Source organism: Bradyrhizobium erythrophlei, from assembly GCF_900129425.1.
GTDB lineage: Bacteria > Pseudomonadota > Alphaproteobacteria > Rhizobiales > Xanthobacteraceae > Bradyrhizobium > Bradyrhizobium erythrophlei_C.
The window spans coordinates 2,119,478-2,177,148 of the sequence record NZ_LT670817.1; the positions used below are offsets into that span (position 1 = coordinate 2,119,478).

At 59.9% G+C, this 57,671-nt stretch carries 46 protein-coding genes (1 of these 46 cut by a window edge); 30 read left to right on the forward strand and 16 right to left on the reverse strand.

Going from position 1 to position 57,671, the window contains the following annotated elements; all coding sequences use genetic code 11:
- The first annotated feature begins 501 nt into the window (after nt 1-501).
- Together B5527_RS10025 and B5527_RS10030 are read left to right on the forward strand one after the other, a co-directional pair.
- Nucleotides 502-2,370 (forward strand): dihydroxy-acid dehydratase, encoded by a 1,869-nt coding sequence (locus tag B5527_RS10025; RefSeq protein WP_079601139.1) that lies wholly within the window; start codon nt 502-504, stop codon nt 2,368-2,370.
- A gap of 233 nt (nt 2,371-2,603) precedes the next feature.
- Entirely contained in the window at nt 2,604-2,942 is a 339-nt protein-coding gene (locus B5527_RS10030; protein WP_079601140.1) for a hypothetical protein, read from the forward strand.
- A gap of 304 nt (nt 2,943-3,246) precedes the next feature.
- Here B5527_RS10030 and B5527_RS10035 read toward each other — a convergent pair whose 3' ends face one another.
- The 7 genes from B5527_RS10035 to B5527_RS10065 all read right to left on the reverse strand — a co-directional run bounded on the left by B5527_RS10035 (nt 3,247) and on the right by B5527_RS10065 (nt 9,316).
- Complete coding sequence (locus B5527_RS10035; protein ID WP_154072133.1) at nt 3,247-3,921, reverse strand: hypothetical protein; 675 nt, start codon at nt 3,919-3,921, stop codon at nt 3,247-3,249.
- Nucleotides 3,922-4,198: 277 nt separating this feature from the next.
- Nucleotides 4,199-5,308, reverse strand: a complete 1,110-nt coding sequence (locus tag B5527_RS10040; RefSeq protein WP_079601142.1) for a tetratricopeptide repeat-containing glycosyltransferase family 2 protein — start codon at nt 5,306-5,308, stop codon at nt 4,199-4,201.
- A 33-nt stretch (nt 5,309-5,341) separates the two neighbouring features.
- Nucleotides 5,342-5,524, reverse strand: a complete 183-nt coding sequence (locus tag B5527_RS10045) for a hypothetical protein (RefSeq protein WP_154072134.1) — start codon at nt 5,522-5,524, stop codon at nt 5,342-5,344.
- A gap of 59 nt (nt 5,525-5,583) precedes the next feature.
- Nucleotides 5,584-6,336, reverse strand: a complete 753-nt coding sequence (locus tag B5527_RS10050; RefSeq protein WP_079601144.1) for a hypothetical protein — start codon at nt 6,334-6,336, stop codon at nt 5,584-5,586.
- 77 nt (nt 6,337-6,413) lie between these two features.
- Complete coding sequence (locus B5527_RS10055) at nt 6,414-6,695, reverse strand: PqqD family peptide modification chaperone (protein WP_079601145.1); 282 nt, start codon at nt 6,693-6,695, stop codon at nt 6,414-6,416.
- A 24-nt stretch (nt 6,696-6,719) separates the two neighbouring features.
- Nucleotides 6,720-7,631 carry a glycosyltransferase gene (locus B5527_RS10060; RefSeq protein WP_172842528.1) on the reverse strand — a complete coding sequence of 304 codons (912 nt, stop codon included), beginning with the start codon at nt 7,629-7,631 and terminating at the stop codon, nt 6,720-6,722.
- A gap of 326 nt (nt 7,632-7,957) precedes the next feature.
- Nucleotides 7,958-9,316: an alpha-1,3-mannosyltransferase family protein gene (locus B5527_RS10065; RefSeq protein ID WP_245332562.1), complete on the reverse strand. Its 1,359-nt coding sequence runs from the start codon at nt 9,314-9,316 to the stop codon at nt 7,958-7,960.
- Here B5527_RS10065 and B5527_RS10070 point away from each other — a divergent pair.
- Both B5527_RS10070 and B5527_RS10075 read left to right on the forward strand, forming a co-directional pair.
- Nucleotides 9,218-10,294: an ANP1/MMN9/VAN1 family protein gene (locus tag B5527_RS10070; RefSeq protein ID WP_245332563.1), complete on the forward strand. Its 1,077-nt coding sequence runs from the start codon at nt 9,218-9,220 to the stop codon at nt 10,292-10,294. The genes B5527_RS10065 and B5527_RS10070 overlap by 99 nt on opposite strands.
- 194 nt (nt 10,295-10,488) lie before the next feature.
- Nucleotides 10,489-13,026 carry an autotransporter outer membrane beta-barrel domain-containing protein gene (locus tag B5527_RS10075; protein WP_079601149.1) on the forward strand — a complete coding sequence of 846 codons (2,538 nt, stop codon included), beginning with the start codon at nt 10,489-10,491 and terminating at the stop codon, nt 13,024-13,026.
- 94 nt (nt 13,027-13,120) lie between these two features.
- On the opposite strand, the gene B5527_RS10080 is transcribed toward B5527_RS10075, so the two are convergent.
- On the reverse strand, nt 13,121-13,894 hold the full coding sequence (locus B5527_RS10080; RefSeq protein ID WP_172842530.1) for a GntR family transcriptional regulator: 774 nt from the start codon (nt 13,892-13,894) through the stop codon (nt 13,121-13,123).
- A 226-nt stretch (nt 13,895-14,120) separates the two neighbouring features.
- On the opposite strand from B5527_RS10080, the gene B5527_RS10085 reads away from it, so the two are divergent.
- The 6 genes from B5527_RS10085 (at nt 14,121) to B5527_RS10110 (ending at nt 20,483) form a co-directional block, all read left to right on the forward strand.
- Complete coding sequence (locus B5527_RS10085) at nt 14,121-15,089, forward strand: TRAP transporter substrate-binding protein (RefSeq protein ID WP_172842531.1); 969 nt, start codon at nt 14,121-14,123, stop codon at nt 15,087-15,089.
- Complete coding sequence (locus B5527_RS10090) at nt 15,076-15,594, forward strand: TRAP transporter small permease (protein ID WP_079601152.1); 519 nt, start codon at nt 15,076-15,078, stop codon at nt 15,592-15,594. The genes B5527_RS10085 and B5527_RS10090 overlap by 14 nt, the downstream gene beginning before the upstream one ends.
- The gene (locus B5527_RS10095) at nt 15,591-16,889 is read left to right on the forward strand and encodes a TRAP transporter large permease (protein WP_079601153.1); all 1,299 of its coding nucleotides are present in this window, start codon (nt 15,591-15,593) and stop codon (nt 16,887-16,889) included. The genes B5527_RS10090 and B5527_RS10095 overlap by 4 nt, the downstream gene beginning before the upstream one ends.
- A 25-nt stretch (nt 16,890-16,914) precedes the next feature.
- Nucleotides 16,915-18,162: an aconitase X gene (locus B5527_RS10100; RefSeq protein ID WP_079601154.1), complete on the forward strand. Its 1,248-nt coding sequence runs from the start codon at nt 16,915-16,917 to the stop codon at nt 18,160-18,162.
- The gene (locus B5527_RS10105; RefSeq protein ID WP_079601155.1) at nt 18,159-18,575 is read left to right on the forward strand and encodes an aconitase X swivel domain-containing protein; all 417 of its coding nucleotides are present in this window, start codon (nt 18,159-18,161) and stop codon (nt 18,573-18,575) included. The genes B5527_RS10100 and B5527_RS10105 overlap by 4 nt, the downstream gene beginning before the upstream one ends.
- A gap of 120 nt (nt 18,576-18,695) precedes the next feature.
- Nucleotides 18,696-20,483, forward strand: coding sequence for a chloride channel protein (locus B5527_RS10110; RefSeq protein ID WP_079601156.1), 1,788 nt, complete (start codon nt 18,696-18,698; stop codon nt 20,481-20,483).
- A 195-nt stretch (nt 20,484-20,678) separates the two neighbouring features.
- On the opposite strand, the gene B5527_RS10115 is transcribed toward B5527_RS10110, so the two are convergent.
- Nucleotides 20,679-22,247, reverse strand: coding sequence for a class I adenylate-forming enzyme family protein (locus B5527_RS10115; RefSeq protein ID WP_079601157.1), 1,569 nt, complete (start codon nt 22,245-22,247; stop codon nt 20,679-20,681).
- Between the two features lie 101 nt (nt 22,248-22,348).
- On the reverse strand, nt 22,349-22,963 hold the full coding sequence (locus B5527_RS10120; RefSeq protein ID WP_079601158.1) for a hypothetical protein: 615 nt from the start codon (nt 22,961-22,963) through the stop codon (nt 22,349-22,351).
- A gap of 144 nt (nt 22,964-23,107) precedes the next feature.
- On the opposite strand from B5527_RS10120, the gene B5527_RS10125 reads away from it, so the two are divergent.
- Entirely contained in the window at nt 23,108-26,536 is a 3,429-nt protein-coding gene (locus B5527_RS10125) for an AAA family ATPase (RefSeq protein WP_079601159.1), read from the forward strand.
- A gap of 261 nt (nt 26,537-26,797) precedes the next feature.
- Here B5527_RS10125 and B5527_RS10130 read toward each other — a convergent pair whose 3' ends face one another.
- Nucleotides 26,798-27,772 carry a Bug family tripartite tricarboxylate transporter substrate binding protein gene (locus B5527_RS10130; RefSeq protein ID WP_079601160.1) on the reverse strand — a complete coding sequence of 325 codons (975 nt, stop codon included), beginning with the start codon at nt 27,770-27,772 and terminating at the stop codon, nt 26,798-26,800.
- Nucleotides 27,773-28,383: 611 nt separating this feature from the next.
- Here B5527_RS10130 and B5527_RS10140 point away from each other — a divergent pair.
- From B5527_RS10140 to B5527_RS10175, 8 genes are all read left to right on the forward strand, one after another.
- Nucleotides 28,384-29,070, forward strand: a complete 687-nt coding sequence (locus B5527_RS10140) for a cysteine hydrolase family protein (protein ID WP_079601162.1) — start codon at nt 28,384-28,386, stop codon at nt 29,068-29,070.
- 29 nt (nt 29,071-29,099) lie between these two features.
- A complete protein-coding gene (locus B5527_RS10145; protein ID WP_079601163.1) occupies nt 29,100-30,149 on the forward strand; it encodes a hypothetical protein in 1,050 nt (349 codons plus the stop codon).
- A gap of 66 nt (nt 30,150-30,215) precedes the next feature.
- On the forward strand, nt 30,216-31,163 hold the full coding sequence (locus tag B5527_RS10150) for an amidohydrolase family protein (protein WP_079601164.1): 948 nt from the start codon (nt 30,216-30,218) through the stop codon (nt 31,161-31,163).
- Nucleotides 31,164-31,578: 415 nt separating this feature from the next.
- Complete coding sequence (locus B5527_RS10155; protein ID WP_079601165.1) at nt 31,579-32,619, forward strand: ABC transporter substrate-binding protein; 1,041 nt, start codon at nt 31,579-31,581, stop codon at nt 32,617-32,619.
- 114 nt (nt 32,620-32,733) lie between these two features.
- Nucleotides 32,734-33,543, forward strand: a complete 810-nt coding sequence (locus B5527_RS10160; RefSeq protein WP_079601166.1) for an ABC transporter ATP-binding protein — start codon at nt 32,734-32,736, stop codon at nt 33,541-33,543.
- Between the two features lie 14 nt (nt 33,544-33,557).
- On the forward strand, nt 33,558-34,430 hold the full coding sequence (locus B5527_RS10165) for an ABC transporter permease (protein ID WP_079607191.1): 873 nt from the start codon (nt 33,558-33,560) through the stop codon (nt 34,428-34,430).
- A 139-nt stretch (nt 34,431-34,569) separates the two neighbouring features.
- Nucleotides 34,570-35,997: an aldehyde dehydrogenase family protein gene (locus B5527_RS10170; RefSeq protein WP_079601167.1), complete on the forward strand. Its 1,428-nt coding sequence runs from the start codon at nt 34,570-34,572 to the stop codon at nt 35,995-35,997.
- Between the two features lie 7 nt (nt 35,998-36,004).
- On the forward strand, nt 36,005-36,790 hold the full coding sequence (locus B5527_RS10175; protein ID WP_079601168.1) for a TetR/AcrR family transcriptional regulator: 786 nt from the start codon (nt 36,005-36,007) through the stop codon (nt 36,788-36,790).
- A gap of 64 nt (nt 36,791-36,854) precedes the next feature.
- Here the strand turns inward: B5527_RS10175 and B5527_RS10180 are convergent, their stop codons facing one another.
- Nucleotides 36,855-37,382: a cupin domain-containing protein gene (locus B5527_RS10180; RefSeq protein ID WP_079601169.1), complete on the reverse strand. Its 528-nt coding sequence runs from the start codon at nt 37,380-37,382 to the stop codon at nt 36,855-36,857.
- A gap of 283 nt (nt 37,383-37,665) precedes the next feature.
- On the opposite strand from B5527_RS10180, the gene B5527_RS10185 reads away from it, so the two are divergent.
- From B5527_RS10185 to B5527_RS10220, 8 genes are all read left to right on the forward strand, one after another.
- Nucleotides 37,666-38,523 carry an FAD binding domain-containing protein gene (locus B5527_RS10185; protein ID WP_079601170.1) on the forward strand — a complete coding sequence of 286 codons (858 nt, stop codon included), beginning with the start codon at nt 37,666-37,668 and terminating at the stop codon, nt 38,521-38,523.
- Between the two features lie 16 nt (nt 38,524-38,539).
- On the forward strand, nt 38,540-39,016 hold the full coding sequence (locus B5527_RS10190; RefSeq protein ID WP_079601171.1) for a (2Fe-2S)-binding protein: 477 nt from the start codon (nt 38,540-38,542) through the stop codon (nt 39,014-39,016).
- Entirely contained in the window at nt 39,013-41,304 is a 2,292-nt protein-coding gene (locus B5527_RS10195) for a xanthine dehydrogenase family protein molybdopterin-binding subunit (RefSeq protein WP_079601172.1), read from the forward strand. Before B5527_RS10190 ends, B5527_RS10195 begins: the two co-directional genes overlap by 4 nt.
- A 105-nt stretch (nt 41,305-41,409) precedes the next feature.
- Complete coding sequence (locus B5527_RS10200) at nt 41,410-42,084, forward strand: TetR/AcrR family transcriptional regulator (RefSeq protein WP_079607192.1); 675 nt, start codon at nt 41,410-41,412, stop codon at nt 42,082-42,084.
- A gap of 323 nt (nt 42,085-42,407) precedes the next feature.
- Nucleotides 42,408-43,259, forward strand: a complete 852-nt coding sequence (locus B5527_RS10205; RefSeq protein ID WP_079601173.1) for an ABC transporter ATP-binding protein — start codon at nt 42,408-42,410, stop codon at nt 43,257-43,259.
- 5 nt (nt 43,260-43,264) lie between these two features.
- Nucleotides 43,265-44,047 carry an ABC transporter permease gene (locus B5527_RS10210; RefSeq protein ID WP_154072137.1) on the forward strand — a complete coding sequence of 261 codons (783 nt, stop codon included), beginning with the start codon at nt 43,265-43,267 and terminating at the stop codon, nt 44,045-44,047.
- A 24-nt stretch (nt 44,048-44,071) separates the two neighbouring features.
- Nucleotides 44,072-45,166, forward strand: coding sequence for an ABC transporter substrate-binding protein (locus B5527_RS10215; RefSeq protein ID WP_079601175.1), 1,095 nt, complete (start codon nt 44,072-44,074; stop codon nt 45,164-45,166).
- Between the two features lie 594 nt (nt 45,167-45,760).
- A complete protein-coding gene (locus B5527_RS10220) occupies nt 45,761-46,777 on the forward strand; it encodes a hypothetical protein (RefSeq protein ID WP_425305093.1) in 1,017 nt (338 codons plus the stop codon).
- Between the two features lie 79 nt (nt 46,778-46,856).
- Here B5527_RS10220 and B5527_RS46250 read toward each other — a convergent pair whose 3' ends face one another.
- Entirely contained in the window at nt 46,857-47,189 is a 333-nt protein-coding gene (locus B5527_RS46250) for a hypothetical protein (protein ID WP_245332564.1), read from the reverse strand.
- Nucleotides 47,190-47,220: 31 nt separating this feature from the next.
- On the opposite strand from B5527_RS46250, the gene B5527_RS10225 reads away from it, so the two are divergent.
- The 3 genes from B5527_RS10225 (at nt 47,221) to B5527_RS10235 (ending at nt 51,725) form a co-directional block, all read left to right on the forward strand.
- Entirely contained in the window at nt 47,221-47,952 is a 732-nt protein-coding gene (locus B5527_RS10225; protein ID WP_245332565.1) for an N-acetylmuramoyl-L-alanine amidase family protein, read from the forward strand.
- A 47-nt stretch (nt 47,953-47,999) separates the two neighbouring features.
- Complete coding sequence (locus B5527_RS10230) at nt 48,000-48,845, forward strand: M15 family metallopeptidase (protein ID WP_245332566.1); 846 nt, start codon at nt 48,000-48,002, stop codon at nt 48,843-48,845.
- Nucleotides 48,846-50,228: 1,383 nt separating this feature from the next.
- Nucleotides 50,229-51,725 carry an aldehyde dehydrogenase gene (locus tag B5527_RS10235; protein ID WP_079601177.1) on the forward strand — a complete coding sequence of 499 codons (1,497 nt, stop codon included), beginning with the start codon at nt 50,229-50,231 and terminating at the stop codon, nt 51,723-51,725.
- Nucleotides 51,726-52,202: 477 nt separating this feature from the next.
- Here B5527_RS10235 and B5527_RS10240 read toward each other — a convergent pair whose 3' ends face one another.
- The 3 genes from B5527_RS10240 to B5527_RS10250 all read right to left on the reverse strand — a co-directional run.
- The gene (locus tag B5527_RS10240) at nt 52,203-53,858 is read right to left on the reverse strand and encodes an efflux transporter outer membrane subunit (RefSeq protein ID WP_079601178.1); all 1,656 of its coding nucleotides are present in this window, start codon (nt 53,856-53,858) and stop codon (nt 52,203-52,205) included.
- Between the two features lie 337 nt (nt 53,859-54,195).
- Nucleotides 54,196-55,401, reverse strand: a complete 1,206-nt coding sequence (locus B5527_RS10245) for an efflux RND transporter periplasmic adaptor subunit (RefSeq protein ID WP_079601179.1) — start codon at nt 55,399-55,401, stop codon at nt 54,196-54,198.
- Between the two features lie 74 nt (nt 55,402-55,475).
- Nucleotides 55,476-57,671 carry the 3' portion of an efflux RND transporter permease subunit gene (locus tag B5527_RS10250; protein ID WP_079601180.1) on the reverse strand. 1,002 nt of this gene lie beyond the right edge of the window, so the window shows 2,196 of its 3,198 coding nt (coding positions 1,003-3,198); the start codon falls outside the window, past its right edge — the gene reads right to left on this strand; it ends in the stop codon at nt 55,476-55,478.

The window sequence follows — 57,671 nt, forward strand, 5'->3', positions numbered from 1 at the left end:
CCTGTTGGCAGGGAATTCGCGTGGAGACGGGGCTATCAACACTGCGTCGCCAGCCAGGCAGTCTGAGTTTGAGAGAATTTCCTTCTTTGGATGAGAAAGGCGCCAAACGCGGGCTTTTCTCGTCGGCAATAGTCTCTGGAGGCCGACTTTCGAACTTTTTGGGTCGAGAATTCCCAAAAGTCTCCGGCCGAATCCAGGAAAACTGGCGTTTTCTGAAGACTCGCCCTGGAGACCCTAGAATAAACCCACTGCATGGTAGGAGCGGCAGTGTGATTGCCACCATGGGGGTGGCCGTTGCGCTGTTTACAGGTGACGTGGTGATGTGTTGATGGTTGCAGCCGCGCTCTGTATGGCTTTGCATTCTCAACGTCGCAGCAGACGTCCGGCTGGGGGACCAATCAGAAGGTCCGGCCCATGCGCCTGAATCAGGTGACAAACCTCAGCGGGGCGTACTCTACGTATTGTCGATCGAACAAGACGCTCGCTTGAAAGGAACTCGCCGTGACAAAATCGAAAGTCGTAATCATAGACCGCCATCCGGGACGCTCGGCCCAAACCATCGGGGTTGCGCGAGAACTTGGCACCGATCAGGATCTGATCCATGAGCCGTCGGTTGGCGTGGTCGGCACCAAGGGCGACAGCCAGTGCTATATGGGTGTTGCGGCGAAGGTCGATGCGATCCACGCGAGCCTCAAGCGCCGCATCGGCAAAGGCGCGGGCCAGCTGAAGCTGCGCCTGGTCCAGCCGGAATATACCATCGCGACGTCAGACGGCATCCGCAACGGCACGCGCGAAATGCGGTATTCGCTGATCGGGCGTGAAGTTACTCACGATGCCCTCTGCGAACATCTGAGTGCCACCGGGCTCGCCGGCACCATCGCCGTCGTTGCCTGCGACAAGCCGCCGGTTGGCGCGTTGGCCGCCTTGCTCGAGCACAATCAACCCGCGATCATCATGTCGGATGGACCGATCCATCCCGGCACTGACCCGAACACCGGCGAGAAACTTGACATCGTCAGCGCCTATCAGGTCGCCGGCAATCCCGACGCCGAATACCGCCATCACATCGCCTGCCATGCCTGTCCCGGTTACGGCAGCTGCGGCGGCATGTTCACCTACAACACCATGCAGACCTTCATCGGCGTCGTCGGCATGCAGCCTCTGCACATGGTGGCCCCGCCGTCCGACGATCCCCGCCGCCTCAATGAATTCCCGCACCAGTTGGTCGAGTACCTCGCGCAGATGATGGCGCGGGGCCTGAAACCGCGCGACATTGTTGTGCGCGATTCGATCCGCAACGCCGTCATCGTCGCGATGGCGATCGGCGGCTCGACCAACGTCACGCTGCATGCGCCGGAGATCGCGCGCGCCGCGGGCTACGCGGACTTCTGGAAAGAGGTCATGACCCCGGCCGAATTCAATCATCTGTCACAGTATGTCGTTCCCGTCCTCACCGACGCCCGACCTTACGGCAAGTATTCGATGGTCGACATCGACCAGGTCGGCGGCGTGCAGGTGATCGTCCGTGAACTGCTGGAGGCCGGACTGCTCAATGGCGAAGTGATGACCTGCACCGGCGAAACGTTGGCCGAGCAGGTTAAGCGCCTCGGCACCAGGACCGCCGATGGCAAGGTGATCTATTCCGTCGCCAGGCCCTATAAGCCGACCGGTGGCCTGCGCGTTCTCGGCGGCAACCTGTCGCCGGAATTCTCGGCAATCCTGAAGCTTGCTGGTGTTGAAGGCGGGCTGGAGAACAATCTGTTCCGTGGCAAAGCGTGCGTGTTTGAAGGCGAGCAAGACCTACTTACGGCGCTCGACAAGACACCCGGCCGGTTCCATAACAACGACATGATCATTGTACGATACGAGGGTCCGAGCGGTGCGCCGGGTATGCCGGAGATGCTCGATCCAACCTCGCGCATTACCACGCTGTGCCGTGAGCGGGGAATCGTGGTGGCGCTGATGACCGACGCGCGGTTCTCTGGCGGATCGGTCGGCCTTGTCATCGGCCACGTCGGCCCTGAAGCTGGCCTTGGTGGACCCATCGCCTTCGTTCAGGACGGTGACGAGATCGTCGCGGATTTAGACAAGAACGAGCTCAACTGCACGGCGCTGGTAGATCCTGCCATTCTCAAGCAGCGTAAGGCGGCCTGGGACATGGTGGTGGCGGCTAATGGCGGAGTCCACCCGAACTGTGGCGACGCCGACACTCGCCTGTTGCACCGCGCGCGGCTGACCGCCGTGCCAGCTACACGCGGTGCCGGCTTGCACCCGAATCGTGAGGTCTGGGTACGCCAGCCGCGTGAAGCAACCCGTTCGGGCTTCGTGCCGAAGAACAAGCACCGGCCGGAGACGAAAAACGCCACTTAGAAAGCCACCGATCGGCGAGGTGGGGGCCGGGTTGGCAAGAAGCTCGCGGCCATCTCGTCGGGGAAGATAGTACCCCGAGCGTGGCATCGGGGATGCGGGGGACGTGATAGTGAATAGTCCGTCCTTGGCGGCGGACGTACCGTCGATCCTGATGGATGTCTGTTAGCGGGGAGGGCGGACATGAGCAAACCCGCTGCCACCTACGACAGTGAACCTTGCGGATCTCGAATCTGATGGACGAAGACAACCCGATCGACGAGATTTCACGGATCGAAGCGCAGCTTGAGGAGCTTGCCGAGGTCTCCGAGCGATGCCGAAAGATTATATTGGTTTCCAAGGCGGCAATCGCCGGCGGCGTCGCATTGCCGCTCTTTATGGTGCTCGGCCTATTCGGATCCAATCAGGTCGCCGCCGTCGGATCGATTGCCGTTGTGCTAGGCGGAATCGTGTCGCTCGGATCGAACGTCAGTACGTTGCGACAGACGATGGCCGCCATGAGGGCCGCCGAAGTGCTCCGTTCGGATCTGATCAGCAGGATCGACCTTCGAGTGGTTGGTGACAGGAGATTATGAAACGGATTTGACGTAGCGTGCGGGGAAGAACATCCCGCATCGGGCGGGGGCATGCGGCGCAAGCCGATGACTGTTTTTGAGGGGTAAGAACTGACAAGGGCACGTCGCCAGCCGGTGGCCACAAATGACCCAAACTCGGCATCGCACACGGAGAAGGCACGCTATTTTTTGTTGAAGTGGATGATTCCATCCCAGGCGTCGGCCGGGGGCTCCAGTACAGACCCGACGACGCGGCCTAGTCTAGACCCAGCCCGGACCTTGTATTCGACCACGCTCCCGCCGGCCACGCGCGATATCTTCACAATTATTGAGCCTCGGCCCGTGTGCGCTCGACCAGAACGCGCGCGATCGTCCGGAAGGCATCGAATTCCGCGGCCAGATCGCTGATGCCCAGCGAGTCTTTGTAGCTGCCGCAGCTTTCGCTCGAAAACATCCACGTGCCGCCGCCAGGGTTCACCTCGAGCAAAAAGAGCCGTCCGGTGACTTTTTCACGCACGATGTCGCAAGCTTGCAGCGCGACCTCGGGCATCGCGCGATGGGCATCCGCGGCGAGCTTCAGCAAGTCCGGTTCGCGGGTAGTGAAGGTGATGCGATCCGGCGGTGCCGGGAGGTATTCGTGCTGCTCAAAGACATCCTTTGCCGGATCCAGATTCAGCAGTTTGGTCGACTGGCGGCAATAGGTGAAGATCGGCTCGCCGAATATCGTGAGGACCCGGCAGGACATCGGGTATCCACAGTCAATAAATTTCTGCGCGAACATCGGCGCCTGCCGCCCCGGGTGCCATTCCGGAAACTCGGCGGGAGCCCGATAGCGCAGCGTTGATGTTCGATACAGCTCAATGCCCTGCCCGAAGGAAGCGAACGAGTAGGATGGCTTCACCAGGACCAAGGGGCCGTAGTCGTCGGCAGACAATCGCGTGTCCGGACCGATGACCTCGAAAGCCGGAATCGGCAGTCCAGCCGCCGCCAGCCGGCGCATTTCGTCAATCTTGGACATCGGCGTGCCTGCATACAGTTTGCCACGAGCAGGTTTGAAACTCAAAAGCCGGATCGGAGAGAAGATCAGGGTTGGCCGCGAGGCAGCGCGCTTGCGGGTGATCGAGGAGGGGATATCGTTTGACGCAATGAATACGGCGATATCCGGCGCAAGAGACTCGACGTGATTCTTGATCATTTCGAAGTCGGCGCGGTCCTGCCATCGATTGCTGTGTACCAGAACGAGATTCTTTTCCGTAACGGATGCCATGACACGATTCTCAGGCCTTAAGCCTCTGTTGCTGCAGCAAGGCTGCGCGCGCCTTGATGCGGTATGAGACGTTGTCCGGTGCGGCAGCGGCAGCCCTCAAGAAATGTCTCGAAGCCTCGGCGAACAGACCAAGCCGAAAGGCGGCAACGCCGGCGAGATCATTGGCAAATTCCTCGAATATGCGCTGATCGAATGCCAAAAGTCCGTCGGACAACGCGTCGGTATCTACGGAGAGCAAATCTTCCGCAATTCGCCACGCCGTTTCGAATTCGCCCGCATTGAGTCTATCGCGCGCCGCGATGAACCAAAGCGCGTGGTCGTCAGGAACCGCAGCGAGCCCTTCAGCGATCAACGCCGACGGGTCCTGCCCGCGCTCCAGATAAGTACGGGCGAGGAATTGGAAAATCATGCTGGCGTTGGCCCGCTGCTTTTCGGAAGGACGTTGCTGCGCGGCCTGCACACCCTGGCGTGCGACCGCTAGAGCTTCGTCGACCCGGCCGATGGCTGCCAGGGATTCGGCAAGATGGTACCAATAGTAAACCCGGTTCGGATCGTCTTCGATGGCCTGCCGCAGAAGAGGAATGTTGCGGGCTGCCTTGTGCGCCTGATCGCCCTCATAACCCAGATGATCCAGGCCGATCGCCGTCCGTGCGATCGAAAGCCTATCGCGTTCGGGGATACGATCGATCGCCGGCAAGATGGACTCATGGATCTTGCCGGAAAATCTCAGGCGGGTGTCGCGGCGGAAAAGCCTTGGCTCCCGGTAGCTGGTATAATTGAGCTTCGGCTTGAACCGTACATATGCTGCAATCGCGTCGGGATCGAGAAATTCGGCAACGGGGCGGTCGCCCGGCGTATGCAAGCGCTCGTCGGCATCAATGTAAAGGATCCAGTCGGCGGTAACTTCCTCGAGCCCCCGATTGCGCGCAGCCGCGAAGTCGTCGTTCCATTCGAAATGGAAAACGCGCGCGCCGAAGGTCCTGGCGATGGACAGCGTGTTGTCTACGGAACCGGTGTCAACGATGACGACATCGTCGACTTTTCCCCGCAGTGAAGAAAGACAACCCGGAAGAAACCGTTCCTCGTCGCGGACGATCATGGCCGCGGCGACAGATATCATCCGACTTACCCGCTCGGAGCACCGATAAACGTATCAGTAGCTATTGCCGGCAAGCGATACCGGCCCGGCCACCCGCGTGCCGTCGATCGGAAAGGATATGACCTTCGGTGGTTCATATCGGGAGATTTTTCCCAAACGCTGAACCGTCTTCACCACGGATGCATCGACGCCCGCCATCGTGTCATCTGACTGCCTTGAAGCGAGGGTCTGGGACATCAGCGTCTCCGCAATTTGCCATTCGAACATACAGCTATCATAACATTGCGTTTACCGCATCAAGCTGAGGCACGCAAGTTGGTGGCCTCAAGGGTCTCGACGACGCGGCCGACGGCGCCCTCAAGAGCTCCCAACTCCAGATGAAACAGGCAGGGAGCGGCGACAATGGCGCGCAGCAGCGAAACGTGCCGCGCCGTGAGGGGTAAGGCCGAGGAGAAAAGCTGCAGAGCGCGGCCAAAGGCTTCGTCTGAACTGGTGCGGCGTATCGCGGAAAGCACCGAATCGACGTTTTCGAGAAAGAAGACCGCGTCGACTTTGCCCGCGGCAATGCTCCATTCTCGTCCCCATCGCCTCGGATCGACGGCAAAAAACGCTTCCAGACCATCGACCGCAAGCGACGGGGCCCCGTCGAGCTGATGCGCAAGGCAAGAGTGGCGCCACACCAGCGACTGCGGGACCCGCAGGGTCCGCGGATGAGCGGCAACTCCGTCCGACCTGATAAAAACTCGCGCGTCCCCCTCAAACGCCCACCCCGCTGACAGCAGCCCTAATGCGAGCGTCGTTTTGCCGGATTTTCGTCCTCCGGTGAACAGGACGCGTTGGCCGCCGGGCGACACCAGCAGTGCAGCAGGCAGGCTGACCGCATCAGCTTCGTCGGCGCGGGCGCAGTACTCGACAAAGTAATCGAGGTGCTCGGTGACGTAGCGAAGAGTGCCTTCCAGGCCGCGTCCAAAAGGCAATCGCGCTCTGAAAAATTCCTGATTACGTTCGATGTTCACGATCTGCGGCGCAACGGCAGCGCCATCGATCACGGGACTAGCCTCAACATACCGCAAAAGCGATGCTTCGGGCTGCCCCGCGATCCGAAATTCGCGCCGGAGGGTTCGGACTACAATATCCCGCACGTTTCGATCAAACCTTCGGAGAGAAGCGAAGCCAGGCAATCTCGGACCGGATCGATCGGCGTTTGCGGCAGGCTGAACGTCCGTTCGATCACTTCCGCGATTTCGAGCGCGGTCAGAACGCCGGTACAGAGTTCCAGAACGATGGCCGCGGTCGGATTGAGAAAATGGACGCGGTCTTTGGCCTTGTTATAGACGATGTAGCCGTCCACCACTTCGTCTTGATCGAAGCCCCCGGTCTTGCGGTAGCGATCGTCTTCTCCAACCATGCAATGCGCTCCTTCCAAGGCTCCTCACCCGCAGCATTCGTGTAACAAGGCCGCAAGTCGTGGGACGACAACTTCGCGTGAATATTGCCGGGTGACGGAACGGTAACCGAGCTTTCCCCGTCGGTCACGTTCGCGTGGATTAGAAAGCGCATCGGCGCAGGCCGTTACGAAGTCCGAAGGACGCCGGCATATCCACCCCCAGGGCCGCCGCGGCGTAAACAGCCCGGCCGCAGCCTGGGGGCTTGCAACCGTGGGCACGCCAAAAGCTGCCGCCTCAAGAACCTTGATGCGCGTGCCGCCACCCGCCTGCATCGGCGCGATCAGCAGACTGGCCCTTCGATAGACTTCAGTGAGATCGTCGACAAAGCCAAGGACGCGAATGTCCGGATGCCGAGCCAATGCGCGCACTGCCGACGGCGGGTTTGCCCCGGCGATCGTAAGCCGACAACGGCCGAATCTTGCCCTAAGCCGCGGCATGATCGTCCTGGCAAACCACTGGATGCTATCGGCGTTTGGCTCATAGCCCAATGAACCAACAAAGAGAATGCTGCGGCCGTCTTCGATACGGGGCGCATGGCGCGGAATCTTTACCGCATTCGGAACGGTTTCGAACCTCACTTCCGGGTGGCGCCTTGCCAGATTTTCACACTCCCGAACACTCGCCGCGAACGCGCGCTGCAATCTGCCTGCCATAGCGGCAATCAATCCGTCGCAGGCGTGTCCCTCCTGGTCGAGCCAGTCGGCGAGAAAACAATCTCCGCTGCGTCGGGCAACCGCCGCCCGGCTGGCAAAGGACGCGCGGTCGTCTTCATCGAGGTCGAGCGTCATGGGCGTTGTTTCAGGCAGGAAGCGAGCAAGGGGTATCATGTAGCTGCGGCCGATATGGACGAGGTCGTAGCGTCGTTCGCCGGCAAGATCCCTGATGTTCTCCGCCACGCGGACCGTCAACGCGCTGGCGATTGACGGTTTCCCGTAGGCCCTGAAGGTTTGAAGGCGTGCCGCGGGATCCGCAACCCGCGACAGCAGCGTATAGTGGGTGTCCGGTCGCCGGTCCCAGGGGACGCGCGACAGGCGCAAATCAAGACATTGGAGGAACGGTGTGTTTTCAACGCCGCCTCCAGCGACCGGGACCACCGCAAGATCAACATCGGCCCATCGGGTAAGCGCCTCCGCAAAGACACCCATGCGCATGGCGAGCCCGTTGCCCGTGAGGGCTGGAAGCGTAGGAGCGATGAAGAGCACCCGTGGTCTGGCGATGCGCATCAATTGTCAAGATCGGCGGCTACGGTGTAGCGGCCTGGCATCGGCCAGTTGGCGCGGTCCGCCCTGAGATCGGCGTTTCGGGGTTCGCGCCGTAATTCGCTTGCGATTGCATCGAGCACTTGTTTCTCCACAAATCCGCAGCGCCCGGAAATCGCGGCGAGCGCATCCCCGATGCCGGGCTCGAGCGCTGCGACCAGGCCGAGCGCGGCTGAAATCTCGACACGCCGCCTCATCCAGACCGGGTTGGGAAAGCCGGCGGCGGACAGAATCTCCTCGGTGAGCGACCGAACATTGTCATTCGTCGGCGCCGGGGGTGTGCGCTCTTCCGTCAAATAGACTTCGCCGTCGCCTTTCGCCGCGCGTCCGCTCCATCCGTTCGATTCCTGACGGAGCCGCCAAAAGGGGCAAAAGGCGTCGCTGATCACGAGTTCGATCGCACTGCCGGTTTCCTCGCAGTGCCAATTCATTGTCGCGGCGGCGCGCCCTGCGCCAATTTCGGACTCCGGCAGCAACTCAAGACGCGCGGGTTCTTCACCGGGCCGGCGCAAATGAAAGAGGCGTGCCGCGGCAAGGCCAGCCTCGGCTTCACGTGCGCGGAGGCTGCGCAGTGGCGGCGTAAAGACCAGACCGTTCCATTGCGCGCGCAGGGTCGCCAGTGCAGCCAGGCAGTCCTCTTCGAGTTCAGCTTTCGGCAGCTTTACCTGGGGATCCGCGTAGCGCCACTTGGCACCGGTGCGATGCTGAAAAAGGACCTCGCCGGCCATGTTCCTCTGAAAGAGACAGAACGGCACGTCACTGAAAGGGCGATGGGGAACGAGCGCGTAGGCTGATTCCGTTAGAAGCAAGCCCAGCAGGAACGTGTCTTTGTCGCCGTACAAGAGCTGGTAGTAGTACGCTGAGTGCTCATTCAGATGCAGCGCTATTTGCAACCCACGCCAATGTCGGGCCTTGTGAATCAAGAGCTGCCCGGATTCGACGGCAGGACAGGTGCGCGATTTCAGGTCGCAGGCGTCCCAAATCGGATTCGTTTCCAGGATATCCCCGCAATCGGGCCAAAGCACCGCACCGGTTCGGCGATAGTCATCCCATTTAAAGAGTTCGGCTGGATCGCCCAACGGGACCTGGTCGGCGTCAAGCATCAGAACGTGCTCGAACCGGCACCACATCAGCGCATAAGCCTTCAACTGCCAACCGTTCTGGACCCGGGCCGGCAGCGAGGTGAGAACCGCTTCGGCATCGACTGTGTCGGCTCCGAGGTCATGAAGCAAAAGCTTCATGCGCGCCGACATTTCGCCCCTGCCGAAGTGCCAGACTTCGATGGGCAGCGTGCAGCCATGTGTGACGCGAAGGAGATGCACCAGGACGTAGGCATTGGTGAAAAAGCTTGGCCCTCCGGCGCATATCAAGATACCCGTCCCGGAGAAATGGTCCGAGGGATAGGGTTGAAGTCCGCCAAGGCGCTCTTTAAGAAGCCTCTTGTAGTCCTCGCGCGCCGCCTTCATCATCTCAAAATGACCCAAGTATCTGCTTACGGAGGAATCTTGGTAGCAGAATCGGCCGCCAAACCGTCGCCCGGCGCGACGCCGAATGTCCTTATCGTGACCCCTCTCAAGGATGCGCGGCACCACCTCCACCGCTACGTCGAGAACCTTGAGGCCATCGAATACCCGCGACAATACCTGTCCATAGGGCTGCTGGAAAGCGACAGCCGTGACGATACATGGGCGGCCCTGGAAGGGCTGCTTCCAAGGTTGCAAGCGAGGTGTCGCCGCGTCACGGTCATCAAGAGGGATTTCAATTTTCGCCTGCCGCCCGGCGTTCCCCGCTGGACGACGGCTTTTCAGCGTGTCCGCCGCTCGGTACTCGCTCGATCCCGCAATCAGCTGTTGTTCAGGTCGCTGCAGGACGAGGATTGGGTACTTTGGCTCGATGTCGACGTCGTTTCCTATCCGAAGGGACTGATCCGCCAATTACTCGCGTTTGAGCTCGACATACTTCATCCGCATTGTGTGCAAACGCCGGGCGGCCCGACTTTCGATCGCAACGGCTGGGCCGATCACGGGCGCAAATTACTTGAAGACTTTCGCGGCGCCAACGAACCGGTCCGGCTGGACGCCGTCGGAGCGACAATCCTGCTGGTCAAGGCCGACTGCCACCGGGACGGACTCATCTTTCCGCCGTTTCCTTACGGCCGGCCGAGCGAACTCATTCGTCCAGCCAACGGATTCTGCGGTGCGGGCGAAATCGAGAGCGAGGGTCTGGGCGTGCTTGCTCAGGACATGGGGTATCAATGTTGGGGTTTGCCTGATTTCGAAGTCCTGCATGCGCCGGACTGACGCTTCAATCTGAGCCTCAGGCAGGCGCGACATTTCCAGTTATTGCTGATCGTAGTATTTTTGCCACGGTACCCAAAATATTCGAGAAACGATTGAACCTCGCCTTCAAACTTGTTGATCGGCCACCGAAATCGTAGCGTTATCACCGTCCTATGCATTGATATCGCGCCCGTGGGAAATGTGACGAATTGACTATGCCCTGGGCTCGATTTCTCTCGCTGCTGTCCACGAGTTCTGTGGCTGCGCTCATGATCGGCGGCAGCGGAAATCCAGCCCACGCCGGGCCCGCACCCACGTCATGTACTGCCGCTGGGTCAGCCGGTTACGACAACCCGGCTTCAACCAGGATTCGGTGCATTGCCGCCGTTGGCCATTCCATCAACGGAAATATCACGAATGAGGGCACGCTCAGCGAGAACGGTCCCTCTCCCTCCATCGTCCTGATCCATACGACGCTTCAGGGATTTATCGACAATTCCGGTACCATTAATTCGTTTGTTGAGCTCACAAACGGCAGCACCGTTACCGGTGGCTTCACCAACAGCGGCACGGCCGGGGGTATTCAAGTAGACAACGGGTCGACCCTGTCGGGCGGCATCTTCAACAGCAGCACCGGAAGATTGTCCGAAAACGGGCCGGTTATTATTCTTAACGGGACCGTTTCAGGCGGCATCACCAATGCGGGCCTGATTTCAAGCAATAACGGCGCAGGCATTCAAATTAACGGGACTTTCTCCGGCGGAATCAGTAACAGCGGTACAATTTCGGGTACCGCGGGTATCGACGTTTCCAACTCAACCGGCGTCAGCATATTCAATTCCGGAACCATCACGGGCACTTGGGGAACGGCGATCTCGTTTGGATCTGGAACCAACACTTTGACGCTGGGGCCCGGATTCTCGATCAGCGGATATGTGTTTGGCTCGGGCGGCGACACGCTGCAGCTCGGTGGTATCGGCAACGGAGCATTCGACCTCAGCACGATAGGTGACAATACCCAGCAGTATCAGGGCTTCACCACCTTCAACGTGATCGGCGGCACCTGGACCGTGAACAATACTTATGCACAGTCTGATCCGTGGACGGTGCAGAGCGGCACACTGCTGGTGAACGGCGATCTCTCGGCGGCTTCGAGCCTGACGGTGAGTAGCGGGATACTTGGTGGTACCGGTACCGTCGGCAATACCCAGATCAATTCCGGAGGCACCTTTGCGCCCGGTACACCTGGCGTGCCCGGCACGTCGATGACGGTATCCGGCAATCTCGCGTTCCAGTCGGGCGCGCTCTATCTGGTGCAGCTCAATTCGAGTTCATCAACGATGGCCAACGTCACCGGCACGGCCTCGCTCGCCGGCAACGTACTGGCGGTATTCGCACCCGGCAGCTATGTAACCAGGCAATACGACATCCTGCATTCGGCCGGGCTTGACGGCACGACATTCGCAGGACTTGGCGGTAACGTGCCGGCAGGCTTTACCGCCAACCTGAGCTACACGCCGACCGACGTGTTCTTGAATCTCACCGGCACGCTCGGCTCGAACGGCGGGCTCGGCGGTAATCAGCAACGCGTCGCCAACGGATTGAACAATTTCTTCAATGGCGGCGGCGCGCTGATACCAAATTTCGTGCCCATTTTCGGACTGAGCGGGGGCAATCTGACGGCCGCGCTTTCGCAATTGTCCGGTGAAGTTGCGACCGACAGCCAGCAGGGTGCGTTCCAGCTCATGAACCAGTTCCTCGGAGTCATGGTCGATCCATTTGCCAATGGCCGCGGCGGCGGTCCGGGCGGAGGCGCAACCGGCTTTGCGCCGGAGCAGACATCGAGCTTGCCGCCCGACATCGCGCTCGCCTATGCCTCGGTGCTCAAGGCGCCGCCTGCCAATGCGACCACGCCAACCGATCGGCGCTGGAACGTCTGGGGTCAGGCCTATGGCGGCTACAACACCGCCAACGGCAACCAGGCACTTGGCACGAACAATGTGACGGCGGGCACTTATGGCGTTGCCAGCGGCGTCGACTATCGCGTCACGCCTGACACGCTCGTCGGCTTCTCGCTCGCCGGCGGCGGCACCAATTGGAGCCTTGCGCAGGGGCTTGGGACCGGCAGAAGCGATGCGTTACAGGCCGGCATCTACGGCACCACGTGGTCCGGACCGGCCTACATCTCGGCCGCGCTCGCCGTCGCCAGCTACGAGATGACGACCAACCGCGTTGCGCTTGGCGACCAGCTTACCGCGAATTTCAACGCGCAAAGCTATGGCGGACGGCTTGAAGGCGGCTATCGCTATGGCATGGCAGGCTACGGCGTCACGCCCTATGCAGCATTGCAGACGCAATGGTTCCACACGCCGAATTACCAGGAAACCGATCTGACCGGTGGCGGCTTTGGCCTCGCTTACAATGGCATGACTGCGAACGACACGAGGAGCGAACTCGGCACGCGCATCGATTATCTGCAACTGGTCGATGGCATGCCACTCTTGTTGCGCACGCGCGTCGCCTGGGCGCACGACTGGGTCAGCAATCCCTCGCTCACGGCTACCTTCCAGGATCTTCCCGGCGCGAGTTTCATCGTTAACGGCGCCGGGGTGCCAAGCGACTCCGCGCTCATCGTCGCCGGCGCGGCGCTGCAGTTGAACAAAAACCTGTCGCTGGAGGTGAAGTTTGACGGTCAGTTCGCCGACACCTCGCAGATCTACGCCGGCACCGGCACTGTTAGATACGCCTGGTGAGAGTGCGAGCTTCCAGATCGATGACAGCTTGACTACCTTCCTGATTGTGCCCGCGTCAAAACAGCAGGTGTGTTCGGATTGGTAGTTCCTGAATTCAGGTTCTGGGTATGCGGGCGTGGACGTTTACACTGAGCTGGTACACTTCTGGCAGGAGGTGGTGCATAGTGCGTTCGATCGCGACATCTTGCGCGTCGTAGGAAATGCGTTCCAGCGAAAGCAGAGGGGTTGTCGGCGAGACTACGAGATGGGCTGCCAAGGCCGCGTCCGGAAGCTCGGTGCTAATATTGAATGATGCACGAAATGGCTCGATGCCAAGCTTCTCCCGTAGAATTTGATAGACGCCATTCTCCGCAGCATCGGCTCTACCCACGCGCTCACCGAGAAAGGCGGGCATCGTGATCTGCAGAAAGCCGTGAGGCGTGCCCGCGGTTTGGTAGATTCGTTCATAAACAAGTACGCTGCTCGATGTGCTGAAGCATTTGGGCACCTGTTTCCCGGTGGCCCATTTGAAATCAACCAGGCTCGCGGATACCGGTTCGCTTGAACTTGCGAACGCATCCATGAACGGGCCGAGGCGATCGATCTCATAGGTGATCCGTGGTTTAGGCCGGGCGAGAAACGTTCCCTTTCCCTGCCTGCGGATCAACAAGCCGCGCTCGACCAACGTTTGAATCGCGCGCCGCACCGTGACACGGCTAAGCCCATAGCTTTGGCAAATCGCCTCCTCCGTCGGAATTTGCTGGCCGGAGGAATAGGTCGACAGGAATTCCGATTTCAGCCGATCGCTGAGCTGCTCGTGGAGAGCGCGCGGGTTCCCGCGCTCGAGTTCGAAGGATTCATGGACTGGAGGGATTGACTCAATTTCCATAGTCATCTCATATTGTATCTAATACGTCATATAACATCTTTCACTGCCAAGAAAAAGCCGGCGTAAGCCTGCGCGGCAGGGGGCCTGGGAGGGACAAATGGCTCATCGGGATTTCCGTTGCACAGACCATGCTAGGATTCCCGATCTTCCGGGCAAGACGAGGGCCGAGCCCACCCCTCCCTGGGATAAGCGGCGCCTATTGCTCGGCGGGATAGGCGCCTGCGTAATGCTTGCGATCGCCAGCGGTCCCATAAAATCCGAGGAGAATTACACGCTGCGCCTGGCGAGCTGGGGAGCTCCGACTGCGGCGCAGGTGGTCGACTTTACTTCGACATTCAAGGATGAGGTTGAGAAGGCGAGCGGCGGACGCATCAATGTCCAAACCTTTCCCGCAGGCTCATTGGTCAATGAGCGCGCGGTGCCGACAGCAATCCAGTCGGGGGTCGTCGACATTTCACTGACGACGATGGGAAGTTGGTCTTCGATCGTGCCCACCGCCGGTGCGCTTAACACGGTATTTTTTCGACCAACCGCGGAAAATTTCGACAAAGTCATCGGCCCGGGCACCGGGCTCTTCAAGGCTCTGGACGACGACATGGCCAGTCATGGCGTCCGGCTGCTGGCCGCGCTGTACAACGGGCCGGTGGTCGTGGTTTCCAAGACGCCGATGAAGTCGCCGGACGATTTCAAAGGCAAGACAGTTCGGGTATTCGACCGTCTCACGGCCGAAATTGTGCAGTCACTGCGTGGCGCCCCTTCGACGATCGAGGTTGCGGATGTTTATCCGGCATTACAACGTGGCACCGTTCAGGCGGCGATCGGCGGACTGGAAGGGGCTATCGGCCTCAAGGAATACGAGGTCGGAAAATATCTGTTGGCCAGCAACGGCGAATTCGGTCTGTTGCTGACAGGCTACGTCATGAACCGGAAGTCGCTCGAGGCGCTTCCGGCGGACTTGCAAAAGATAGTTCTCGATAGTGCCTACAATGCAAGCCGGCACGCCACGCAGGCCATGATCGAGTCTTATGCAAAGGAACTCGGTCAGATGCAGGCGCACGGCATGACCGTGACAACGCTCAGCCCGGACACGGTCGAATACAAGCAATTCGCCGATGCGCTGGAGCCGCTGGCCAGGACACAGGAGGAGCGCTTTCCGAAGGAATTGATCCGCCAGGTGCTCGATGCCCAGCGCTGAGACCGATGAGCAAGCAGGCCGCGCAGGTCTCGCGTCCAGTCTCACGGCCGCAACGCGTTGGATCTGCTACTTCAGCATCTTTCTTATCCTGCTTCTGCCGGTACCCGTGCTTTACGAGGTAATCGCCGATCAGTTCGACCAGCCTCCGGTCTGGGTATTCGAGACCACGGGCTATGTGATCATCATGATTGCCTTCGTGGCATCCGGATACGGCCTGAGCACGGGACACCACTTCCGCGTTGCGTTGCTTTCGGAAAAAATTCCGGCGCTGGCAAAGCCGCTTGCGACGCTGTCGGGTGTTCTCGAGGCGCTGTTCGGACTGATCCTGCTGATCGCCGGCGCGATGCAAGCCTACGGAGCGCTCGAGCAGGATTTGCGTTCGGACACGCTGCTGCAGGTGCCGCAATTCTGGCCGATGCTCGCCTTTCCGATCGGCGGGCTTGCAATCCTTTTGCAGGGACTGTCCCACATCATCGTGCCGCGGGTTCGAGGCTTCCGGTCATGAGTCTGGCCGCTGGATTATCCTTCGTCCTGATAACCCTCGTGATGTTCGGGCTAATGGCGCTCGGCATTCCGATCTTTGTTTCGATCGGGCTGGCCGCGTTCGCAGGTCTCGCCATGATCTTCGGCCCGCTGCACGCGATGGTCGATTTCACCTCGTTCCTTTGGCAGAGCCTCAATAATTTCGAGCTCGTAACCATTCCGCTGTTCGTCCTGACCGCGATGCTGGTCGAGGAATCCAAGATCGGCGACGAGCTGTTTGCCTGCGCGAAGGCGTGGATCGGCTCGGTACCCAACGGCCTTGGCGTCGCCGTGATCCTGACTTGCGCGATCTTCGCCAGCATTACCGGATCGAGTCCGGTTACCGCCGTCACGGTCGGGCTCATTGCGCTCCCCGCACTCGCCCGTGAAGGATATCCGGACAGCCTGCGCGGCGCGCTGATCGCCGGAGGCGGCACGCTCGGCATTTTGCTGCCGCCCAGCCTGCCGTTAATTATTTACGGCGTCCTTACCCAGACTTCGATCGGGAGTCTGTTCATGGCGACAGTTTTTCCGGGGTTGCTGCTGACGGCGATGTTCTCGGTTTACGTGCTGCTGGTGCATCGTCCCGCCGTTCGTGCCCGGTCGCATTCGATGCAGGAACGGCTGCAGGCGCTCTGGAGCGCATTGCCGATCATCGTTCTTCCCGCGTTCATCATATTGTCGATCTACCTGGGATGGGTCACTCCGACCGAAACCGGCGCCGTCGCGGTGGCGTACGTGCTTGCGCTCGGCCTGATCCGAGGCCGGCTGGATGTTTCAAGGATCCTGCGCGCCGGACGCTCCGCCGCGCTGACGACCGCGATGCTGCTGCTGATCTTCGGGACCGGCTCCGTGTTCGCGCGCTACAGTGCCATGCTTCAGCTTCCGCAGCATATCGCGTCCGCGGTGGGCGGAGTGCCGGGCGGACCGTTGATGGTGTTCACCGCGATCGTGGTAACCGATTTGGTTCTCGGCACTTTCCTGGAATCCGGTGCCTTGACGATTCTGACCATTCCGATCTTCTTTCCGATCGCGCAGGCTATCGGGCTCGATCCCGTGCAGTTCGGCGTGATGATCGCGGTGAATCAGGAAATCGCCCAGATCCATCCGCCGACGGGTCTCAATCTCGTGACCGTGTCGTCGATATCCGGCATCCCGTTGACGCGGATGATGGTCAGCATCCTACCGTTCATCGCGATCGAACTGGTCATGATCTATCTTCTCTACTTTTTCCCGCAACTGACGCTGTTCCTGCCTGCCCATATGAGCATGCATTGAAGCGAGCGTCCCGGAGGCCTGTACGATGAAACTGAACGACGAAGAAAAAGCCATGCTGGCGGGCGAATTCGGTCCGCTCAGACAATGGGCCATCGATCATCAAATAAGGGTTGGAAGATATCTCAAGGCTCCGGATTTCGTTTCGGTGATGCAGGCCCACATCATGGCGGATACCGAATCGCTCGGCGCCGCCGGGGTCGAATGGCTCGAGAACTGGACCAAATTGCCAGCGGAACAGCGCCGGGTGAGAATTCCGACGATCACGGACCCTCGGGGAACCGATTTTGCCGCTGCGAACAAGCTCAAGCACCAGCCATGGATGCTGGATCTGGAGCGGCGCACGATCGCGGCCTTTGAGGCGCTGGGGATATTGATGACGGATACCTGCATCAATTACCAGACCATCATGCCGCCGGTCCGCGGCGAGCACACGGCTTACGGCGATACTGGCGTCGTGATCTACTCAAACAGCGTTTGCGGCGCGCGCTCGAATTTCGAGGGCGGTCCTTCGGCGCTGAGCGCGGGATTGACCGGTCGAACGCCCCGATACGGATTTCACCTCGACGAATTTCGGCGCGCGACGCTGATCGTAAACGTCAACTGGACGCCGAAGTCGCTGAACGAATGGGGCGCGCTCGGCGCGCTGGTTGGCCGGCTTGCCGGAGATTACTGGCAGGTTCCGGCGATCGTCGGAATCGAACGCAGCCCGACTTCCGACGAGATGAAGCATTTTGGCGCGGCGATGGCGAGCTTCGGATCGGTCGCGCTTTTCCATATCGTGGGTGTAACGCCAGAGGCCACGCATTTGAGCGATGTCGCTAACGCTCCGCAATCGCTACGGAGCTACAATATTGTGGAGGCCGACGTTCGCGCGCTTCAGGCAAGTTACGGCGGCGAAATGGACAAGGTCGATATTGTCGTGTTCTCTGCGCCGCAGCTCAGCCTCGTGGAAATGCGTCAGCTGTCGATCTTGCTCGAGGGGCGGAAAACGACGATTCCGCTGCTCGCCATCACCAGTCCGCAGGTCAAGCCGGACGCCGATCGCATGGGTATCACGGCGAAGATCGAAGCATCGGGAGCGAGCGTGCTCTCGGGAATGTGCTTCTATCAAAGTTATGCAAGGGAAATGGCGGAGGCGAATGGCTGGAAAAGGTTGGCAACAAACTCGGCCAAATTGACCAACATTCTAGGCGGCTACGGTTATACGCCGGCACTTCTGTCCATGGAAAAATGTGTCGATGTCGCGTGTGCAGGCGGAAGGATAAGCCAATGAGCCAGTCTATTTTTTACGCAAATGCCGGAATGGGGAAGAACGTAACGGGTGTGGCGCTGGTTGCGAAAGACGGCTTCTCCGCGCGCTACGATCTCGATCGTATCCACGGTGTGTTTTCCAGGCCGGAGCACAAACTCGCCGGGCAGAGCTATCAGGACCGGATCTTGATCCTGGACGTGGCGAAAGGCGGTGTTGCGACGGCGTGGATGCTGTACGAAATGGCCGCACGCAGGATCGTCCCCGCCGCGCTTGTGCTCAATGCCGTCAATCCGATCATGGTTCAGGGGACGGCGTTGGCCGGAATGACCCTCGTTTCCGGGTTCGACCAAGACATTACGCAGGCAATCGCAAATGGAGCAACCGTTGAAATTGAGCCGAACGGCGAGCGTCCGTTTATTCGTGTCGTAGGATAGTCGGTATCGGCCCTGGGTTTCAGGCCATCAACCCATCAAAGCGATGACCGACGCGCTGATCAAGACGTATCAATCGCAACGCACTTTTTTGCGCTTATGTGGCTAACTTAGGCAACGCCGGTGCAGGTCAAACAAATCATCGATCAAGGCGGCTCGAACCGAGCCTTAACCAGATTGCGGGTCCTTCTTCGCAGCAACGAATTCTATCTGATTCCCCTTGCGTTGATGATTGGAATTCTGACGGGCGCCATCGTGACGTTGATGAGCTATGCTGCCCAGATCGCTCACGTTCTTATCTATGGAATTCCGATCGACGTTCGGCTGAGCGCGAATGCCTATGTCAAGCCATGGGTGGCGTTGAGCGCACCGGCAATCGGCGGCCTTGCGCTCGGTATCATGGAGTGGTCTCGGCGACACTGGAAGATATCGCGTGCGGTGGATCCTATCGAAGCGAACGCTCTGCGCGGAGGTCTCCTGTCGCTGCGGGATAGCGTGGTGGTCAGCAGCCAGACGCTGGTCTCCAATGGCTGCGGCGCATCTGTTGGACTCGAGGCGGGTTATACCCAAATTGGCTCCGGTGCCGCATCGCTGATCGGTCAGTTCCTGCACCTGAGGCGCAACGACCTGCGCCTCATCGTCGGTTGTGGCTCAGCCGGTGCCATTGCCGCGGCTTTCGGTGCCCCGATCACCGGCGCATTCTACGCCTGCGAGCTGATCGTCGGCGTCTATTCGGTTGGTAGCGCGGCGCCTATTCTTGCGGCTTCCCTGGCCGCTGCGATCACCGCGCAGTGGCTCGGGGGAGCGCCTTATTCGCTTGAAGTGCTCCGAGTCGGCGGCGTCGGCGTAGAGCAGTATCTTGCGCTCATCGTGCTGGCTCTGATTGCCGGCGCGGTCGGCATCGCAGTGATGCGGAGTTCGCCGGTCGTTGAGCGGCTTTTCACTCAGCCCTGGATACCGGTTTGGATCAGGCCCGCGATCGGAGGTCTCTGCGTTGGAGGTATGGCGATCGTAACGCCGCAGGTCCTGGCGGCGGGACACGGGGCGATGCTCCTGGATCTGCATCAAGAGATGGCGATCGGCCTGATCGCCCTGATCATCGCCTTGAAGGTGATTGCCTGTCTGATTTCGTTGGGGTCAGGATTTCGCGGCGGCCTTTTCTTCGCGTCCCTGTTCGTCGGAAGCCTCATCGGAAAGTTTTTTGCGGCCGTCCTGCTGCTGGTGGCTCCGGACTTGGCAGTCGACCCGCAGGTCAGCATGTTGACCGGGATGGCGACGCTTGGCGTGGCCATCGTGGGCGGACCGCTCACGATGGCGTTCCTTGTGCTTGAGATGACGCGAAGCGTGGACGTTACCGCCGTCGTTTTGGCCGCATGTATCGTCACCAGTGTCTGTGTACGGTTCATGTTCGGTCATTCGTTCTCGACCTGGCGGCTTCATCTCAGCGGCGAAACCATTCGCAGCGCAAACGATGTCGGATGGCTACGAAATCTCACTGTCGAGCGCATGATGCGAACTGACGTCGGCAAAGTTCCGTCGACCACGACGATTGCCGCGTGCCGTCGCGAGTTCGCGCTGGGCTCCAGTCAAGCGGTGATAGTAATCAACAACTCGGACGCTTATTGCGGACTAGTGCTGCTTCCCGAATTGTTTTCTGGAGAATTGGACGCGATCGCCGATGAGATCCAGGTGGTCGAGCTCGCCAAATATACCGATGTGGTGCTGCTGCCAGAAATGAATGTCAAGTCTGCGATGAAAATGTTCGACGATGCGGAGGCGGAGATTCTTGCGGTTATCGAATCAGAGGATAGCCGCAAGGTCGTCGGTTTTCTCAGCGAGTCTTTCGCTCGACGTCGATATGTCGAAGAAATCGACAAAGCCACACGCGGGGTGCTCGGAGCTCTGACATAGGACAAGGTCGCTTCGCTATTCAGGACGTGGCGTTGAAAGCCCGGTGGCATTGCGACGTGCACCTACCTTAAGCCCATGCGCGGCGCAAAGCAGTCATTCATACGCAAACATTGGGACTGTCGATAGAGAGCTGCCCGGTCCGTTCTTGCTCGCAGAAAAAAATCGCTGCGCGTCGGAATGCAACCTGGCTTAAGTTTAGTAGTCAGCGCCGACCCGTGGCGCTTGTGCATATAGATCGCGCAGTTCGCGTTTGAGAAGCTTTCCGATCGAGCTGCGCGGCAGGCTGTCAATTGTCCTCAGGTCGGACAAACGCTGGGTCTTGCCGAGCCTCGCATTGACCCAGTCCATCAGCGCTGCCGGGTCGATCGTCTCGCCCCGCCGAGCCGCCACGAACGCCACCGGGGTCTCGCCCCACCGGTCGGAGGGGACGCCGACGACGGCCGCTTCAGAGACGGAGGGGTGGCGAGCGAGCTCCGCCTCTATGTCCGAAGGATAGACATTGAAGCCGCCCGATATGATGACATCCTTGCTCCGGTCAAGCAGGATAAGGAAACCGTCTTCGTCGAAACGTCCGATATCGCCGGTTCGGATGAACCGCCGCCCTTCCGTGTCGCGCCACTCGGCTTCTTTCATCTTCTCCGGCAGGTTGTGGTATCCTTGCATCATCATCTCCGATCGGCCGACCACCTCGCCGACCGTGCCCCTTTCGACCTCGCGCCCGTCCTCGTCGATAAGGCGAATGTCATTGCCCGGCATCGGCTGGCCGACGGTGTGCAACTTGTGCGGAAACTGATGGGCGATGAGCATCGTTGCGCCGCCACCTTCGGTCAGCCCATACAATTCGATAAGGCCGCCCGGCCAGCGCTTGAGAACTTCGGCCTTCAGATCGGCAGGAAAGGGTGCGCTGGTCGAGAGCTTTAGAACGTAGCTCGAAAGGTCATATTGCCCGAAGTCCTCACGCTCCATAATCCGACGATACTGCACGGGAACGAGCATCGCGTGGGTGGCGCGGCGCTCCTGTGAGACGCGAAGGAATTGCCCCGCGTCGAATTTGGGCAGCAGCACTACCGTGCTCCCATGCGCTAGCGTCGGAAGGTAGGCGACGAGAGTCGTGTTCGAGTAGAGGGGCGTCGAGACGACCATAACGGCGTTCGGGAAGACGAGTCGTTTGAATTGGCCCCACCGCATGCGATGCGATTGAACGATGCCCTTGGGGGCGCCAGTAGTGCCTGACGAATAGATGATATTGAAAGGTTGTTCGGGGGCAATTGATACATCAACGGCCTTCACGCCTTCTGGGCCTATCCATTTCGAGAAAGGCTCGGCAGCCTCGCTGTCGTCAAGCGCGATGCGCCTGACGTCCTCTTGTTTCCCAGTCTCCGTCAACGCTGTGGCAGTTTCTCGGTCGAGCAAGAAAAATCTAGAGCCGCTGTCTTTAAGCATCATCAAGATGCTCGAAGGCGTCAAGGACGGTGCAAGCGGGGCTACCGCGGCGCCCGCTGCCAGGACGCCGCAGAACGCCGCACCAAACCTGATTGAGTTCCGGGCGCAGATTGCGACGGTATCGCCATTGCACACTCCGTCACGTTGAAGGGCGAACGCGATGCGGTCCATCAGCGCGGCTAGCGCGCTATAAGTCAACGTCGTCTCACCCTCGACTAGTGCGGGATGGTCCGGCCGTTCAGCGGCGTGGGCACGGATGACGTCCGGCAAGTTAGCGAAATCACTCGCCAGAATCCCTTCCGTGGTTACGATGGTTCCCATCTAAAATAGCAATCCGGAACGTTTCGATGCTAGACACCCGCTTGTCTTCAGACGATGTCTGGTGGAGGCGAAATAGGGCCGGTGGGACTACACCGCGCCGATCAATCCTCGATCGTAATCGTTATCCGTCTACCGGCTGTCGGTCCCAATTCGCTGACGCGCACGGCGCCTGGATGCGTTTTCTTCGGGAGACGAATCTTGCTCCATCCTTTCGGCGCAAGCTGATCCATCATCCTGTAGCGATCCAAATAAATTGCCAGCTGCTGGACACAATACTTGGCGTCAAAAGTAAAAACGGCGCATGCTGGTATATCCATTTGGTTCGCTTGGTCCGATTGAATAAGACCGGCAATCGTTTCATCGCCAATTTGCGAAAGTGGATCCGATTTGAATGAATCTTGGAACCATGATGAGATCTGAATTCCAGTTACGTCAATCTCAACACCAATTGTGGATCCATCCGTAAGTCGGAGAGTGTTTGCCGGCGTCCATGCCATATCCGGAAATGACACCACGAGAAGCTGATTGAACAACTTCGTGATCGCGGCCCGGAATTGAAACTGTGGTCCACGCTGCGTTATGCCGACGATCGGATAGTTTGCATCGTCCGGGCAAAAGAGCGTCATAAGATGCGTGACGTCGTGATAGTTTGGGTTGTTTTGACTAATATTGATCGTCTTGAGAAATTCGTTCAGCGTTTCCAGATTGCTTGCCATTTCAACCACCTTTGTGAGAGTGGAGCAGCGGGCGCTTCGGCAGCTATAGAATTGTTCACGAGCAAGACACCTAGTATACTAGCGATCGGTCGAGAAATTTGTCAAGGTAAACAAGCTAGTAGTTCTGGCACAGGTTGAGTGCAGATGAGCGAGCTGGACCACAACCGCGGCAGAGAGACCTTCGTTGGTCGGCGGCACGAGCTCGCGGAAATCTGCGTTGCAATCGATGGAGCAACAGCTGGTCGCGGGAGCCTGTTCACGCTCACTGGCGAGCCGGGAGTTGGAAAGAGTCGACTCGCTCAGGAAGCGGCGTCCCATGCGAGAGCCCAGGGCCAGCGCGTGCTCTGGGGTCGATGCTGGGAGCACGGAGGGGCACCGGCCTACTGGCCTTGGGTGCAGGTCTTGCGTGGCCTGACAAGGGGCGTCGAGCCAGCCCTCCTCTCGAACTTGATGGGTCAAGGGGCCGCAGAGATCGCGCAGATCGTCCCGGAACTGCGGAATCAGATCGGCGGCGTGGCGGAATTGCAGAGCGCTTCGCTGGGTCAGCCGGAGAAAGCCCGATTTCGGCTTTTCGACTATTTGACCGCCTTTCTTGGCAATGTCGCCGAAACGCAGCCTCTGCTGATCTTGCTCGACGACCTACACGCCGCAGATCCGGCGTCCCTGCTGATGCTGGTCGCTTTTTCGAAGCAGGTTCGCGGCATGCGCGCGACGATAATGGGGACCTACCGGGCGCTCGAAATGAAACAGAAGCCTGAGCACGCCGCGCTGATCGCTCAGGCCGAGCGCGAGGGGGCAGCGTTCCCGCTGCTTGGACTCGATGAAGGCCAAATCGGCAAGTTCATCGAAATGGCATGGGGAGTCTCGGCCAGCAGTTTGTTGGTCCGCCGGCTGCACAATATGACCGAAGGCAACCCGTTCTTCCTAAACGAGGTCCTGCGACAGATGGCCGCTGAGGGCCAACTCGCAAGCGACGCATCTAGCGTGCCAAATCGGCTCACAATTCCGCGTGGCGTCATTGAGTTCATCAAGGGCCTCGTCCACCCTTTGGCCGAAGACGCTCGCAATGTACTCGACATAGCGTCGATCATTGGACGCGAATTCGCCATCAACGTCCTGGAAGTCGCAAGCGGGACGCCGCGCGAGGCGTTGACCGAGCTCCTCGATCAGGCAGCTTCGCTTGAACTCATCTATGAGGTCCGCGGCGCGGCCGGACGCTACAGCTTTCGTCACGCCCTCATTCGAGAGGCGCTTTATGGTGCGCTGTCCGTCGCTAAGAGGCGCCACCTGCACCACGTCGTCGCCGAAGCAATTCGCAGTCTAAGTGCTTCAAGCGAACCATATGCCGAGATCGCGTTCCACTACTATCAGAGCGCGTCGGCCGGCGACGTCGGCCCCACCGGCGACGCCGACTCAGCTATCGAGTATTCGAGGCAGGCGGCACGTGTAGCCGAAAAGCAACTGGCCTACGAAGAGGCCGCCAATCATCTGAGCAACGCCCTTGACGCGCTTGCGCTCAAGCGCGCTGGAGACGATTCACTCCTAGCGGAACTGCTTTGCGATCTCGGCGAAGCGCGGGTCAAGACGGCCGATCTGTCCGAGGCGCGCAAGACGTGTCTCAAGGCCGCCGATATCGCGCGGCGCGCCAACAGGCCCGAGCTGTTTGCACGCGCGGTTTTGGCACCAGGCCGGTTCCTCAGCCTTTCCGGGCTCACCGACCACGGCCTCGTTCAGTCGCTGAGAGAAGCGCGGCAGACGCTGGGCGAAGTTGACAGCCCGCTGCTGGCGCAGGTTTTGGCGAGGTTGGGCATCGAGCTTTATTGGTCGGAGCGTGAACAGGCCGTTGCGCTCTGTCAACAAGCCGCCGATATGGCGAGACGGCTCGAAGATCCGCATACCTTGGTCGTCGCGCTCTGGGGTCGATGGCTGTCGCTTCGAAACCCGGACAGCCTCGTACAGCGGCTCGCCGACACGCGCGAAATGATAACGATCGCGGAGCGCGCCGGGGAGCGTGATTTCGCTCTCGAAGCGCGCTACTACCGGGTCGCTGACCTTCTCGAAGCCGGCGATATTTCCGGCGCCGACGTCGAGCAGCACGAATACCTGACCGCTGAAGCGGAGCTGCGCGATCGATTCGGGCGTGGCCTCTTGCTCGAGGGGATGCGCGCGTTGATGGACGGGCGCCTCGACGAGTCGGAGTCTTTGGCGAAGCGGGCCTTAGTGGCGGGCCAGCAGAGCGGCCGCCCCCTCACGCCAAATTCGTTTCTCATCCAGCATGGCATGACTCTCTGGGAAGAAGGCCGTCTTGGTGAACTCGAACCGACGCTTCGGGGCTTCATTGCGCAGAATCCCCTGATCGTCTTCGCGCGATGCGCGCTGCAGCTAAGCCTGCTTCAACTCGAGCGACGGGACGAAGCCCGTATCGAATTCGAGCGCCTGGCCGAGGACGAGTTTGGGCTTGTGCAGCGGGATTGGAACTGGCTTCCGTCCATGTTCGTGCTGGCCGACGTTTGCGCCGACCTCATCGATGCGGAACGAGCGGCAACTCTCTATCGGTTGCTGCTGCCGTATTCGTCGCACAACGCGATGCTCGGTAATGTCTACACCTACGGTTCGGTCGCGTTTGCGCTCGGCAGACTGTCCGTGGTCTTGCGTCAGCTCGACGATGCCGAGGCGCATTTCGAACTCGCCCTGGCCGCCAATCGAAAAATCGGAGCCGCGGTCTGGCTGGCTCATACACAGTGCGAGCTCGCAAGCATGCTTCTGGATCGCGGCGGAGTGGCCGATTATGCGAGAGCGCAGGGGCTGATCGCGTCCGCGCGCCAGACAGCCAAGGCACGAGGTCTGGTCCGACTTCGGCGGAAGCTGGGGTTGCTTGACGACGGCCAGAAAGTCGCGACAGTAGTCCCTTCAGTGCAAACAACGCCAGGCCTGATCGAGGGAATGGCGGCGGTCGAGATTCGCCCCTCGTCAGTTGGCGTAATACGTCGGGGCGAATCTGTTGCGATCGAAGCGGTGGTTGATTCAGCGATTTCGCGGGCGCGAGATCTTAGCGCCCAAGTCTCATTTGAGGGGACGGTAACCATCTTGTTTTCGGATATAGTGGATTCGTCTTCACTTTATGAAAAGCTGGGTGACCTCCGGGCTCACGAAGTGATTAGCATCCATAACGAAATCTTTCGCCAGCAGATCGTGGCCCACAGAGGCATTGAAGTAAAAGCGCTTGGCGATAGCTTCATGATCGCGTTCTCGAGCGCCCGGCGCGCCGCTCTGTGCGCGATCGCGACGCAGCGGTCGATCGCGGCTTACTGCGACGGCCATCCTGATCTACCGATCCGGGTCCGGATGGGATTGCACGTCGGTGAGGTGATCAACGAGTCCTCCGACTATTTCGGAAAGGCTGTGATCCTCGCGGCACGGATAGCCGCGCTTGCCAAGGGTGGCCAGATCCTAGTCTCGTCAACGTTTCACGACCTGACCGTGAACGCAGGAGATTTACGCTTCGTACCGATGGGCGAGGCGCCGATTAAAGGACTCGCAGGCGTTCACCAAATATTTGAGATCGCATGGTAGCAACCGGTGGTGACAAGACAAGCCCACCAATACTAGGCGCTGAGATGGAAGAAGAGCGCTGAAATTACGCGTAATTAATTCTCCTCACTCACGCTCTCTGATCGCTGCCAGCAGCGGACTCATGCACCGTACCATTGCCGTCGAGACACTACCCCGTCGCCGTGTGTATTTCTCGATCTCCAGACGCAGGGAAAAAGACCGCCTAGCGGCGATCGCTCCGAAGTCCGATCGGGTGTTTTTGTCAGATGGTGAGAGAAACTTTCATTCCGCCCTGATGTTGGCGGCTCGCACGACCTTGGCCCATGCCTCGGTTTTTTCGGCGACGAACTTCGCGAGGTCGGCGGGCGAACTTACAAACGGCTCGCCGCCTAAATCCACGATCCGCTTATTGATAGTCGGATTCGCAAGGCCCACATTGATCTCTTGGTTAAGCTTGTCGATAATTTCAGGCGGTGTGCCACTCGGAGCACCGATGCCAATCCACCCGCTGGCCTCAAAGCCAGGCATAAATTCGCTCATAGTCGGGACGTTCGGCAACGCTTGCGCGCGCCGCACAGTGGTAACCGCTAAAGCACGCAGCTTGCCTGTCCTGATATGTTCGATGGATGTAGGCAGGGCATCGAATGCAGCTTGGACCTGACCGCCGAGAAGATCAGTGACCATCGGTGCTGCGCCACGGTAGGGGATGTGGATCATTTCGACGCCGGCCCTGGTCTTGAACAACTCGCCGGTTACGTGTGAGATCGTCCCCGTTCCGTACGAGGCCAACGTGATCTTGCCTGGATTGGCTTCGGCCGATGCGATGAGTTCGGTAACGGACTTTACGGGAACAGTGGGATTGACCTCAAGCACAAGCGGTTGGCGAATGATGCCAGCGACCATCGTTATGTCGCGGACAAAATTGAAACCAAGGTTTTGGTAGACTGCGCCGTTCACGGTATTGTTGGCGGTAGCCGCAAGCAGCGTGTAACCATCCGTAGGCGCACGAACGACCGCTTCGGTCGCAATATTGGTGGCAGCTCCTGGCCGGTTCTCAACAATGAATTGCTGACCCAGACGATCCGAAAGCCATTGAGCCATGATGTGCGCAGCAATGGTCGCACCGGGAGGAAAGCCAACCAGAATTCGTACCGGCCGCGTCGGATAGTCGGTCGCCGATGCCGTTCGCGTCGTGGCCGGTAATGCAGCAGCAACCGCCGCTGCTAATTGCAAAAACACTCTGCGGGGAAGCTCCATGGACTTCTCCCTGCACCGCGCGCAATTCGCGCTTGGCGCACTCAACTCAATATGTGACCTATGAAATTAGGACGCCTGCCGATGGCACCCTCGCTGCGCAATAATCAGGACTTCGGCACGTCCAGGTTAGCAGCCTTGAAAGAAATTACACTCATTCACACCATTGCGGAAGTCCGAAAAGCCTTTGGTCGGGTTAGCGCGCCCGACTGAAGCGCTCAAGAGACGGCAGCCAAAATGGAACTGGGTTTCGAGCGGCCGGAGGAATCGCCAAACTCCAATTGGCGCGCGGATCTATCTGGAATCCCTGGAGCCCAAGAACAGCTTTCGGCTCGGGCGGACCGAATGGTATCGTTCCCTCCGGCTTGATGTCGCTGGCCTGTGGCACGTTGGGCTGGCTGCCGCTCAATACGAGCTCGCCCTCGGTACCAACGATTCTGCGGCGGCTATCGCTAACGGGATGATCAAACTGGGAAGAAAATCGCCTTGACTAACTGGTCAGTCTCTAGGAGGATTTAGTGAAGCGCGCCCCGATCCGGCGGACCCGCGATTTGGGTGGGCCGGCACGATGGAAGTGCCTTCTGCCAGCAATAACTGCCGCCCAGGAGCGTGCGTTGTGCGACAATAATACCGAACTGCTTATGCGACTGGATCAGAAGATCGATCCCAGGCATTGCGCCCTCGTGGTGATCGATGTGCAGAACGATTTTGCAGCTAGTGGCGGCTTTTTCGACAAGGTCGGGGCTGATCTGAAGCCAATCCAGACCGAACGGGTGCCGGCGCTGCTTCGGTTGATCGCCGCGGCGCGCAAAGCCGGTGTTTTGGTGATCTTCGTTCAAGCCATCTATGACCCCGAATGTCTGTCGGAACCGATGCGCGAACGAAATGCCCGGCTCGGTATGGAGATGCCGCGTTGCCTGACGGGAAGCTGGGGCGCCGACTTCTTTGAAGTCAGGCCCGAAGCCGGGGAGCCCGTCGTGATCAAGCATCGCTATAGTGCGATGACGAACCCGGAGTTCACAGGTATCCTGGAGCAGCGGAAGATCCGCAGTCTGTTGCTGACAGGCATTGCCACCGATACTTGCGTCGAGTCGCTTGGCCGTGACGCCTATTTCATCGATTACTATGTCACGGTCGTGGCTGATTGTTGCGGCGCCGCCAGTGAGCAAGACCATGTCGGCGCGCTCAGGCGATTCAACCGGGACTACGGCCAAGTCGTGGATTCCTCGGAGGTCGCCGCGATCTGGAACGCCGGCTGCGCGGCTGCGGGGCAGCCGGTCTTCACTTCAGTGCCGAATTAGGGACACGCCTTTCTCCGCGTTGATTTATCATGTCCCTCTATCGCAACGTGCTTGCTCCCGCGCTGTTCGCCCTGTCGGCGGACCACAGCCATCATCTCGGGAACGCAGCGTTACGCTGGCCGTTGCCCTGGCAGGTGCTGTCAGCCGCATGTGGCCTCAAGGTATCTGATCCGCGCCTCGCCACGACCTTTGCCGGCATCGAAATCTCGAGCCCGGTCGGCCTCGCCGCCGGCTTCGACAAGAACGGCGATCTGCTGGATTCATTGTCCAGCCTTGGCTTCGGTTTCATCTGCGTCGGCTCGATCATGCCCGAGCCGCGGTATGGAAATCCGTTTCCGCGACTGGTCCGGTATCGGAACGGGGAGTCGATCGCCGATTCTATGGGCGTGCCGAGCAAGGGCCGCGCTTACGCCGTGGAGCGGCTGAAGCACCGCACGGTCAAGCCGGTGCCGATTGTCGCCAATGTCGGCGGATTCTCGTCGGAGACGATTGCGGCGGGTGTTCTTGAGGTGGGGCCGCATGTGGATGCCGTCGAGGTCAGTCTGATGTGCCCAAATGTGCTGAAGCCCGGCGAGACTTTCGATGAAGTCGGCATGCTGCGCGGCATCCTCGACCGCATCGATGGAAACACGGCATCGATCATCGTGCGGGTGCCCAACGATACTACCCAGTCGCATGACCGCTTCGCCGAACTTGTCGAACTGTGTGTTGAGGCCAAGGTAGGCGGTCTGAAGGTCGGTGGCGGACATCGGCTTGCCGAGCCGCGGCTGGGCACGGGCATTGGAACCTTGCACGGGCGTGCCATCTTCGATACCGCGTTGGCCAATGTGGAGCGTGCGGCCAAATTTGCGCGCGGCCGCATTCAGATCAAAGGCAATGGTGGAATCAGCAGCGCGTCCGATGTTCTGGCGATGCGCCGCGCTGGCGCGACATGCGTTGATCTCTACTCTGCCTTTATCTATCAGGGCTGGACGGTCGCGCGCGATATCAACCGCGAACTCGTTGCCGCGTTTGATCGCGATGCCGTCGGGGCTCCGCTTGTTCCGGAGGTTGATAGACCCGAAGCACGGCGGGCCTGATCGCGTCGCCGCCGCTTATCAAATTTCGTTTCGTCCGTCCGGACGCAGTGACAGCCAGGAGACAGAATGATTATCGCTTTGGAAGAACACTATTTCGATCCGGACTGGAACAATGCGCTCGATACCAGGCATCATTCGGTGCGTACGCCGTCTCCACTGGTGAAACGTATGGAAGATCTCGGCGCCCAGCGCATCCGTGAGATGGATGAGGCCGGCATCGATCTTCAGGTCCTGTCGCACGGTCCACCGGGCTCCCAGGGCGTGCGGGAAGACGTCGCCGTCGCATGGACCAGGGCCGCCAACGACCGTCTGCACGCAGCGGTTCAGAAGCATCCGACGCGGTTCGCGGGCTTCGCATCGCTTCAGACCGCGCATCCGCTCGCCGCCGCGGATGAATTGGAACGCGCCGTCAACGAGCTTGGCTTCAAGGGCGGCATGCTGCACAGTCTTTCGGAAGGGCCGTTTCTCGACGACAAGCGCTACTGGCCGATTTTTGAACGGGCGGCGGCGCTGGATGTGCCGCTCTACATTCACCCCGCGGATCCCAACCCGGCTGTCATCAAGGCCTATTACGGCGATTACGCGAAAACCCATCCGATGTTCATTCGTGCCGCCTGGGGCTTTACGTTCGAGGCCGGGACACAGGCGATGCGGCTGGTGCTCAGCGGTCTGTTCGACGCGCACCCGGACGTGAAAATCATCCTGGGTCATCTCGGCGAGACGATCCCCTACACGCTGGCGCGGATTGACGAGGCTCTGTCGCGCGATACGCCGATGAAGAACTTTCGCGAGGTTTTCAGCTCACATTTCTATGTCACGACGAGCGGTTTCTTCTCAGATCCTGCGTTGCAATGCTGCATCCAGGAGATAGGCGTAGATCGCATCATGTTCTCGGTCGACTGGCCCTACGCGTCCAATACGGCCGGCGTGCAATGGATGCACAAGACCTGGCTGAACGACACCGACAGGGCCAAGATATTTGCTGGTAACGCCAAGCGCCTGCTGCGCATCTGAAGCCGGCACGCCAAGGATGTGTTCGCCGCCGTCATTGGATTAACTGACTAGTTAGCCGTCAACAATCACGGCCAATTTAGGGGCTGGTCAACGGATGCCGCCGTGACCGGTGGTCAGCGCTTCACCGCAGCACGGCGCGCGATTGCCGCTGAAATTTGCGGCAACGATGTTCGCAAACGAGATGCGCGCATGAGCTTCGCCGAGCGGAACGACCGGTGGCAAGGGCATCGGCGTGCGCGGTCTGCTTCTTCAGTTCAATACGAATTGGGACGGGTTGCCCGATTATTGTTCGCGTGCGCTGATAAAATGTGCTGTTCCTGCAGGTCCGGAGGGACAGACTGGTTAGTTAGCATTGACTTTGATCAATGCGTGGCAATAATCCGTGGCTTGCCACAGTCAATCGGGAGCGGGAATTATGTCCAAAGGTTCACTGACGCGACGCGGCATTCTCCATGCCGGTGCTTCCGTGGCTGCATCGTTGTCGCTTCCCGCGATCGTAAATGCACAATCGCTGAAGTCGCTCCGTCCGATCAGCTTTCAGGCTGACTGGATCTATGGCGGCCCGAACGCCGGCCTCGCCATCGCCAAGGAAAAGGGATATTTTGCCGACGTCGGCCTGGATATCACTATCAATCAGGGCAAGGGTTCGGGCAGTACCTCCCAGATCGTCGCTTCGAAAGCTGCTCAGTTCGGATTTGCCGACGGGTTCGTCGTCGGCAACAGCGTTTCGAAGGGCATGAAGCTGAAGATGGTCGGCGGAGTCTTTCGCCGCAATCCTTGCGCTGCGATGGTTCTCGAAGACTCCGATATCAAGACGCCGAGGGATATCGAGGGCAAAACCGTCGGCATTGCGACCGGAACCGCGCAGTTTCAGCAGTGGCCCGCCTTCATGAAGGGGGCCGGTCTCGACCCCAGTAAGGTGCGGCTCATCAATGTCGATGGCGCTGGTGCCGGGCCTGCATTGATTTCCGGCCAGATCGACGTCGTTGGCGGCTTTGCGCAGGGTTACATCCCTGCGATTGAAATTCGTGGAAAGAAAAAGGTTCGTGCATTCTGGTACGCGGACGAGGGTGTGATCGCGATGAGCAATGGCATCATCGTCCACAAGGATCTGCTTTCGGAAACGGAACTTATCCGCGGCGTGGTTCGCGCCAGCCTCAAAGGGTTCCTCTACGGGCGCGCCAATCCGGCAGAGCTGACGCAGATCGTGAAGAAATACTCGGAGACCACCGACGTCGCGATCACGCTTCGAGAAGCGCAGCTGTCGTGGAAAACCTGGGTAACGCCCACCACGGCCAACAAGCCGCTCGGCTGGATGGCCGCGGAGGACTGGGCCTCGACGGTGGCGGTGTTGAAGGCCTACGGCGGCGTTGCCACCCCGCTTGAGGCGTCTGAGCTTTACACCAATGAGTTCGTGCCTACCGAGGCTGAGTTCGTTCCGCCGCAGAATGCCTGAGGGCAAGGGCGCACGTGTCAATGATCCACGAACTCGGAGCGCATTCACTGCAGCGCGGCCTTGCGAGCGCTGCTTCTGCATCGAGTTGGATCAACATCAGGTTTTGACGCTGTCATGCAAGTTAGCTCACCCGCCACGGTCAGTACCGAGTCCGCCTATTTGCAGATTCAGTCGCTGAGCAAGGTATATCCGTCCGACGATGGGCCGGTTCGGGCGCTGGACCGGGTTTCGATCGAGCAGCGCAAGGGCGAATTCGTTTCATTGGTCGGTCCGAGCGGCTGCGGCAAGAGCACCTTGATGATGATTGCCGCGGGCCTGACTTCGGCGTCCGACGGCCAGATCTTGGTCGACAACCAACGCGTCACCAAGGCTCGCACCGATATCGGAATCGTCTTTCAGAACCACGTACTGCTCGACTGGAGAACGGTGCTCGAGAACGTCATGTTGCAGGCAGAAGCTCGCGGGATGGATCTCGCGGCGGCCGAAATTCGCGCGCGGGAGCTGCTGGCAGCGGTTGGCCTCGGCGGCTTCGAGAACAAATATCCCAAGTCGCTGTCCGGCGGCATGCGCCAGCGCGTTTCGATCTGCCGCGCCCTGCTGCACGATCCCTCGCATCTGCTGATGGACGAGCCGTTTGGCGCGCTCGACGCCTTGACGCGCGACCAGTTGGTGCTCGACCTGCAGGACATCTGCAGCAGGCGCAGCGTGTCGATCCTATTCGTGACGCACAGCATCGCCGAAGCCGTGTTCCTATCGGACCGGATCATCGTGATGACCCCGCGGCCAGGCAAGATCGACAAGATCATCGATATCGATCTGCCGCGCCCGCGGACGCTCGCGATGCGCGAATCGGAGAAATTTGCGGCCTATAGCCGTGAAATTCTCGAAATCTTTCTCGCTCGAGGCGTTCTGCGGGAGCATTGATGCAGGAGCCTGACATGCCATCTGCCGCGGCGCTCGAACGAACGTCGACGCTTTCCATCGAGCAGGTGGAGCGGCGCGTTCAAAGCGAAAGCAGAAGCAAGCGATCCCGCGACAGGCGCGCGGAGATCATCTTTCCGATCCTGGCGACCGGTTTGCTGCTGGTGGCGTGGGAAGTCGCGGCGGATTTCTTCAAGATCCCGACCTACCTGTTTCCGGCCCCGAGCAAGATCATCGCTGCCTGTATCGACAATGCATCGTTGTTGCTCCGCGAATCCTGGGCGACCTCTGTCGAGATCGTGCTCGGTTACATCCTCAGCATCGTGATCGGGATTCCTCTCGCGCTGGGTATCTTTCATTGGCGCGCCTTCGCGAAATCGGTGTATCCGCTGCTGGTGTCTACCCAGGCGATGCCGAAAGTGGCCATCGCGCCGCTGTTCGTGGTCTGGTTCGGATTCGGCTTGCTGCCCAAGGTACTGATTGCATTCCTGATCGCGTTCTTCCCGATCGTGATCAATACAGTGATGGGACTCAGCGCGATCGAGCAGGAGAAGATCTTTCTGGCCCGCTCGATGGGGCTGTCCGGCTTCGCGACCTTTCGGCTGATCCGCTTCCCTCATGCGCTGCCGTCGATCTTCGCGGGCCTCAAGATTTCGATCACGCTCGCCGTAGTCGGCGCCGTGGTCGGCGAGTTCGTCGGCGGCGATTCGGGTCTAGGCTATCAGTTGATGGTGGCCAATGGGAACATGAACACGCCGCTGCTGTTCGCAGGCGTGCTGGCGCTCACGGTGCTTGGCTTGATCTTGTTCGGTGTGATCGAGATGCTGGAGCGACTCGCCATGCCATACCGGGAGGGCACCAGCGACGTCACCAGGGCCGGATCGATGTGAGCGAAAGGGCCGTACGCGGCGACGCGAGTGATATCTGGCGGTGGCGTTTCCTGATTTGGAGCTATCGCCCCGCACACCAGAAATGAATCCATTTGGCGGGCAGTTCCCGCCGTCCCGATCCTCTGTTGCGAGATGACCAATGTTTACCGCCTCAAGCTTCATCCCCGGTGCATCGGTTGCCGCTGCGTCGCAAACCGAATTCAGGCGTCCGCAGGACGGAACCGTCATCGGCCGCATCGACGAGGCCGGCAGGGCCGGCGTCGATGCTGCGATGATCTCGGCCGGGGAAGCATTCCGCCGGCACAGGAAAGTGCCGCTCGCCACTCGGGTCGAGTGGTTGAAGGCGGCAGCAAAAGCGGTACGGGTACATGCAGCCGAACTCGCCGATCTGATCTCGGAGGATGTCGGCAAGCCAATCCGGATGGCGCGGTTTGAAGCCAACAGGGGCGCGGAATTCATTGAGGCCTGCGCCGCGGCGGCGCCCCAGCTGAAGGGCGAAGTACTGTCGCTGGATGCAGCGGCCGCCGGTGCCGGCCTTATCGGAATGACCCGGCGCGTGCCATTTGGTGTCGTTGCCGGCATTACACCGTTCAATGCGCCGGTGAATTTGCTGCTGCAAAAGGTGGCGCCCGCGGTCGCGGTCGGCAACGCCATTGTGGTGAAGCTGGCCTTGGCCGGCACACGGGTGGCGCTGCGGCTCGCCGAACTGTTCCTCTCTGCCGGGTGGCCCCAAGGCCTGTTCAATGTGGTGACCGGCGACAAGGACACCGCGATCGCGCTGGCGTCCCATCGCGACATTGCCGCGATCTCCTTCACCGGGGGGACGGCGGCCGGCAACGACTTGGCGCGCGCCGCAGGCGCCCGCAAGTTTCTTGCCGAACTCGGCTCCAACGCCGCCAACATTGTGCTCGCCGATGCCGACCTTGCCTTGGCGGCCTCGCGTATCGCATCCGCCGGCTTCGAGGCTAGCGGCCAGCAATGCATCTCCGCGCAGCGCGTGTTGGTGGATCGCGCCGTTCTTGACGGTTTCCTGCCACGGTTCGTGACTGCTGCGCGGGCGCTGAAGGTCGGTCCGCCATCGGACGCCGCGACCGACATCGGGCCGATGGTGCATGCGGGCGCCGCCGAGCGGGTGATGGCGATGGTCGCCGATGCGGTCGAGCGTGGTGCGAAGCTGGCGCTGACGCCGGAGCGAAGCGGCGCGACCATCTCGCCGGGGATCCTGACCGGGGTGACGCGCGATTCGCGGCTGTGGAACGAAGAGGTGTTCGGTCCGATCGTGCTGGTGACGGCGTTCGACGGCGTTGATCAAGCGATCGAACTGGCCAATGATTCCGATTTCGGTCTGCAGGGGGCGGTATTTACCAGGAGTCTCGCCCATGCCATGCGCTTTGCCGATGACATGGAGGTGGGATCGCTGTGGATCAACGAGGCGAGCCGCTTTCGTCTCGACATGTATCCGTTCGGCGGCGTCAAGCAGAGCGGTATCGGACGCGAAGGCGTCGAATACGCCATGGAAGAACTGTCGCAGGTCAAGTTCATTGGCATCCGTCCCGGCGCGAGTTGAACGGCCGATGACCGCCATCACCCTCTTGAAGGCCAAGATCATGCATCATCGGCGGCCGGTCCGCGAAAAGTCGAACAAGAAGGCCGCACCGGCCAGCGGCGGCAAAGCTGCGGCCGGCAGACCGCGCGCCAGCGAGGGGGCGCCCACCAACGGGAGCAAAACACGGCAGCGAATTCTGGATGTAGCGACCCAGGAGTTCTCCACCAAGGGATATGACGGGGCGCGCATCGACGACATCATGCGCTTGAGCAAGGTCAGCAAGAATCTTATCTATCACTACTTCGGCAGCAAGGAGAAGCTGTTCATCGCGGTGCTGGAGCAGGCCTATCAGGGTATGCATCGACATCACATGACATGGCCGCTGGACGTCTCGTCGCCGGTGGATGGAATCCGCAAGCTGGTGCGGTCGACGTTCAAGTACTGGCGTGACTCGCCCGAGTTCATCGGGCTTCTTAATTCGGAGAATTTCCACAAGGGCAAACATCTGCGTAAGTCGAAACTGACGAAGGCCGGTTACGGCGGCCTGATCGGCAATATCGCGAGTCTGCTGAAGCAAGGCGCGAAGTTGGGCGATTTCCGGTCGGGCGTGGATCCCGTCGAGCTTTACATCTCGATCTCGGCGCTCGCCTACCACTATCTGTCGAACCGCTACACGCTGTCCTATCTTCTCGATCGCAAGCTTTCCACTGAGGACGAGATGAAGGCGCGGATCGTGCACATCGAAGATTTGACGCTTGGCTATCTGCAATATGGCGCGGCCGGTGGCAACGGGCGTTCGCGCCGGGGGCGCTGATGCCAGCCGGCATCGTCGGTTGCGTTTCTCGCGCGCGGTCGGTGCGCGCGCGAGAACAAAAGGTTTACGCCTCGAGGTGGTCGCCACGCCGCTTGAACAGTTCCTCATCGGAATAGCCCATGGTTTCGGGCTTGCCGCGTCCGATCATGACCTGAAAATAGACCGGCTCCAGGCTGTCGTTCTGATAGCCGTGGATAACTCCCGCGGGGCAGGAGATGCATTCCCAGGGGCCGAGCCGGCGGGTGATCCTGCGGCCGTCTTCATCTTCGATGAAGACGTCGAGATGGCCCTGCAGCACGAAGAAGACTTCTTCGACTTCATGCGTGTGCGCGGCATTGCCCTGGCCGGGTGGAACGAACATGATGGACAGCGTGAAATTACCGGCCGGGATTGACGAGGTATCGCCGTGTTTTCCGGAGCCGCCGGCGCCGATGAACCGATGCTGCGCGCGTTTGAAGCCTTCAATTTTCGCATCTTCGAACGCGGCCCAATCCGCCTTGCGGTCTGCAAAACGCGCCACATAGCGGTCCATGATAGTATCGATCGGCACACCCTCAAGTTCCCTGGGGCGCGCGTGTCTCGCCGTAGCCATGTCAATTCTCCTGCGACAATCAAAGACCTGCCGGATCGCATTATCCAACGAGCAAAAATCTATTTTGTGTTGACCATATAGTCAACTGAATTGCCGGTACCATGCATGGCGCAACGGGCGCGCTGAACCATGTCGGGTGCCGAAATGGCGAAGCGCGGACCGGGTCGCCTCGCGGAAGCCGGCAACAGATGCGTCCGGCAGGCTTCAGTTGACTAGACGGTCAACATAAGACATCTTCTAAACTGGCTTCGAGCCGCAGCAGGGTTTCAATCTTGGGGGCTATATGAAGCCGTCCGCTTTCGAATACAGATCTCCGGCGACATTGGCGGAGGCCGTAAGCCTGCTGCAGTCGGGGAACGGCAATGCGAAGGTTATTTCAGGCGGCCAGAGCCTGATGCCGATGCTGGCATTCAGACTCGCCGTCCCGGAGTTGCTTGTTGACCTCAAGCACATCCCGGACCTCAACGTCATTCGCATCAGTGACGATGGCGTGCATATCGGCGCAAAGGTTCGTTGGTGCGACATTGCCGGCGACGCGCGCCTGGCCAAGGCGCACCCGCTGCTCGCCGAGGCGATCACCCATGTGGCGCACTATCAGATCCGCAACCGCGGTACCGTCGGCGGTTCGCTGGCCCATGCTGATCCATCAGCGGAGATGCCGGGCATCGTGCTGACCTGCGATGCGCAGTTGACGATCGTGGGCAGCCACGGCACCCGAATCGAGCAGGCCTCGGCCTTCTTCACCGGGCCGTTGCAGACGACCCTGCAGTCCGATGAAATTCTGACCGAGGTCCATCTTCCGGCGTGGCCCGTTGAGCGGCGTTGGGCGTTCAAGGAGTTTGCCCGCCGCAAGGGCGACTTCGCCATGGCAGGCGTAGCGCTGTTCTACGATCTGGACCATGGCAGCCGTGCCGCGAATGCCCATATCGGCGCGATCGGCGTGTCCGATTGCCCGATCAGGCTCGGTGCCGCCGAAGCGGCGCTGAACGGAAACGCGGTCGATGACAAGACGATCGTGGCTGTCGCTGCCGCGGCACGAGCGGAAATCGACCCGCCTTCGGATATTCACGCGCCCGCCGCCTATCGCCGCGCGCTCGTCGGGACACTGCTGGCCCGCGGGCTGACGCAGTCCGTCGGTTAACATTCAGGTAACACAGATGCAGATCGAATTCGAACTCAATGGCGCAGCCGTCGGTACCAGCGTCGAGGCGCGGACCAGCCTGGCGGACTGCCTGCGTGACAATCTCGGCAAGACCGGTACGCATCTCGGCTGCGAACACGGTGTCTGTGGTGCCTGTACGGTGCTGCTGAACGGAGAGGCGGTCCGCGCCTGCCTGATGCTCGCCGTGCAGGCCAATGGCGAAAAGGTCGTGACGGTCGAAGGGTTGTCGGGCGACGACCTGTCGCCGTTGCAAGCCTCGTTCCGCAAGCATCACGCATTGCAGTGTGGCTTCTGCACTCCCGGCTTCATCACAACGGCGCATGCGCTGCTGACCAGCGAGCCGGACGCCGACGAAGAACGCATCCGCGACGTGCTGTCAGGAAATCTCTGCCGCTGCACCGGCTACGTCCCCATCATCGAGGCGGTTCTTGCCGCCCGCAAATTCTACGCGGGTCAAAAGGAAAAGGCATGAAAGTCCGCAATTCCTACATCGGCCAGCCGATCGAGCGTACCGAGGACCTGCGCTTCCTGCGCGGCAGGGGAACCTACGTCGCCGACGTGAACCGGCCAGGCCAGCTCTATGCCGTTATTCTGCGCAGCTCGGTTGCGCACGGGCGGATCAATGCAATCGACATCTCGCGCGCACTACAGTTGCCCGGCGTCCGTCATGTCGTGACCGGCGCTGATCTGGGCGCTGTCGTGCCCAGGATCCCGCTGCGGCTGCAGCCGCTGCCGCAGCTCGAGCCCTTTCACCAGCCGATGCTGGCCGATGGCAAGGTTCGCTATGTCGGCGAGCCCATCGCTATCGTCCTGGCGGATACGCCAAGCATTGCAGAGGACGCACTTGATCACATCGACCTCGATATCGAGACGCTTCCCGCCATAACCAACCGCCAGCAGGCCGAAGCGATGCCGGCGGTGCTGTTTGAAGATCACGGATCAAACGCCGCGATCACCTGGAAGGCCTTCAAGGGCGACGCGGATGCCGCTTTTGCTGCCGCCGATTATACCCGTCGCGAAACGTTCAAGGTCCAGCGCCATGCGGCCATGTTCATGGAGCCGCGTGGCTTCGTTGCGGAGTGGAATGCCGAGGCCGGCAGGCTGACAGTATGGGGCGCCGCCAAGACGGCGTGGTACAATCGGAGGGTGCTCGCTGCCGCGCTCGATCTCGAAGTCGAGGCCGTCGATCTGATCGAGGTCGATGTCGGCGGAGGGTTTGGATCGCGTGGCGAGTTCTATCCCGAGGATTACCTGATCCCGGCCGCGGCCAAGCTGGTCGGCCGCCCAGTGAAATGGACCGAGGATCGTCGCGAGCACATGATGACCGCCAATCACGCGCGGGATATTGAATGCGATGTCGAGATCGCCGTCAGCCGCGACGGCCGTTTTCTGGCGCTGCGCGGTCAGGCCTGGGCGGATATCGGCGCCTACATTCGCACCAACGGTTCGGTCGGTCCGCGCAACGTCGCGCAGTACATGTCGGGGCCCTATACGTTCGAGAACATCGACCTCAAGACCACGATGCTGACTACCAACAAGACGCCGAGCGGGACCTATCGCGGTCCCGGGCGCTACGAGACCGATTTCATCCGCGAGCGAATGATCGATCTGGTGGCGGCGGATCTGAAGATCGACCGCGTCGAACTGCGCCGGCGCAATCTTGTTGCGGACAGCCAGATGCCGTATCCGCTGGCTAGCATCACGCCCTATGACAGTTCGACCGAACTCGACAGCGGCGACTATCATGCGGTGTTCGATCTCTGCATGAAGGAATTCGACTGGGCCGAAAAGAGCAAGCTCAGCGGCAAGCTGATCGACGGCTACTATCACGGCCTCGCTGTCGGCAGCTTTATCGAAGGCGGCGCGGCTGGACCGAGCGAGGATGCGCGGCTGGTGCTGGAGACCAATGGTTCGCTTACCGTCTACCTCGGATCGTCCTCGGTGGGGCAGGGCCTGGAAACCATCATGGCCCAGATCGCTGCCGATGCGACCGAGCTTCCTTACGAGAAGATCACCATCAAGCATGGTTCGACCAGCGACGTGAAAAACGGCTACGGCGCCTATCACTCGCGCTCGACGGTCATGGGCGGCTCGGCGATCCTGCTCGCGGCGGAGAAGCTGAAGGGCAGCATCCGCGAAGCCGCTGCGCTACGTTTCGGCTGTTCGGCCGGCGGCGTGACGATCGACGGAGAGCAGGTCGTCCATGGCGGCAAGACGCTGGAGCTGGCGGGATTGTCCGATGTTCCGCTCGAAGTGGAGGCGACCTTCTTCAACAAGAAGTACACTTGGGCCTATGGCACGCAGGCGGCACATATCGCCGTCGATCCCGGCACCGGCCACGTCAAGGTGATCGATTATCTGTCGGTCGAGGACGTCGGACGGATCATCAATCCGTCGACCTTGCACGGCCAGGCGATCGGCTCAATCGTCCAGGGTCTCGGCGGGGCGTTTCTTGAGCACCTCGTCTATGACGACCAAGGCCAGCTGCTGACCGGCTCATTCGCGGATTACCTGATGCCGACGGCGTCGGATTTCCCCAACATCCGGTCGATCACGCTTGAGCTCAAGCCGTGCCCCAACAATCCGTTGGGCGTGAAGGGCGCGGGCGAGGGCGGTCTGATCCCGGTTGGCGGCATCATGGCCAACGCGATCGCGGATGCGCTATCGCATTTGAACGTGCAGCCGATGGAGTTGCCGCTGTCGCCCGCCCGGATCTGGCAAATGGCGGAGGATGGAGGGGCCATCCAGGCGGTCGCCTGAGCGACCTTCGCAGCGGCCTTCGATCGTCGGTAGGCCGCGGCGGTCGGACATTGCGAATCCGCGCGCGCGCCTCCATCGTTGCGTGTCGGCACGGAGATAATCAGCGTGGCACCTCGTAGTAGTGATCCGGTCCGGGTCCGGGAAAAGATACTGAAGCAGGCGACCGAGGAGTTCGCGCGGATCGGTTTTGAGGGTGCGCGCGTGGATCGCATCGCCGAGCGCTGCCGCTTGAGCAAGAACATGCTGTACTACTATTTCAAATCCAAAGAAGGCCTGTTCGTGGCCGCCCTCGAGCGGATGTATCAGGAGCTGCGCGATCGCCAGAAGGACCTTTCTGTCCGCGCCAGCGATCCGGTCGTCGCCATGGAGCAACTGGTTCACCACACGTTCTTCGCGTTCAAGGACAATCCGAGCGCGATCCGGCTGATGAACGAGGAAAACAAGCATCGCGGCAAATATATCCGCAAGTCTGGCCGGATGCGGGACCTCTACAACCCGTTGGTGGAAACCATCCGGTTCATTCTCGATCGGGGAGCAAAGGACGGCATCTTCAGACCGCAGCTCGATCCGACGATCGTTTACCTGACGCTGTCGTCGCTTTGCTACCACTACCTGTCCAACCAATACACGCTGGAAATCGCGCTTGATCGCGACCTCGGGTCCGACGAGGCGCAAAAACTGTGGCTCGACCACGTCAGCAATCTGGTGCTGCTGTATTGCCTGTCCGAGCCGCGGGTCGGCGAGCGGATCAGGTCGCCGGGCGAGATGATCAACAGCTGACGATCCGCGGTGGCCGTGGCTTTGCAATGAAGACAGCCATCATGGCGAACGCCATGGCGCGATGTTCCGACTGTGGCCGTGCGCGCAATCCCCCGCCAAGTGCTGCAATGCCTGACCGGACCGGACGCCGCTGGGATTACCGCGGCTCAGTTCGCCCCAATTCGGCGCCACGGCGCATCTTGTGACGGCTGACGCGATGCCGAACGGCTTGAGCCGCAACGCCGTTGCAACTTGGCCCGATCCGATCTTCAGTTGACTGAACGGTCAACTGTGGAATACTCAATCTGGATCAATGCTCCATCACGTCGGTAAAGATCGGGATCATGACGCAGCTGCGGGTTCGGTCGGAAGCAAGCGGCGAGGGCGGGCGCCATCCCGTGTCGGATCGACCATCACCGGCGCTGATCCGGATCGCCGGTCTGGGGAAGCGTTTTTCGTCGCGGTCCGGCGAGGTCGTCACGGCTCTTTCGGATGTAAACCTGGACATCCGCGACAACGAGTTCATTTCCGTCGTCGGTCCGAGCGGCTGCGGCAAGACGACGCTGCTGCGTATCCTGGCCGGTCTCGAGAGCGCGTCTTCGGGCGCGGTCCATTGCGGCGGAGAGATCGTGACCAAGCCGCGGTCGGACGCTGGCGTCGTGTTCCAGCAGGCGGTGCTGCTGCCATGGAATACCGTCCTCAACAACGTCATGCTGCCGGCCCAGTTGAAGGGCGATGCATCGGCGGCAACGAGAGCCCGCGCCGAACGTCTGCTCGACTTCATGGGGCTGAAGGACTTCGCGCGGAAATATCCGTTCGAACTGTCGGGCGGGATGCAGCAGCGAGTGTCGATCTGCCGTGCCCTGATGCGCGACCCCAAGGTTTTGCTGATGGACGAGCCGTTCGGGGCGCTCGATGCGATGACGCGCGAGTCCATGAATATGGAGTTGATGCGCGTCTGGTCGGAAGAGCGCAAGACGGTGGTATTCATCACGCACAGCATCCCCGAAGCCGTGCTGCTCGGCGATCGCGTGATCGTCATGTCGCCGCGACCCGGCCGGATTTCGGAAGTGGTGGAGATCGATATCGAACGCCCGCGCAGCCTCAAAACGATGGGCATGCCTCGCTTCGGTGAATTGTGCGATCGCATTCGTACGATCTTCGGCGCTACAGCTCCGATGGTGTCCTCGCTATGAGTGGAATGACGAAAATGCTGGGCTCGCATCGGCTGCAATCGGCGCTGCTGGCGATCGTGATCATCGCGATCTGGGAGGGGGCCTGCAGGATGTTCGACATATCGGCGCTGATCCTGCCCGCGCCGTCAGCCATCGCCGCGCGACTCTATATGCTCGTCGTGTCCGGAAACATCTGGCCGCATCTGTGGGCGACGGGGGTGGAGATCGTTTCGGGATTTGCGTTCGGCGTAATTGCCGGATTGGTGATCGGCGCCATGGTGTCGCTGATCCCGGTAGTCGAGCGCCTGGTCTATCCCTATCTCGTCGCACTGCAGACGCTTCCGAAGGTCGCGATCGCGCCGCTGTTCATCATCTGGTTCGGCTACGGATTGACGTCGAAGATCGTCATCACGGCGCTGGTCTGCTTCTTTCCGATCCTCGTCAGTGTCGTCGCCGGCTTTCATTCCACCGATCGCGATCAGCTCGATATGATGAAGGCATTCGGCGCCACCAAGTGGCAGACGCTGGTCAGGTTGCGCGTGCCGTCGGCGATGGTGCTTATCTTCGCGGGCCTGGAAATCGCGGCGGTGCTGGCCGTCATCGGTGCGATCGTCGGCGAATTCGTCGGGGCCCAGGTGGGGCTTGGTTATCTGATCGTCGCGCTCAATTTCAGCCTCGACGTGCCGGGCGTGTTCGCGGTTCTCATCGTGCTGTCGGCGATCGGCCTGCTGATGCATGGCGCAATGCGATATGCGGCGCGCCGCTATATTTTCTGGATCCGGCGCAATGAAGCGCCGGTGATGGCTTAACCCTTTCAAGGAACAGGAATTCAAATGCGGCGCACCGGGATTGGACGAAAGCTCGCCTTGGCGGCACAGGTCGCGACGCTCATGCTGGGCGGATCGCACGCGGCTCTGGCGCTGGAGAAAGTGCGGATTCTAATTCCGGTCCGCGCCATCGACGAGGCGTTCTCGCCCTTCGTCGTGGCCAAGGAAAAGGGATATTTCGAAGCCGAGGGCTATGACGTTAGCCTGCTGGCGGTTGGCGGCTCGAACGAAGCCGCGCTGCAGGTTTCCGCGGGCAATGCCGAGGTCGGCGCGGCATCCCCCGGCGAAGCGATCATCGGCATCCAGTCGGGCCAGCTCAAGATCCGGTATTATTACGATCTGTACTACGCCAACATCTGGTCCGTCGCCGTGCTGCCGGAGAGTCCGATCAAGTCACTAGCCGATCTGAAGGACAAGAAACTCGGCGTGCAGTCCATGGGCAGCGCGGGCACGACTTTCGCGAAGGCCTTTGTGAAGGAGGCTGGCCTCGACCCGGCGAAAGACATTTCGTTCCTGCCGATTGGACTCGGCGCCCAGGCGGTCACCTCGGTTCGCCAGAAGCTGGTCGACGGCGTGATCTTCTGGGACGCCGCACTGGCGAAGCTGGCCTTTTCAGGCCTGAAATTGCGGGAGGTGCCGGCGCCAGAGCGGCTGCGGACCCTGCCGGATGTCGGCCTGCTGGCCCGGACGGATACGATCGAAAAAAATCCGGCGATGCTGGTCGGGATCGCGCGTGCAGTTGCGAAGGGCTATGATTTCAGCATGGCCAATCCCGAGGCGGCCGTTCTGATGACCTGGAAGTCGTATCCGGAATCACGTTCCAAAAATCCGGATCCGGCCCAGGCGATCGCAGAGGGCATTGTCGTCAATCAGGGCCGCCTCGCGATCTGGAACAGCGATAAGATCGGCCCCAAACATGGTCTCTTCGTCGAGGGCGACTGGCAGAATCTGTTGCAGTTTCTCAAGGACCAGGGCGCGATGCCGGATACGCCGGCGCTTGACAAGGTCTTGACCAATCAGTTCATCGATCAGATCAACACCTACGATCGCGCCGGGATCATTGCGGACGCGAAAAAGGAAGACATGACCAGGCTCCGCTAGGGCAGCAAATGCGGGTTAGCGCGACCTGGCGCGAAGCGGAACGTCGTTGTCTGGGAAAATTCGGCCGTGGAGGTTCGCGGAGACCTCCCGATGCAACACATTTGCAGCACGACGGACTTAACCTATTGACTCAATTGACCGCAAAACGGCCTCCCTAATCCGGAGGCCGCATGTTCGAATCATGCCGGGATTGCCAGCTAAGCTTGGCAACAAAATTCACGTCCTCGGCGCTTACCGCAAGACCTCGGCTCTTTTCGCCGCATGGTCCGAACGGCGGCTTCTGACGCAAAGCGCACATTTGGCGAAGCAGCGACGTCCGAAAAGTGCCAGGCTCGGACATTGCATCGAATTTGGGGCTTTCGTCTCGCCAAGCAACGCGTTCGTTGTTTACGATCCAATGAGTCCTATCCGGTGAAACTTAGGCATTGGGAGACTGCCATGGGGATAAAAAGTTATACCGCGGCGCCCACGGCAGCTCTTGCTCTCGGACTGTTCCTCACGCCGCCGGTTTCCATCGCCGTCGATGCGATGATCAATACGGTCGCGTCGCTCGTCTCACCCGCCATCGGCAATCTCAGCTTCACGTCCCCCGCAATGGGGCAAGCGGACGCCCCCACGAAAAAACAATCGGATGCACTCAATGCGTACAGCAAAGCGGTAAGCGATTTTGAGTCGATCCTGGGCCAGCGGCGCGCGCAGATCAATTCGAAGCGACCGCTGCCGAACTTGCCGGGACAGGCACTCTATCTTGCACGCATCAGCATGATGAGCGCATACAAAGACCTCACCGATGCCCTTCCCTCCAAGATTGGGCGACCCAATAAATTCGGAATTCCTCCGGCGTACTTTGACGCCGACAAGGAGCCGCTGATCGACGAGTACAGGGCTCTTTTCGATATCCTCGAAGCGCCACCCGCCAATGCGCAGAAATCAGATACACCATTCAACGACGTCGTCGATCTGGCAACTGGCATTGCGCGAGCCAAGGGACTTGATCCGGCGAACGCCGAAGCAGCAGGCCGGATCAGCTTGGGGCTGTTCTTTGCCGAGACGAATGGCAATCAGAACGTGGGGAATGGACGCTCGAATAAATACAAGGGAAGTTTTCAAACCGGCCCATCCGAAGATCACAACGGCCGAGCCAAGTGGGCCGCGATAAAGGCCTCGATAGCAGCCATTGATCCGGCATTGATCCTGCGCGACGACAAGGAAGAGGCGCGGGCTGGCAATCTGGATCATCGGTTCAATCACTGGACCGCCGTGCGAGACGCCCTCATGAACGAGCACGCAGATCTTTTCCCGCAAGTAGCAGGGATCGTGAAAATACTGCCAGACCCGATTGATCAAATGAAGCTGTTTGAGCTCATCCAGATCATTCCCAATCCGACCAAGTCCGCACTCAAGTCAGGCAACCTAGTCAGCTATCGAATTTCCGAGCCGACGATCATGGGATACCTGCGAAACAACAGCATCTTCGCCTTTGGACAGGCTGACAGGGCAAAAACATCTGCGACCTTCCGCGAAATTCTTGATGCGATGTGGCTGTTCAATTCCAAATTTGAACGAGCGCTTTCCAAGTTCGACGAGATCAAGGCGGGGCAAAAGGGTTGAAGTCAGAAGATAACCTCGTGCTCCGGAAGAGTTTTTGGTTACTCCGTCCAAGTCTAACTCGTGATATATTTCCGGTAGCTCATGGTTCAGAATAGCTGATAATGTCGTCTTCTACCGCCATGCCTTCATGAGGCGCGAACGGAAAATCACTCTGGGGGAAAGCGGGATTGCTGTCGTCAGGGAGAAAATTCGTCAAGGCTGGATTTGCGGAAGGCTTTGCCGTTTGGCCCTGCCGCCGCACCATCATCGCCGCGATGGCCGCTTCGGTGTTTCTGCCGATCAAGGTCAGCGATGCTGGCTGGCTGTCGGATATCTTGAAAAACTCACCAACGCGCGGCAAATCGCCAACCCACATCACCTCGCGAAAGCCGGCCACCTTGGCAAAGCGCGCCCCTTCGCCAAAACCCGACACCGCAAAGCTTGCCGCCCTGGGGCCGGCCGTCTTGAAGCCCTCGGCTTCGAAATCGCTCGCAGCGAAATGCGATCCCTCGAAATTCCGGGTCGTTCTGGATGTGGGACATACCGCCGACTCAGAAGGCGCGACCAGCGCCCGCAATGTCGCCGAGTTCGTCTTCAATTTGCGTCTTGCGCAGCGGATCGAGGAAAAATTGAAGGCCGATGGCTTTCCTGAGACCAGGCTGCTTGTGACCAAGGGCAAGGCCAGGCCCAGCCTCGTCAAGCGCGTCGTCGCGGCCAACGAACTGCACGCGGATCTCTTTCTCTCGATCCACCATGACTCCGTGCCCAACTCGTTGCTCGAGAATTGGGAATTCGAGGGCAGGAAAAGCCATTTCAGCGACCGCTTCAGCGGCTATTCCGTCTTCGTCTCCCACAACAATCCGGATTTCAGGACGAGCCTTGCGTTCGCAGAACTGGTCGGCAAGGAAATGAAGGCCCAGGGCCTGCAATATGCCCAGCAATATACCCAAGCCATCATGGGTCGGTACCAGCACCCGCTGCTGAACAAGGAGACCGGCGTCTATAGCTACGATCAGCTCAAGGTGCTGAGATCGACCCGGATGCCTGCCGTCCTGCTGGAGGCGGGCTCGATCATCAACCGGGACGAAGAGCTGAAGATGGACTCGCCTGAACGCCGGGACATCATCAGCAACGCTGTCGCGACAGCCGTGAAGGAATTCTGCGATCCCCAACCGGTTTTCCTCGGTCCGCCCTGATGGCGCGGTGACGAAGCTACCTCGCATCCCTTCCGGATTTAGCATTGATGCCGGCGATTTTTATTCAGAGGAGGCCCGTGGCGCGAAGGCGGCGGGTGAATCCATTTAGCACGCTCAGCCGGGCTGGTCTTGTCTTGATAGTCATGACGCTGCCAGCTCCGGCTTTGGCGGGCTCCGTGTTGCCCAAGGGTTTCGTTTATTTGCGCGACATAGATCCTACGATCGTTCAAGATATTCGCTATGCGGGATCTCATAACTTTGTAGGCCGACCAATAAGGGGCTACCTCGCCGCCGAGTGCATCCTCAGCGTATCAGCCGCAAATGCCCTTGAAATCGTGCAGAGAATGTTGACCGAGAAAAGCCTCTCGCTCATCGTCTGGGATTGCTATCGGCCGAAGCGGGCTGTCGAGGATTTTTTTCAGTGGAGCAAAGACCCAACTCAGTCCGAAATGAAGGCCGAATTCTATCCACGCACCGATAAGGAAAAGCTGTTCGCTCTTGGGTATCTCGCAAAACGATCGGCTCACTCGCGGGGGAGCACGGTGGACCTGGGAATAGTCCCGACCGCTTCTTCATCAGTGCCGTCGCCGAATCCGTTGCAGCCCCTTAGGGCATGCACGTCTCGAAAAGGAGAGAGATTCGAAGATGGAACGATCGATTTTGGCACAGGCTACGACTGCTTGGACGTGCTTGCAAATACATCAAACGCTCTTGTAGGCGGGATAGCATTACACAACCGTCAAACACTGAAATCCTACATGGAACGAGCAGGCTTTCGTTCCTATGCCAAGGAGTGGTGGCACTTCAAACTTATCAATGAGCCATTTAATCGTGACGAGTTCAACTTTGCGGTCTCGACCTCACCATCATCAAACGAAAGGCCAGCACGCTAACACCGAGGGTCGGCGGCACGATGGCGCTCGCCCGACGTTTGGTTTGGGTCAAAAGCCACAAGTGAGAAAGTCCGCTCCGGCGGATAGCGTTGAAAAAGTCGAAAATCGAACCGCACCAAAAATCTCGCGAAGTTTGGCCGTCTCGACCCTCGCGACGCTCCCTAGCGCTGATACGAAGGTCGGCGGTTGTTTTTGTGCAAAACGATGTGCTCCCGTCGTCGTCGCGCGCTAAACGTATCGACGATCTTCAGGACTATGACCAGGCAAGCTCTGTTAGCAGATCACCTCGCCGGACTTATCGGAGTTCCCGGTAAGAATTTTGGCAGTAACCACGTTCTATAACCAACTGTCAGGAATTGCGGCGTTTGCTCTTGTCACAACGGCGAGCGCTTTTTTATGCCTATCGTACGCTACATAACCTGGGTTGGAACATCGCTTCTTGCGCTACTGTTCGTCGCAAATTGGTTCCTTCCCGAATCTTTGCCAGAGCCGGCGCATGAAGGAATCGAAAGGCCGGTTATTCGGATAGCTTCGGTTCAACAGCCACCCGAACGGATTGTCATTGACACTAGCCAACCGACGATAGTGCCGCCACCAACGCTGTTTGGGGACGCAGAGCCAGACCAGCCATCGCCACATCTGGAATCGTACGCTTCAGCGACATCGCCGGCGACGGTAGTCAACCTTGAACAAAAAAAGCGGAAGGTCGTTAAACGGCAAGCACCTAAAATTGCGCGCTACCAACCAGCATCAGCGAACACCCCTGCCGTGGCGAGTGGCAACTCAGGGACAACAGTCCAGCCTACCAGATTATCCTTCGCGGATATCATCTCTGGGCGGCTGGTAAGAAACCTATTCAATCTAAATTGAGGCCTCGACCAGTTGCCGGTGGTCAGGCCGCGAACAAAGCAAACTAGCAAACGAGGGTACCGGCCTTGGTCTGTCGATGAACCACGACAGCAGGATGATGCCGGGTTAGAATCCGCCCGATTTTTGACCGCGAACGGCTCCCAGGTGACATAGCCCTTAAGATTGGCTACGGCCTTATCGCAGATACCAAAAAGCACATTATCGCCGGCGAAACCGCCGATGTTGTTATTCTGTCACGATGATGCAATGCCGGGCGGCATGATGAGCGGCTGTTCGCCCGCACCCATCATGAGGCCGTCGTCGCTGGTGAACGCAATCACCGGCCGCTCTGGCGTTTCGAGCGACATCAGCGATGCCGGCCGAAACCGCATGGTTGCAAGCCCGTTCGAAAGACGTCGCCAGGGTACTGGACGGCCCAGAACGCCATCGCCAAAGTCGCCTAACAATCGTATTGTGCGTACAAATAAAAGGCGGCTTCGTAGTAAGCTAGGGTGTGCTCAAGGAGACCGGTCAATGAATATAAACGCAAAACCTGCGCGTCGCTTCGCCAACCACGTCAACGGACAGGACCAGGATGGTCGGCAGGGCGAGACATTCGAATCCATAAACCCGACTACCGGTGCCGCCTTTGGTCGCTTTGTCGAATCGAGCCCCGCCGATGTCGATGCTGCAGTGCAAGCCGCACGCGCCGCATTTGATGGCCCCTGGCGGAAGCTGTCGCCAACGCGTCGCGGCCGACTGCTGATGCGTTGGGGCGATCTGATCGCCGATAACGCGGAAAAGATCGCAACGATCGAGACCGAGCAGAACGGCAAACTGATCGCGGAAATGCGTATCCAGGCGCGTCTCGTGCAGGATTGGCTGTACTATTTCGGTGGTCTAGCCGACAAGATCGAGGGGCGGGTGGTTCCGCTCGACCGCACGAGCGTCCTCAACTACACCGTCAACGAGCCGCTCGGCGTCGTCGCCGCCATCATTCCCTGGAATTCGCCGACGTTCCTAACGATCATGACGGTTGCGCCGGCGCTTGCGGCGGGCAACACGGTGGTCATCAAGCCCTCCGAGGTGACCTCGGCGTCTGCTATCGAACTCGCAAGGCTTGCCGAGCAAGCCGGTATTCCGGCGGGCGTAATCAATGTCGTAACCGGCGGACGTGCGGCGGGCGAAGCGCTGGTCGACCACCCGGCGGTCGCCAAGGTGTCATTCACCGGCAGCGATGGCGCCGGGCGAGCGATTGCCGCTCGCGCCGGACAGCGGCTGGTCAGCTGCATGCTCGAACTCGGCGGCAAGAGCGCCAACATCGTGTTCGATGACGCTGACCTTGACCAGGTCGAAGCTGGCGTGCTCGCTGGAATTTTCGCGGCGGCGGGGCAAACATGCATTGCGGGTTCTCGCGCCTACTTCCAAAAGGGCATCTATGACCGCCTCGTTGGTCGGCTCATCGAACGGGCCAACAAGATCAAACTTGGCGATCCCCTGAAGGCAGACACTCAAATGGGACCCGTGGCGACCGCTGCGCAACTGGCCAAAGACGAAAGTATGGTCGCGCGCGCGGTCGAGGATGGCGCCAAAGTCCTTGTCGGCGGACAGAGACGCCGAGTCGAGGGGCTGGATGACGGCTTCTTCTATGCGCCGACGATCCTCGGCAATACCAAGCCCGACGCCTTTATCATGCAGAACGAGGTCTTCGGGCCGGTGCTCTGTGTCACGCCGTTTGAATCCGAAGAGGAGGTCCTTGCATTGGCAAACGGCACGCGGTTCGGTCTGGCCGCCGGCCTGTGGACCGCCGATCTGCGCCGCGCACATCTCATGGCGCGCGGTCTGCAGGCTGGCACCGTCTGGATCAATACCTACCGCGCGATGGCGTTCAATTCTCCGTTCGGCGGATTCAAGAACAGTGGCATAGGGCGGCTGAACGGCGCGGAAGCGATCCAGAGCTTCCTGCAGACCAAGAGCGTCTGGTGCGAACTCAGCCGAGACGTCCAGGATCCGTTCGTGCTCAAGGCCTAGAAACCATGGGAATGCAGGCCTTGTTTCAAAAGCTGTGACGCGCGTTGCCAGGCAACGAGGGAAACTGTCTGCGACACCTGGCTGTCAGTGCCAAGCCCGTTGGTCAAAAAAACCGGGCTCGTGTTATCGCTGCGCTCCGGCTCACCACTCACGGTTTGTGGCCGCAGCGTTCTTTGGTTGGAGTTGCGAAAATTTAAGCGAATTGGAGTTTCGGGGAGGGGCGTTAACGTCACGCGCGCACCGGAAATGAAATTCACTGATACCCTAAAAGAACTCCCTGTTTTCGGAAAATGTTTCCCTGTTACTTTGCGTAGGGATTTCGCGAGAAGCCGCTGCATCAGCGCGAGAGTTGATCTTATACAGTTGGCGGTCGCCGAAGTCTGCCGCGTGAATCTGCTTACGGCTACGACGAATTTCTTACGAAGCGAACGCGCCGGCTTCACCGGATTCGAGTTCAAAAAAGCGTCGATCAGCGCATCAGGGTTGGATCTGCCAGAAACCCGGAACTGTCGAGGCCGGATGCAGTCCTTGGGATTCCCGTGCCATGGCGGCGACCGCCGGTACTGGACGCCTGATAAATGGAATCGCCTGGTAGCGTTCCCATCCGCCCCCAAGGGCCTTATAGAGGGCCACCAATTGGACGCCTGCTATCCGCTGGGAGACGACGTATTGGGCTTCGAGTTCAAACTGCTGTCGCTCGGCATCGAGGACGTTGAGAAAGTCCGTTAGCCCTCTCTCATAGCGTTCAGACGCAAGCTTGACTGCGTCAATGGCGGCAGTGCGGGCGCTGGCAAGGTTGTTCAAACGACTCCGTTCGGTGTTGTAACCCGAAATCGCCTGGTCTACTTCCTGCACGGCACCTAGCACATTTGCCTTGTATCGAAGCAATGCTTCGCGAGTTCGATAGTCAGCCACTTCGATACGCGCATCAAGAGTCCCGAAATCGAGGACAGGCCAGTAGAGCGCCGGACCGATCCCGCCGATGAACGTAATTGGTGTTAGTGATGTTCCGGGCGCTGCATGTGCGCCGCCTTGGCCGCCTACGGCACTTGTCAAAGCCACGCTCGGAAAAAGATCGGCGATTGCCGATCCCGTGCGTGCTGTCGCGGCCCCCAGTTCGAATTCCGCGTTCTGGATGTCCGCGCGTCGCTGCAACAGACTGACCGGCAGCCCGATCGGAACCCTGGCCGGAAAACGCGGAGCGGGTCCCTCGGTTCTCAGTTCTTTCGCCAACGTCTCCGGATACTGTCCGAGTAAGACCGCGATGAGGTACTCGCTCGACTGAAGCTGGCCCGTGATCGGTGCGAGGCCGGCCTCGAATGCGGCGAGTTGGCGTCGCGCCAACGTTACATCGAGTTCGTTTGTGAGGCCCTGGTCGAAGCGTTTCTGCACGAACTGGAGACGCTGCCTGGCGGATTCGATGCTCCGGCGGACAACCGCGATCTGTGCCTGAAAACCACGGAATTCGACGTACGCGCGGGCAACATTGGCGATCACCGATACGAGAACAGCGTCGCGGGCCTTCGCCGCAGCCAATGCGTCCAGATGCGAGGCCTCGATCTCGCGACGCAACTTGCCAAAAATATCAAGCTCCCACGCCGTGACCAAGCCGCCGGTTTCCTCCACATGAGTAAAGCCGGTGCTGTTGCCCGCGCTATGCAGCGTGTCCGGTACGCGTCCGCGGGTATTGTCGGTGCCGCTTCCATATCCGGCGCCCGCCGCCAGGTCGCCCGTCGGAAGAGCAGCGCCAACTGCGACAAGTTCCTGGGCGCGTGCCTGTTGCAGCCGCGCCAGCGCGATGGCGATATCTGGATTGCCCTCGATAGCGCGTCCGACAAGCGAAACAAGTTGTGGATCCCGGAAGGAACGCCACCATTGCTGGAGATCGACGTGTTCCACCACCTCGTTAGTGGTGGGCGTCCCGCGGTTCGGACTGGCGATGTAGCTTTTCGGAAGCCAGGTTTCGTGAAACGTGAAGTCGGGTCCCACCGAGCAGGCCGACAGACCCGCGGCTCCGCAGCAGGCGATCCAGCCTCTAAGCACGCGCTTGGGAAGAGATGAGTTCGCACTGCCGCCGTCACCACCATAGGGCTCAGACAAATCCGGTTTGGTTGGCTTACGGTGCTTTCGCATCACGAGTCCCCCCGAAAACGCAAACACAACAGAGCTACATACCTACTGCTTTCCTGACAGCGGAAGGCTGATCTCGTTCGCATCAACCTTCATTACAGAAGTAATTTGACTACCAAGGTTCAATACAACCTTCCACGTTGCCTGAGGCTGGATTCAATCTGCATGATATCCCCATCGCCAAACCCCCATTTGGACGTCGCGAAACCCTACCACGTTTTTGTCAGGGTTGCGGCCTGCGTTTGGGAACAACAAGGCGGCCGCGGGTCCCAACTCCGACGCTCACTTCGTACCAGGCATGCGCAGACGACCGAGTGCGTGGCCGAGGTCAGTCGCAGCCCTAGTTCGCTTCAGCTTCCTTTTCTGACCCATTCGGCGGCTTATCTGGAGCGGGAGGGCCGGCAATGCGCACGATGTCGCCGGATCCGAGCGAATCGGGCGGGCTACCGACGACCCGGTCGGACAGCACGAGACCGTTCGTCACTTCGGCCTGGACGCCGAGGTTACGGCCCAAACTGATCTTCTTGAGCGTGACCTTATCGTCGTCGCCGAGCAGCGCGACTTCCAGACCATGTTGCCGGAACAATATCGCGCTTGCCGGTATCAGCACGGTGTTCGGATCGCTCGGAAGGTTCAACTGAGCTTCGACATAGGTGCCGGGCTGAAGCAGCCCATCCGGGTTGTCTGCCTGAAGCTCGAGCAGCAGCGTTCGCGACGACGTGTTGACCGAGCGTGAGGTCGTCGTGGCCTTGGCCGTAAAGACCTTGCCCGGATATTGCGGCAGGCGCAGCTCGGCCGTCAGGCCCGGGTGAATGTTGCCGGTCAGCCGCTGGGGCACCTTGACGTAGATGCGCACCTTGTGAATGTCCGCGACGCTGAACAGTTCTCGCGCAGTCCCGTTGCTGCCGGCATTGATGAGCGCGCCGATGTCGGTTTCGCGCGCGGTGACGACGCCATCGAAGGGGGCGACCACCTGCTTGAAGCCTTGCAGCGATTGCAGCCGGTCAACATCGGCCTGGGCCATCGCCATATCGGCCTTGGCTGCGTTGAGGCGTGCAGTATTGCTCTCAAATTCCGCCTGTTTGGCGTCCCGTTCCTGGACTGATACGACGCCGGGCGGCGAGCTTCGCCAGCGCGCGTAGGTCGTTTTGGCGAACTGCGCTTCGGCCTCGCGAACCTTGACCGCGGCGCTTGCCGCATTGAGCTTCGCCTTGGCCGCGGTCAGTTCCGCGTCGATCTCCGGCGTTTCGATATCGGCCAGCACTTGACCTTTCTTTACCTGAGCGCCGAAGTCGAAGTACCAATCTTTCAGATAGCCGTTCACCCTCGCGTAAATCGGCGCTTCGTACCAGGCATGGATATCGCCGGGCAGGATGACTTGCTGTCCCGGCGGACCTTTCGTGGGATGAACGATGTCGACAGTGGGAATCGCGGCAGCGTCGGTCCATGCAGCGACCGCCTTCTCTTGCGAGTGACGATGCCAGATTCCCTCGAACCCGACCGCAATCACAAGGGCGAGGGCGCTCACGCCCAATAACCGTGGCATCTTGCGTGGTTGTCGCTTCGCCGCGATAGAGTCTGGAGCCTGGTCTTCATGTTCCGACACATTGGTTCTCCCATTCAGGGGGTAGGTTCAGCCAGCAGTTCGGAACCCGGTCTGCCCTCGGGCGCATGACTGTGGCGGCGATGCAAGAGGCTGAACACCGTGGGAACAAAGAACAGCGTGGCCAACGTTGCAATAAGTAGGCCGCCGATCACGGCTCTCCCGAGCGGAGCGTTCTGCTCGCCGCCGTCGCCCATCGCGAGTGCCATGGGCATCATGCCGATGACCATCGCGAGGGCGGTCATCATCACTGGTCGGAGACGGGTAAACCCGGCTTCGAGCGCCGCGGCGGTCGCGTCCAAACCTTCCTCGAGCTTTTCGCGCGCGAAACTGACGAGCAAAACGCTGTTTGCCGTCGCAATGCCCATGCACATCAGGGCCCCCGTCAGAGCAGGGACCGACAACGTCGTCTCGGTGATGAACAGCATCCAGACAATGCCGGCGAGCGCTCCAGGCAGTGCCGAGATGATAATGAGCGGATCGAGCCATGACTGGAAATTGACTGCGATCACCAAATAGATCAGCACGATCCCGCCGAGCAGGCCGAGATAGAGCTGGTCATAGGCACTCGTCATCGTCTGGACTTGCCCGCGTAGCGCCACATAGGAGCCGGGCGGGACTTCCTTTTTGGTCTCGCTGATAATGCGGCGGATGTCGGAGGCGACCGCGCCAAGATCTCGTCCTTGCGTGGCGGCGTAGATATCGATCACCGGCTGAGCGTCGTAATGCGATACGACTCCCGCACTCGGACCAACGGAAAAGTCGGCCAGCCCGCCGAGATATTGCGGCGTTCCGGATTTCTCGGACGTGAGCGGAACATTGGCGAGATCGGACATGGTGTCGATCCGGTACTGCGGCATCTGCGCTACGATCGGGTAGGACACGCCGTTCTTGGTATTGAGCCAGAAATTCGGTTTGACCTGACCGCTGCCGGACAGCGTGACCAGAAGGCTGTCGGCGACGTCGCGCTGGCTCAGGCCAACCTCGTCCGCGAGCGTCCGATCGACCGCGACGTTGATTTGCGGATAGCTGTAGGTTTGCTGGACGCGCAGGTCGGCAATCCCGGGGACTTCGCGGATCCGCTTGAGGAGATCGGTCGCGTAAGCGTAGTTGGCCTCCTGCTTGTTTCCGATCACTTGCAGATCGATCGGCGCCGGCAGGCCGAAATTGAGAATCTGCGCAACGATGTCGGCCGGCAGGAATGAGAAGGTTGTGCCGGGAAATGTCCGCGGCAGCAGGGTCCGCAGTTGCTTGACGTAGGCCGGCGTCGGCGTGTGGTTCTTGTGCAGCGAGACGAGAATATCCGCGTCGGACGGACCGATCGTGCCGGTGTTGCTATAGGCGACGTTGATGCCGCTGATGGGCAATCCGATATTGGTCACCACGCTCGCGAGTTGATCCGGCGGAATCGTCTGGCGAATTTTCTGATCGACTTCGTCGCATAGGCGCGCGGTTTCCTCGATTCGCGTTCCGACCTGCGTGCGCACATGGATCAGGATTTGCCCGGAATCAACCGACGGAAAGAAATTCTGCCCGAGAAATGGCACCAGGACGAACGACGACACGGTACAAGCCAGGAACCCCGCGGCAAACAACTTCGGACGCCCGAGAACGCCCGAGAGAAGTCGGTGGTAGCGGTCACGGATTTGCTCAAACCGATGCTCGAATCCGAGCTGGAAACGCTCCAGCGGATTTCGCGATGGAGCGGCCGGACCTCCAGCGCCGTGAGCCAGATGCGGTACCCGTACTAAGTACTTGGCCAGCGTTGGGAGCAGGGTTCGGGACAGCAGGAAAGACCCGATGAGGGCAAAAATGACGGCTTCCGCCATCGGCCGGAACAGATAGCCGGCCACGCCGCCAAGCTGGAACATCGGCGCGAACACGATGCACATGCAGACCAGCGTGACGAAGGCCGGAACGACAATCTGCTGGGCGCCATCCAGGATAGCCGGTTCAAGCGGCTTGCCCTGCTCCAGATGCCACTCGATGTTCTCGAGCGTAACGGTGCTCTCATCGACCAGTATTCCGACCGCAAGCGCGAGTCCCCCGAGCGTCATCATATTGATCGTTTCGCCCAGCCAAGACAGCGCGGTGAGTGAGAACAGAATAGCGAGCGGGATCGTGATCATGACGATGATGGTCAAGCGCCAGCTTCCGAGGAACAGCAGGATCATCAAGCCGGTCAATGCCGCGGCAATAACGCCTTCGCGAAC

Coding starts and splice junctions, on each gene's coding strand:
- B5527_RS10100 (WP_079601154.1), top strand. CDS start 16,915: ATGAAACTGAACGACGAAGAAAAAGCCATGCTGGCGGGCGAATTCGGT.
- B5527_RS10195 (WP_079601172.1), top strand. CDS start 39,013: ATGAAAGTCCGCAATTCCTACATCGGCCAGCCGATCGAGCGTACCGAG.
- B5527_RS10185 (WP_079601170.1), top strand. CDS start 37,666: ATGAAGCCGTCCGCTTTCGAATACAGATCTCCGGCGACATTGGCGGAG.
- B5527_RS10070 (WP_245332563.1), top strand. CDS start 9,218: ATGAAGCAAAAGCTTCATGCGCGCCGACATTTCGCCCCTGCCGAAGTG.
- B5527_RS10215 (WP_079601175.1), top strand. CDS start 44,072: ATGCGGCGCACCGGGATTGGACGAAAGCTCGCCTTGGCGGCACAGGTC.
- B5527_RS10035 (WP_154072133.1), bottom strand. CDS start 3,921: ATGCGCCGGCTGGCGGCGGCTGGACTGCCGATTCCGGCTTTCGAGGTC.
- B5527_RS10085 (WP_172842531.1), top strand. CDS start 14,121: ATGCTTGCGATCGCCAGCGGTCCCATAAAATCCGAGGAGAATTACACG.
- B5527_RS10095 (WP_079601153.1), top strand. CDS start 15,591: ATGAGTCTGGCCGCTGGATTATCCTTCGTCCTGATAACCCTCGTGATG.
- B5527_RS10080 (WP_172842530.1), bottom strand. CDS start 13,894: ATGGAAATTGAGTCAATCCCTCCAGTCCATGAATCCTTCGAACTCGAG.
- B5527_RS10210 (WP_154072137.1), top strand. CDS start 43,265: ATGACGAAAATGCTGGGCTCGCATCGGCTGCAATCGGCGCTGCTGGCG.
- B5527_RS10245 (WP_079601179.1), bottom strand. CDS start 55,401: ATGCCACGGTTATTGGGCGTGAGCGCCCTCGCCCTTGTGATTGCGGTC.
- B5527_RS10205 (WP_079601173.1), top strand. CDS start 42,408: ATGACGCAGCTGCGGGTTCGGTCGGAAGCAAGCGGCGAGGGCGGGCGC.
- B5527_RS10055 (WP_079601145.1), bottom strand. CDS start 6,695: ATGGTTGGAGAAGACGATCGCTACCGCAAGACCGGGGGCTTCGATCAA.
- B5527_RS10170 (WP_079601167.1), top strand. CDS start 34,570: ATGTTTACCGCCTCAAGCTTCATCCCCGGTGCATCGGTTGCCGCTGCG.
- B5527_RS10165 (WP_079607191.1), top strand. CDS start 33,558: ATGCCATCTGCCGCGGCGCTCGAACGAACGTCGACGCTTTCCATCGAG.
- B5527_RS10190 (WP_079601171.1), top strand. CDS start 38,540: ATGCAGATCGAATTCGAACTCAATGGCGCAGCCGTCGGTACCAGCGTC.
- B5527_RS10090 (WP_079601152.1), top strand. CDS start 15,076: ATGCCCAGCGCTGAGACCGATGAGCAAGCAGGCCGCGCAGGTCTCGCG.
- B5527_RS10075 (WP_079601149.1), top strand. CDS start 10,489: ATGCCCTGGGCTCGATTTCTCTCGCTGCTGTCCACGAGTTCTGTGGCT.
- B5527_RS10040 (WP_079601142.1), bottom strand. CDS start 5,308: ATGATATCTGTCGCCGCGGCCATGATCGTCCGCGACGAGGAACGGTTT.
- B5527_RS10150 (WP_079601164.1), top strand. CDS start 30,216: ATGATTATCGCTTTGGAAGAACACTATTTCGATCCGGACTGGAACAAT.
- B5527_RS10115 (WP_079601157.1), bottom strand. CDS start 22,247: ATGGGAACCATCGTAACCACGGAAGGGATTCTGGCGAGTGATTTCGCT.
- B5527_RS10175 (WP_079601168.1), top strand. CDS start 36,005: ATGACCGCCATCACCCTCTTGAAGGCCAAGATCATGCATCATCGGCGG.
- B5527_RS10180 (WP_079601169.1), bottom strand. CDS start 37,382: ATGGCTACGGCGAGACACGCGCGCCCCAGGGAACTTGAGGGTGTGCCG.
- B5527_RS10155 (WP_079601165.1), top strand. CDS start 31,579: ATGTCCAAAGGTTCACTGACGCGACGCGGCATTCTCCATGCCGGTGCT.
- B5527_RS10240 (WP_079601178.1), bottom strand. CDS start 53,858: ATGCGAAAGCACCGTAAGCCAACCAAACCGGATTTGTCTGAGCCCTAT.
- B5527_RS10125 (WP_079601159.1), top strand. CDS start 23,108: ATGAGCGAGCTGGACCACAACCGCGGCAGAGAGACCTTCGTTGGTCGG.
- B5527_RS10120 (WP_079601158.1), bottom strand. CDS start 22,963: ATGGCAAGCAATCTGGAAACGCTGAACGAATTTCTCAAGACGATCAAT.
- B5527_RS10220 (WP_425305093.1), top strand. CDS start 45,761: ATGGGGCAAGCGGACGCCCCCACGAAAAAACAATCGGATGCACTCAAT.
- B5527_RS10230 (WP_245332566.1), top strand. CDS start 48,000: ATGCCGGCGATTTTTATTCAGAGGAGGCCCGTGGCGCGAAGGCGGCGG.
- B5527_RS10130 (WP_079601160.1), bottom strand. CDS start 27,772: ATGGAGCTTCCCCGCAGAGTGTTTTTGCAATTAGCAGCGGCGGTTGCT.
- B5527_RS10045 (WP_154072134.1), bottom strand. CDS start 5,524: ATGTCCCAGACCCTCGCTTCAAGGCAGTCAGATGACACGATGGCGGGC.
- B5527_RS10145 (WP_079601163.1), top strand. CDS start 29,100: ATGTCCCTCTATCGCAACGTGCTTGCTCCCGCGCTGTTCGCCCTGTCG.
- B5527_RS10235 (WP_079601177.1), top strand. CDS start 50,229: ATGAATATAAACGCAAAACCTGCGCGTCGCTTCGCCAACCACGTCAAC.
- B5527_RS10030 (WP_079601140.1), top strand. CDS start 2,604: ATGGACGAAGACAACCCGATCGACGAGATTTCACGGATCGAAGCGCAG.
- B5527_RS10160 (WP_079601166.1), top strand. CDS start 32,734: ATGCAAGTTAGCTCACCCGCCACGGTCAGTACCGAGTCCGCCTATTTG.
- B5527_RS10105 (WP_079601155.1), top strand. CDS start 18,159: ATGAGCCAGTCTATTTTTTACGCAAATGCCGGAATGGGGAAGAACGTA.